Source organism: Prevotella sp. KH2C16, assembly GCF_900113305.1.
In the GTDB taxonomy this organism is placed as follows: Bacteria; Bacteroidota; Bacteroidia; order Bacteroidales; family Bacteroidaceae; genus Prevotella.
On record NZ_FOOW01000006.1, the window covers coordinates 75,005 to 132,675 of the forward strand.

Sequence of the window (57,671 nt, forward strand, 5' to 3'; positions counted from 1 at the left end):
GTTGCTATATATCTTCTTTCTACATCAAACCGCAACATATATCTCCTATTCTTCTGCATATCAACTGATTAGGCAGGATTCTTTCAATATGAAGCGGCTGTTTTTGATGCTTCCTTCTGCAAATATACTAAAAAAATTCGAGCTGCATCGGCTGCGGCTCTTTTTTTGCTTTAATTTCGCCCCATATATTTATAATATTTGAGTATTGCTTGTCTGTTATTGTTAAAATACTCACCATGCCGCGTGAAGGAGTAAGCGATTTCACTCTTTTTATGTGCACATGCGCACTCTCTAAAGAACCGCAATAGCGTATATAGACACTAAACTGATGCATGACAAAGCCGTCTTTCTCCAATTCCTTACGGAATTTGGCCGATATATGCTTGTCTTTTTTAGTTACCGTCGGTAAATCGAACATGACAAACAACCACATAATATGATAACTATTCAACCGGTCTTCACTCATTTCAACGCAGGAAGGCTTAAACTTTTTTGTTCTTTCGCCAAACATTTAGCCAGTGATGCCATCGTCATCGACAGGCCGATGTCAAGAGGTCGCATAGTTTTAGGAAACCAAGTGTCGCTATACATTACACGGATAAGCCGTCCCTTGGTCTCTTTATCCAGATTTTCTTTGCCGTCCTTAAGGAGCTGAAATACGATTTCGTCAACAAAAGGCCGATAGGGCTCCATCATGTCGTCGGCCAGCGGGAAGGCATTACTCCTGTTATGGTGGAAGATTCCTAACGCTGGAAAGAGTCCCGAACTCATGATAGCCCTTGCCGTAGCAGCCCGCAACACCGTATATCCATAATTGAGCAAGGCATTGACTCCCGGCAGGTCGCGATTGCGAACAAAGTTCTTCCCAAACAACTCCTGAAAGTAAATTCGTGCTGCGATACCCTCATTGTTATTGGAATCACCAGAGGCCACATTCTTATAATAGGGTTTCAACTGCTCTCCGTTCTTACCATACTTGATCAGCAGGTTGCTTTGATTCCTTATCTTGGCCTCTACAACCTGCTTCCACAAGTTTTTCTTAAGGGGTTCTGTGGCGTTTATCTGATTTTGAAGAACTTCTCCCTGAGTATTGTTGGTGTCTAAATTCTGCAACATGGAGGCGGGCATACCCTTTTCATTGCAAAACACTACCGCTATATTATTATCCGACAGGGCGTTCAGCAACGGCATCGTGATAGATACCAGGGCATTGTCTATCATTACAAAGCCCAGATCTTCAATCGGAATCGTCCGCTTCTCATCAGGAAAGTCCTTCAGTTTGACGACTAACTGCCTGTCCTTCAACGACAGCATGGCGGGATTCTGGAATACAACACTTCGTTTCAACATAGGACATATATTAAATAGGTGTGATTTTCCCAAGCTCTGATATACGGAAATCCTTGCCCTCGACAAGAGCCTTCAATTGAGTATGGAGCATCGTAATTGCCGGCCGATGTTCCTCGCCATTTTTATATGCCCCGTTTTTCGACTTGATTTCTTTCGATGCCCTTGCTTCTTGATGGTATCGCAAATTTATTACGCCATATTTATTACCAGATATAGTCATAGACGACATGCCAGAGACTCTATAAAGCCGCCTGTCTAAATCCTTATAGTTCGCGAAGTCTACTTCCGCAGCCGTCTTCTCATAAAGCAGGACATGGGTGCCTATCTTTAGCTTGCAATAAAGCGGGAAACCGTTTTTCGTACTCTTTTCTGGAATAATGGCAGGCCAGTCTCTCCTGTCCATACTCTGCCTGTAATAGTCAGCGGCCTCCAAGTTGTTCACGATTTCAAAGTCGCGCTTCGGCTTTCCCTTCACCTCACCTTCATAGATTGCCAACATATAGTTGAGGTCGTTTGCCACATGGAATTCTTGTTTGTAATCTTTCCGAGAAAGATCTCTCTGTCTGCGGATATGCAGCGGATTGGTTACCGAAGGCACAAACACCCTCACCTTATTGATGCGGATACCTTTCTCCTTATTCATATAGATGGGGTCTGCGATAGCTGTCTTAAACTCTTTCCCCGCAACGGCCTCCCTCACGATTTGCTTGACGGTCTCGTCGACAATTTGGTCAAGGTCCTTCTCGCTCGCAAAGCTGCTCAACGGCTTGCGTACCACATAGCGAACCTTACCCTCCCGCTCGATGGCTCCATAGTAAGTATCAAGATGCAGACTGCAGCGAGCGCTGTCGCCCGTAGCAAGAAACTTGCCGTGAGGCGTGCGCACCATTTTCCGTGCATGCTTCTTCATGTTGTCCGGAGTGTCGTGAGCCACGAGCAGGCTTTGCTCTATGCCAAGCACATCTTCCGTGAATGTAGGCCAGGGCTTCGGAAAGTGCGGCCGATTAGCCCTACCCTCATCATAGGCCTCCTTTTCTCGGTAATAATGAGCAGACTTGTCATACTCCGCCTTGCCGATACAGGCGATGGTAATGGCATCGATGCAATGGTGGATATGGTTGTCGCGGCTCTTCTTCTCATACTCGCCCTGCAGCCCCCACATACGGCGGAACTCGGCGGTAGACGCTCCCTTCACCACATAGACATTGCTCTTATTGCGGTCGCCCTTCTTGTGGAAGAGCGATTTCAGATAGAGCCCGGCATATTTCGACACAAGTCCGATGCCTGCACCCTGCCTGCGGGCAAAGCCTTCAGGCACTTCCGTCATGGTAAACTGCTCGTATTTTCCTCGCCAGTAATCACGCTGCAGTTGCAGTAAATGTCTTTTTTGGATGATGCGATCTTTCTGCGCCTTGTCCATACTGCCGTTGGTATGCTTCTTGTCGATTTGCTTTGAGAGCTCCTCATACTTTTCCTTCCAAGGCTCAAGGCGAGAGAGGATATCCTCGTAATTGGCCAATACCGACGGCAGTTGGGCCTTCTTCACCTCACGATTGAAGCGACTCTCACAGAGGGTGAGATTCTCCATCGTGCTGTCTCCACCCGCACTCTGCGGCACGGTGTGCTCAATGTCGAATCTTGGGTTGGGTCCTATGAAATCGGCTATGCCTATCTGATTTCCCGTATAGAGGCAGATGTGGTCCTGTTCTTCCCAAAGCTGGAATTTCAACACCTCCGCCTGGGTGGGCTCAATGTCCTTGCCCGTCTCATCCTTATAGAGCTTTTTTATTTCATCAGCATACCGCTTGCGGCGGTTTTCTAGATCTTTGTTATAGCGCATGATGGCCTGACGCTTATTGGAATCGTTCAGTTCGCGGGCATACTCGATATGTACCTCGGTATTTTCATCGATTGTTCCGGCTTTGAGCAATGCGTTCACCACCTTCCTTAACTCGTGGAGCGAGCGCATGGCCATGGGATTCCGCACGGAAGAGGTGCGCGGCGAGCCCAGTTGATAGACGCCCGCCTCATTTCTTCGAGCATCCTGATAGGTCTCAATCATCGAGGGATGGTAGAGCTTTTCTGCCGCGCCGGGCTCCAGACTGAAGTTGTCCTGCAGGAATCCCTTGATGCAGAAGTCCTTTGTGGCAAGGTCTTTGTCGTCGAGATAAGCTTTCACATTCTCAAGGATGAAGTTCTTCTTCTGCTCCCATGCATACTCGCCGACAATGGAGGGAATGTTCGCCATTGCCACGGCATGCGAATAGACCATGCCCTCACGCAGGAAAGGCAGTATCTTGCGGATGGCCTTGAGGCTCAAGGAGGCAAAGCTGTGCGTGAGCCGAATCTTCGAGAACTGCTCGGCCTTGTCGTCATCGAGCTGCAGTCTGTCTTTCGCAAAGGCCACAAGATGCTCCTTGTCGGCAAACGAATAGAGCACATTCCATATGTCGTCGGCCATCTCCCGAGGGGTCTTCAGCGTCCCGTCCTTCCTCGTATTGAGTGTATAGGTCTCGGCAATGCCCCGGTGCCAGTCGTCGCCGAACACCTCCTTCAGCTGCGCCGTGGTCGGACAGCCCGCAACACCCTGTGTCATACGGAAGTTGAACTTATAGGGCTTGTATCCCGCATCTTTAATATGCTGGTAATTGCCTTTGCCCGCCAAGGCCTTGGCAATATCTTCAAAATTGAAATTCTGCTTGCTCTTGCGATAAAAGAGTGGGAGGATGTGGGCACGCTCCGTGTCGTCGAGCGGGCGCAGAGCCGTATCAAAGGGTCCTTGGATACGCACGGCATTGATGAAACTCAGCATTCTGAACTCCTCAAAGTCCGGATGAGAGTCGGCACAGCGAGGGCAGCGAGGCTCGAAGGTGCATTTCCCCACGCCCTGCCGCTGCGACTTCAGCGGCCGCTGGAAATAGAGGGCGCGCTCCAGCTCTGCCGTCAGCGTCTCGTCAAGACCCTGCTTCCAGCAGATGGCATGGAACTCCTTCTTGTAGTGCTCCTCACGGTCGGTATACCGGCTGCGCAGCCTGACACGGTTGCCCTGCTCGCTATAGAGCTTGAAGAAGTAGTCGCCCAGATATTCGCATCCTGCCTCCCTCGTCTCGTCGGAGAGCCCCGTGATGGCTTCTTTCACCTTGCCGGTCTCCTTCTCGTCGGTCTGCTCAAGACGGTTGCTCCGAAATCCGCGCCGTTGTGCCAGATGATAGAGTGCCCGGCCGAGGATGAACCGTTCCCCGATGTCATCCAGATTGAGCTGCCTGTGCAGGCAGATATGGCGGTAATAATAGGGATTCTTGTCCTCGTTGTCGCTCGTGCGCTGCCAAAGCATGAAGTCGTCGTTCTTTGGATACTTCTTGTGCACATGCCACTCGTGCAGTTCCTCGTCGGAGAGATGAGGACAGAGATTATGAGCCACGAGTACCTTCAGTACCTCTATCTTGCGCAGACGACGGCGAAAATACTGCCGGCGCAAGGCTCGGTGGGCGGTGCGCTCGGAAGCCCTCGACGACTCGATGCCCTTCTCTATCTTCACACCTTCCTGAAAAATCATCACTCCCCGATCGACGAGCGCATACTCGCCACTCTCCTCATCACGATCCACGACAGCCCATCCAAGGCTGTTCGTACCTGTATCCAATCCCAGAATCCGCTTCTTCATATTTCGTATTATTTAAAGATTTACAAGAAAAAAGTTTGTCGTTTCAGATATTATGCCTATATTTGCACCATAAGATTTTCTACATCTTATCGCAATAAGGCTATATGCCGAAGGTTTAAAGACCTATAACCCCTCTTCGGAGGGGTTTTCTCTTTTCGCAAATATACGGTTTTTTATTTATAATCACAAAATATTTGCGAGATTTTTCCAGGGTGTGCCGGATACCAGGCTTTCGGCTGGAGACCGGCATTTGCGTAGATAACAGTAGGCAGATGCCGGTTTCCGGCATGCGAAACGGCTGGCAAACGATAACCGCAGACTGCGCAACAGGCCATTTCCGGAAAACCCGGCAGCCACTGACCTCGGGATTACAAGCCGTGTGTAATCGTGTTACAAGCCGTGTGTAATCGCGTTACACGCCGCTTGTAAGATTGCAGGGAACGGCCAATGGCACCATCATCGACCGCTGCCAGAGCTCCTGCCCACGGCAAGGAGAGGAAATGAGAGGAACTGACAAGACACAGAGAAGCCGGAACTCTCGCTCCGGCTTCTTGTCCATCCTTGAAGGAGGAATTATAACGACAGGTTAAAAAAGTAGTTCTTATGCTTCCTCCTCTGCCTCTTCGGGCTCAGTTTTCTTGGCTGTCTTGCGCACGGCGCGCTTGCGCTTCGGCTTCTCCTCGGCGGTCTCCATGGGCTTGATGCCTGCCAGTTCGGGGTCGATGAGAATGCGGCCGCAATACTCGCAGACGAGAATTTTCTTGTGCATCTTGACATCAAGCTGTCGCTGGGGCGGAATCTTGTTGAAGCATCCGCCGCATGAGCCGCGCTGCACCACGGTAAGTCCGAGTCCGTTGCGCGCACCCTTGCGAATGCGTTTGAAGCTGCGGAGCAGTCCCGGCTCTATCTTCTCTTCCAGGTCGCGTGCCTTGTTCTTGAGTTTTTCTTCCTCGTCGCGGGTCTCCTGCATGATGTCGTCGAGCTCGGCCCGCTTCTCGCTGAGGGCGGCCTCACGGTCGGTTATGAGTTCACGGGCTTCCTCCAGCTCCTTCTGCTTTTCCTCTACCTTCACGCCAGCCTCCTTGATCTTCTTGTTGCAGAGCTCCACTTCGAGGCTCTGGAACTCGATTTCCTTGCTCAGCGTGTCGTATTCGCGGTTGTTCTTCACCTCCTCGAGCTGCGCCTTATACCGTGCAATGCTGGCCTCGGCGGTGGCTATCTCACCTTTTTTCTGTACTACCGCCGCACGGAAATCTTCTATTTCGGCGTTGATTTTCTCGAGGCGGGTATTCAAACCAGCAAGCTCGTCCTCAAGATCCTGCACCTCCAAGGGAAGCTCACCGCGCAGGGCGCGCTTCTCGTCGATGGCGCTGAGATAGGTCTGCAACTGATAGAGAGCCTTCAGCTTCTCTTCTACTGTCAAGTCTGTAGGATTCTTTTTTGCCATAATCTATAAATAAATTATCGGATTGGTGCATATCTCGGTGAGACAACATCTCACCCCCGGGCACCGTTCCTCTATGATTGATTGAAATATTTCGCTGGTATACTGCTCGCTCTGGAAGTGCCCTATGACGGCTATCTGTATCTCCTGCTCGTGGCCGAAGTAGTCGTGATAGTGCATTTCGCCCGTTACGAAAGCATCTGCTCCCTGTCCTATGGCCTCTGGAAGGAGAAACGAGCCGGCACCGCCGCAAAGAGCCACCTTCCTGATCGGGCGGCGCAGCAGCTCATTGGCCTGCACGCACTCCACGCCGAAGGTGTGCTTGAGCATCAGGATGAAGTCGTCGGCTGCCATCGGCTCGGGCAGCATACCAATGACTCCCTCGCCTCCCTGCACGCCGTCGACCGACTTCTCTGCTCCGAAGAAGCCGAGGTCTCGGAGCCCCATCTTGGCAGCCATCTTATGGTTGACGCCTCCCTGGGCACAGTCCATGTTGGTGTGCATGGAGACGATGGCCACATTGTTCTTGATGGCTTTCATCACCGCACGCTGCACATAGTCCTCGCCCGTGATGCGGCGGAGCTTGTGGAAGATGAGCGGGTGATGTGAAACGATGAGGTTGCAGCCTTTCCCGACGGCCTCGTCGACGACGGCCTCGGTAACATCAAGGCACAATAAAGCCCCTGAGACATCCGCATCTGTCAATCCGATTTGCAGGCCGGCATTGTCAAAGTCTTCCTGCAAGGGCAGAGGCGCGAATCGTTCAAGGGCACTAACCACTTCTTTTATTTTCACGCTAACATGAATTAATATGCAAAGATAAGCATTTTATCCGGAACGGGAAAGAAAATCAAGGAAAATTAAGAATTATTCCCCGATTTTCGTTCAGATACTCCTCCGCAGTCTGCCGACTGCGGTCTTTAGTGGTAGCGTTCGGGATAAGCGGGATTCCAGCTTTTGATACGAGCCTCAGCCTCTACCCTTTCCTCCGTGCGGTCGTCGAGAGCCGGGAAGAAGTCGATGCCCGTGAGCCGCTCTATCTCGTCCACGGTGCGGATACAGTCGTATACATTCTGCTTCTTGCCGGTATTCTGATATACGAATCCGATGGCCTTGGCACCGCTGTTGCGGCAGAGCACCACCTTGAAGAAAGCGTCGGGCACGCGCACCTTGTTGCGCCCTATGGTCTTCCGCTCACCGCTGAAGACCGGACCGCACACCACATCCACGGAGCCATACTCACGCGCCCACGACCGGCAGAGTATCTCTATGTCGTTCCATTCATAACGGTTCAGGTTATGGTTCTGCGGACAGATGTTGGTGAAGAGGAAGCTCTGGCGCAGAGCGTTCTCGTCCCACTTGTTGTCCCCGGCCGGGCACATGTGGCCCCGATCGTATCGGGAGTTGTAGTAATCCTGGTCGGTGGCACGCGGTGCATCCACGCTCTCGTCTTCGGTAAACATCTCCTGCGACCGCTGCGCACGGCCGTAGGTATGCTGTCGGGTGAGGTGCCAGGCCACCCAGTTGGGCGTCTTAGTCTCCCTGTTGTAGGAAACCGTGTAGCCCATACGCGTGAGAATCTGCTCCGGGCGGTCTTTGAGCGGAACCGGGAGTTCGAATTTAGTAACGGTCTTCAGCCTTGGGCGCATGGCCTGAGCCGGTTCGGCGGGCGACTCATACAGCCCCGCCATCCGGCCGATGGCGGCCTGGGGCTTTTGCGATTGTCCACAAGCTGCAAGCAGCATGATGCCCGCAGCGAGCACTATCATCTTCAATGTTCTTAGTTCCATTTGCTTATGTTTTCTTCTTTTTCCACTTTTTCTTCCATATCATCCGGCAGCGAGGGGAAGAAGTCGATGCCGGTGATGCGCTCCACCTCGTCAATGGAGTTCACATACGAGTCCATCGGGCGGTTGCCCGAGTTGTTCTTATAGATGAATCCGATGGCCTTCGGCTCGCCCTGCAGACAGAGGATGACCTTGAAGAAAGCCTCCGGAACGGTGATTTTGTTCCGCCCGATGGTCTTATGCCGCTGTCTGTAGAGCACGGGACCGCAGACGATGTATAGGTCGCCGTATTCTTCCGCCCACCGGCGGCATGCCATTTCGAGCTCGTTCCAATCTCCGCCATTGAGGTTATGGTCCTGCGGACACATGTTGGAGAGCAGGAAACAGTCCTGTTGGGCTTCACGACTCCACTTGTTATCACCCGACGGGCACATGTGTCCTCGGTCATAGCCTGACTGCTGATAGTCGAAGGTCGTGGCGCGGGGAGCGGGCACCTCGGTGTCTTCCGTATAGGCAATGCCCTTACGCTTGTGCGGTCCGCTGGTATGGTCGGCCGTCAGATGCCAAGCTACCCAGTTCACGATGCGCAGATTCCTGTTATAGGAAGCGGTGTAGCCCGTGCGCCGGAGTAGTTGTTCCGGCCGGTCATTCAGCGGAGCGGGAACCTCAATGCCGCCGTCGGTCGGGGCCAGAGAATCTTCCTCGGAATCCTGATTCCACACCTCCTCACGGTCAGCCATCGATCTCTTGATACCGCCTATCAGCGGCTTATGCGGTCTTCCGCCGGTACAACTCACGCAGAAAAGCACCGTCAGGAGCAGGAAGAATGAATGCCACGACCTCATTTCCCGGGCTTCAGGTTATCGTATTCGTCGAAAGAATACTTGCGTGCGGCATAAAGGGTGATGAGCAAAGAACTCAGCGAGGCGGCAAACATCAGGATCATGATGAGCATCTGATAGGCCAGAGCCTCGAGAACGCTACTCCCCATGAAAAGCATCACCCAGAGGATGACTGGCGACACACCCACCACCATGTAGCCCATCTGGTGAATCCAAGGCAGTGCCGCCCGTTCAAGGGCACGGCGGAAGAAATGCTTCACGGCCTCGTCGTGGGTGGCTCCGTTGCCCACGAGGTAATAGTAGAGCTGGTTGTGGTGCTCGAGTCCGGCGTAATAGGTCGAAAGGGCCTTGGCATTCGTCTCAATCATTCCTCCCGTCATTATCCCCAGGACGGGCACGAAATAGCGGGCATCAAAGGGATTCTGCAATCCCATCACAAAGAAGAGGAAGTAGAGTCCGATGACAAGAACGCTCACGATGACGCCCACGGCGACCGGCACCACATACTTTCCGCCCAGCAGCCGTGCACGCCGCACGGTCATCCCCGAGGCCGCAAGGGTCATGAGCAAGAAGCAAAGGAGGTTCAGGAAGAGGCTGTTCCACTCCATGACGAAGTAGAGACAGAGCCCCGTCAATAGCAAATAGGCCGCCATCTTGCCCGCACCCACAAGCACTTTCCGTAGGATTTTCACCTGAAAGGCATAGAGTATGTAGAGCGGGAGGACGATAAGTGCCAGCCCCAAGATAAATCTAAATATGGTCATAGTCTGATGATTTTATCAAAGTTTGCGGCCACCTGTTCATCGCAGGTCGTTATCACGGCCGACACCTGATGACTGTTGAGCGCGGCGATAGAGTCCATCCAGCGAGTGGAGCGCAGGTTGTCGATAAGCAGGATGCGCCGTTTCAGGATGCCCTCGGCGGCGAGCATCACGCCCTGAAGGGTCTCCGCGTCAAGGTTCCGGAGGGGCATATTGTAGACATCCGGAGCCAATCCAAGGAGCGAGAACTCCCGGATAACGGCCTCCTTGCTCACTTCTACATCACGGTTTACGGCCAGACTGAACAGTTCTTCCAACAGATCGCTCACCTTCTCATAAGGCAGTTGCGGCGCGTCGGGCACAAAGGCCATCCATCGGCGGAAGTAAGGGGCCGAGAGACGGCTGTAACGCTCGCCGTCAAGGGTGAGGAATCCCCCCTTTATCGGCAGCAGTCCCTGCAGCGCAAGGAGCACGCTGGTCTTGCCGCTCCCCGCCGCCCCGACGACGCAGAGATTCTCGCCGTCGGCCAGCGCAAGGTTCACATGGTCGAGAATCACTCTTCCGCCGTGCTCCAAATATACATCTTTCAGTTCAAGCATCGTACTGTTTACGCTTCTTTCTGCAAAAATACAAATAATTATTTAAAGTTATAGATATTATTCATTATCTTTGCCTAAAATATTCCCGCTGATGAAAAAAGAGCGTCCTTACCTGCCCGCGGAGTGGGCTCCGCAACACGGAGTGCAGCTGACATGGCCTCATGCCGGCACCGACTGGCTGCCGTATCTCAATGAAATCACGCACACCTATGTCCTTCTGGCTGCCGCCATCGCTGCCCGCGAGCCCCTGCTCATCGTCGCCCCGCACCCCGGGGAGGTTGAAACCTTGCTCCGAACGACTCTGGATGCCGCCTCACTAAGGAACATCCGCTACTTCGAGTGCGACACCAACGACACTTGGGCACGCGACCATGCCTTCCTCACGCTGAAGGACGGCGACGAGCGCATCCTGCTCGACTTCCGGTTCAACGGCTGGGGAGAGAAGTTCGCATGGGAAAAGGACAACGCCATCAACCGTCGGCTACATGCCACAGGCATCGTGCAGGGGAACTATGAAGACCACGGCGACTTCGTGCTCGAGGGCGGATCGATAGAGAGCGACGGCAGGGGTACCGTCTTCACCACCTCGCAATGCCTCCTGGCATCGCACCGCAATCAGCCGCTCACACAAGCGCAGATAGAGAGCCGCCTCAAGGAGAGCCTCCGTGCCGACCGCATCGTGTGGCTCGACCACGGCACCCTCATCGGCGACGACACCGACGGGCATATCGACACCATCGTGCGCACGGCTCCCCACGACACCTTATTATATGTGAGATGCCTTGACGAGGGCGACCCGCAGTATGCCGACTTCAAGGCTCTCGAAGAGCAACTCACGACCCTGCGCACCCCGGATGGCAAGCCCTATCGCCTGCTGCCGCTGCCCATGCCGGAGCCCATCGTCTTCAACGGCGAGCGACTGCCTGCCACTTATGCCAACTTCCTGATACTTAACGGAGCCGTCATCGTGCCTACCTACGACCAGCCCGACAACGACGAGACTGCCTGCGAGACCATCCGACAGGCCTTTCCCGACCGTGAAATCATCGGCATCGACGCCCGCGTCATCATCCGACAGCATGGAAGCATACACTGCATCACCATGCAATATCCCCGATAAAACCGAAAACAACATGAACATACTACGCATCGGACTGCTACAGCAGCACAACACCGCCTCACAGGAGGACAACATGCGCCGCCTCGCCGAGGGCATCACCGACCTCGCACGGCGCGGGGCACAGCTCATCGTATTGCAGGAACTGCACAACGGACTCTACTTCTGCCAGGAGGAACGAGTAGAGTATTTCGACCAGGCAGAGCCCATTCCGGGTCCCTCCACCCATTTCTACGGCGAGCTGGCAAAGTCGCTCGGGGTGGTCATCGTTACCTCGCTTTTCGAGAAACGCGCCCCGGGGCTGTATCATAACACCGCCGTCGTGATGGAACGAGACGGCTCTATCGCCGGCAAATACCGCAAGATGCACATCCCCGACGACCCAGCCTATTACGAGAAGTTCTACTTCACGCCCGGCGACCTCGGCTTCCACCCCATCGACACATCGGTGGGACGGCTCGGCGTGCTCGTCTGCTGGGACCAATGGTACCCCGAGGCAGCGCGCCTGATGGCGATGCAGGGAGCCCAGCTGCTCATCTACCCCACCGCCATCGGCTACGACAGCCACGACACCCCGGAGGAGCAGCAGCGGCAGCGGGAGGCATGGACCACCGTAATGCGCGGCCATGCCGTGGCCAACGGACTGCCCGTGATGGCCGTAAACCGCGTGGGCTTCGAGACCGTGAGCGGTGAGGAAAAACCTTATTCACCCGAGGAACCGGGCATCCGGTTCTGGGGAAGCAGTTTCGTGGCCGGCCCGCAGGGCGAGCTGCACTATCGTGCCTCCGAGACCGAAGAAGAGAGCCTCGTCGTGGAGATCGACCTCGATCACGGCGAACAGGTGCGCCGATGGTGGCCGTTCCTGCGCGACCGCCGCATAGATAGCTACGGCGACATCACCCGCAGGTTCATTGACGGAGACCAATCAGTTTCCCACTTCGACCACGGAGACCCTGAAGACAACGCAGGTTAATCTGTGTTAAGCCTTTCTGCGGCAAGGAGCGTGAACGCGCAATTCCTACATCCATGTAAGTAGCTTACGCAAAAGTACCCTCTTGCACAAGCCGTTTTTTCTGCCTACCTTTGCATCCGTAAACATTGACAACCAAAAACATTAGAATGATGAAAGAGATCAAGACCCTTGCGGAAGGCAAGGAATTCAAGGCAGTAGATTTCGGAAAGTTGAGTGAACTTGGCGGCTTTGTGCTACCGCTGGGGCCCGGCGTAGAGCTAAAGGGCAAGGCGTTCGGCGGCCAGGCCGTCGGCGCGACCGGCGCGGAGTTCTCGTTTCAGATCTTCGAGCCCGGTCAAGAGGGCGGCTTCTACCACACCCACAAGCACCACGAGGAACTCTACTTCTTCCTGAGCGGTACGGGCGAGTATCAGGTAGACGGCCGGAACATTCCCGTAAAGGAGGGAACGGTGATACGCGTCTCGCCTGAAGGCAAGCGCGCAGTACGCAACAACGGCACCGAACCCCTCGTGATGCTCTGCGTGCAGTATCGCGGCAACAGCTTCACGGCCGAGGATGCCTCCGACGGCGACATCCTTCAGGAAGAGGTGAAGTGGTAGTCGGACGGCACGCCAACGGCAAACAGGCCGATAAAATCGGCGAGATTGTAGAACAAAATCGGCGAGAATGTCATACAAAATCGGCGATTTTGTCAATCTCTTAACGGCTAAAAGAATCACAGGAGACGGCTTCCGAGAAAATCGGCAGTCGTCTCTTGTTTTTCAAAACACCTCATTTGCCGTTTCCAAGAATTATCATTACCTTTGCAGAAGGTGTGAACACACTGATTCACGAACCATAAAGACAAAGAACATATGACAGATACTGCATCAAATTTCATCACCGACCCCATCTTTCCGGAGTGTCCCGTGCGCAACATCCTCGCACGGATAGCCGGGAAATGGGCACTCCTGATTCTGATAACCCTCGACAAGAAGGCGGATGGCATGCGCTTCAGCGAGCTTGCCAAGGCCATTCCCGACATCTCGCAGCGCATGCTCTCCACGACCCTGCGCTCGCTTGAAGCCGACGGGCTGGTAAGTCGCAAGGCTTATCCGGAGGTGCCCCCACGCGTGGAATACACCCTCACGGAACGCGCCCACACGCTCATCCCGCTCGTGGACTCACTGGTGGACTGGTCGCTCGAGAACTATAAAGACATCATGGAAGACCGCCGGAGATTTGACAAGAATAAGTAGAAAATCCCCGAACGACGCCCCATGATACTGAATACAGGCGGAAGGACCGACACGGTGAACTACTTCTCGGAATGGCTGCTGCGCAGGTTCCGCGAGGGATTCGTCTATTCCCGCAACCCCTTCAACCCCGATGTGGTGAGCTCCATCAGGCTCGACCCGGCCACCATCGATGTAGTGGAGTTCTGTTCGAAAAACTACCGTCCCATCCTGCCGCGGCTGCACGAGATTACCGACAGGTTCAACTGCCACTTCCACTACACCATCACAGCCTACGGGAAGGATGTGGAGCCGCGCGTACCGACTATCGACGAGAGCATCGAGACGCTGAAGGAGCTCGCCCGACAGGTGGGAAGAGAGCGGATCGTGTGGAGATACGACCCCGTACTCCTCACCCGCCACTACACCGTGGAGCGACATATAGAGATCTTCGCGAGAATGGCCGGGCAACTGGCGCCCTATGTCGACAGGGTGCTCTTCTCGTTCGTGGTATGGTATAAGAAGCTCGCTGCCAACATGCCCGACTTGCTCCCGATCAGCGAATCGGACAAGATACGCCTCGCACGGGCATTCGGCGAAATCGCCCGGAAGAACCATCTCACCATCCAGACCTGTGGAACCATAGCTGACTATACGCCATACGGCATCCTAAAGAGCGGCTGTATGACCCGCGAGATATTCGAGCACGCCCTGGATCTGAGGTTCAGGAACATGCCCCAAAAGGGCAACCGACCGGGCTGCCGATGCATGGAGAGTCGGGGACTGGGCGACTACAACACCTGTATCAACGGCTGCCGATACTGCTATGCCAACTCCGACCCGCGACTCGCCATGGCCAACTATGCGCTCCACGACCCCGAGTCGCCCCTCATGACAGGGCACATCAAGCCCACCGACCTCATACGCCCCCTGCGTCAGGAGAGCTTCCTCGACAAGGAGCCCCGCCTCTTCTGACCACGCCCCACAGTCCGCCGAGGTCTCTCCTTCTGCTCCGTGCGGGAGAAATCACGGTCTTTTGTTGGCCTATTGAACTTTTTTAGCTATATTTGCACAAACTTCCGAAAGGAAAATCCACAATCAACAATATGGCAACAACAGAAGACAAGAAGATCATCTTCTCCATGGTGGGCGTGTCGAAGACCATCCCACAGAACCAGAAACAGATTCTGAAGAACATCTATCTCTCGTTTTTCTACGGAGCGAAGATAGGCATCATCGGCCTCAACGGCGCGGGAAAGTCCACGCTGATGAAGATTATAGCCGGCCTGGAACAGCCCACGCAGGGCGAGGTGGTATGGAGCCCGGGCTACTCCGTGGGCTACCTGCCGCAGGATCCGCCGCTCGACGATGAAAAGACGGTGATGGAGAATGTGCGGGAAGGCGTGCGCAAGGTGTACGACGCGCTGAAGGAATACGACGACATCAACGCCAAGTTCGGCATGGAGGAATACTACGGCGACCCCGACAAGATGGAGCAGCTCATGAAGCGACAGGCCGAAGTGCAGGACATCATCGACTCCACGGACGCCTGGAACATGGACTCCAAGCTCGAGCGAGCCATGGCCGCCCTGCGCTGTCCGCCCCCCGAGTGGCCCGTGAAGAACCTCTCGGGAGGTGAGCGGAGGCGCGTGGCTCTCTGCAAACTCCTCTTGCAGAAGCCCGATGTGCTGCTCCTCGACGAGCCCACCAATCACCTCGACGCCGAAAGCATCGACTGGCTGGAGCAACACCTGCAGCAGTATGAGGGCACGGTAATCGCCGTTACCCACGACCGCTACTTCCTCGACGATGTGAGCGAGTGGATTCTCGAGCTCGACCGGGGCGAGGGCATTCCCTGGAAGGGCAACTACTCCTCGTGGCTGGAGCAGAAGACCCGCCGCATGGAGCAGGAGGAGAAGACCGTCTCCAAGCGTCGCAAGACCCTCGAGCGCGAGCTGGAATGGGTGCGCATGGCACCCAAGGCACGACAGGCCAAGGGCAAGGCGCGCCTGAACTCCTATGAGCAGATGCTCAACGAGGAGCAGAAGGAGCGCGACGAGAAGCTCGAAATCTTCATCCCCAACGGCCCCCGACTGGGCAACAAGGTCATCGAGGCGCAGCATGTGAGCAAGGCCTTCGGCGAAAAAGTACTCTTCAGCGACCTCAACTTCAGCCTCCCTCCCAACGGAATCGTGGGCGTGATAGGCCCCAACGGCGCCGGCAAGACTACCCTCTTCCGCCTCATCATGGGACTGGAGCAGCCCGACGGCGGCACCTTCGAGGTGGGCGAAACGGTGAAACTGGCGTATGTGGACCAGCAGCACAAGGACATCGACCCGCGGAAGAGCGTCTACGAGGTGGTGTCGCAGGGCAACGAGACCTTCCGCATGGGCAGCCGCGATGTGAACTCGCGCGCCTATCTCTCGCGCTTCAACTTCAGCGGAACCGACCAGAACAAGCTCTGCGGCGTGCTCTCCGGCGGCGAGCGCAACCGCCTGCAACTGGCTTTGGCGCTGAAACAGGAGGGAAATGTGCTGCTGCTCGACGAACCCACCAACGACATTGATGTCAACACGCTCCGCGCGCTGGAGGAAGGACTGGAGAGCTTTGCGGGCTGCGCCGTCGTCATCAGCCACGACCGCTGGTTCCTCGACCGCATCTGCACCCACATCCTGGCCTTCGAGGGCAACGGCGAAGTGGTCTATTTCGAGGGCGACTACTCGGAATATGAGATCAACAAGGCGCGCCGCCTCGGCAACGAGGAAATCAAGAAGACCCGCTATCGCAAGCTGATGGAGGACTAAGGAGCAGCTGCCCTGCTGCCCCGTCGCCGCCTCGGGAGAACGCTTTTGCCGTCAGCGGCAGGATTACAAACGGCGTGTAAGGAGATTACAAGCGGCGTGTAACACGATTACACGCCGCTTGTAACATTTTTGCCGATGGCTCCCCGCCGATCCTCTCGTATCGGGCAAAACACCCGGCAGCCGCCCGCAACAGCCGGACAGACCGCCGTCTGTACAGGCCGGGAAGGGCAAAAAAAGCACAAATAGCGTATATTTGTGCAAAATCTGTTTGTTTTCTGGTTTCTTTTTACTATCTTTGAGGCAGGTTAGGAGGCATGTTCCGCCTCCATGCCACACACGAAGAAAATCTGTCTGCTATATGAGGAAAACGATTTTTAGCGGTTGTCTGCTTCTCCTGGGAGTCCTGTCCTCGGCGGGGCAAGGAGCCTACAACATCAGGATCAACGAGGTGATGACCTCCAACACGCAGAGCATCGTGGACGAATATGACCAGCACCTGCCTTGGATGGAACTCGTGAACACCTCCTACTCTACCTATGATGTGAGGGGAATGTTCATCACCACCAACCGAAAAGTGCTCGACAAGCACCTGACCGCACCGCAGCGCATCAGGCTCATGAGCGTCATCCCTGACAATGGGGAGGAGACCACCCTGAAGGCACGGCAGCATCTCGTGCTCTACCTTGCCTCCCATCCCGCCAAGGGCAGCAGCCACCTTTCGGCTCCCGTGAAGCCGCCGCTCTGGCTGGCTCTCTATGATGCCAACGGCACCGACCTCATCGACTCGGTATCCGTGCCGCCCCTCGCCCCCAACACGACCTACGCCCGCTATAACGACGGCGCACGGAAGTGGGTGGTCAAAGCACCGGATGCCGTAACGCCGGACACGGAGAACTTCATTCAGGTTACCGAAAGCAAGGTGGCTAAGTGGAAGCGCGACGACCCGCACGGGCTTGCGCTCTCGCTGCTCTCCATGGGCATCGTCTTCGCCTGTCTCTCCCTGCTCTACCTCGTGTTCCGACTGTCAGGCTCCTACATGGAGCACCGACACCGCATCAGCGAGGCCACGCGCAGCCATCCGCACCTCATGTCGCTGCTCAAGGCGGGCGAGAAGGTGGCGCAGACCGCCCACAAGACCACTGTCATCCTGAAGGAAGGCCCCCAGACGGCCGGTATCGACAAGGAGGTGTACATCGCCGTAATCTCCATGGCGCTGCACGAATACCTCGAAAAGGCCCACGACATGGAGAGCAACATTATCACCATCAAGCCTAAACACACCAGATGGAGCAACATAGGATAGTAAACAAGACAGAAACAAACGATTTCCGACTATGAAATATCAGTATAGAGTTCAGGGTGTCGACTACGAGGTAGACATCAAGGAGATAGAGGGTAGCATTGCCCGGGTGAGCGTGAACGGAGCAGACTTCGAGGTGGAGCTGCAGACTCCGGTAAGGCCCGTGAAGAAAACCGTGGTCATCGCAGCTCCGAAACCCGTCGAGAACCATGCCAACGACGGACTGGTGGACATGAAGCGGGACACCGGCGCACGACAGAACGCCCCCATATCTGGCACCCCGGTGCTGGCCCCGCTCCCCGGCACGATAACCGCCGTCAAGGTCAGAATGGGTCAGACGGTAAAGCGGGGCGACACCGTCGTGGTGCTCGAGGCCATGAAGATGCAGAACAACATCGAGGCTGAGGCCGACGGCGTGATAACTTCCATCCCCGTCGCAGAGGGCGAAGCCGTGATGGAAGGCAATGTGCTCGTAACCATCGGATAAAGTCATTCAACCTAAAAAACAATTCTCCGCCTATGGGTTTCTGGGATTTAATAGCAAACAACTTCAACGACTTCCTCACTTACACGGGCTTCGCCAACGCCACGGTGGGAAATCTCATCATGATATTGGTGGGCGGCCTCTTCATCTGGCTGGCCATCCGGCACGACTTCGAACCGCTGCTCCTCGTGCCGATAGGGCTCGGCATCATCCTGGGCAACATTCCCTTCCGGGCCGACGCGGGACTGGAGATCGGACTGTATGAGGACAACTCCGTGCTGAACATCTTCTATCAGGGCGTGCGGCAGGGCTGGTATCCGCCGCTCGTGTTCCTCGGCATCGGAGCCATGACCGACTTCTCGGCCCTGATCAGCAACCCGAAGCTGATCCTGATAGGAGCCGCAGCCCAGTTCGGAATCTTCGGAGCCTACATGATAGCCCTGCTCTTAGGGTTTGAACCGAACCAGGCCGCCGGCATCGCCATCATCGGCGGCGCCGACGGACCTACCGCCATATTCCTCTCGTCGAAGCTGAGCCCCAACCTCATGGGAGCCATCGCCGTGTGCGCCTACTCCTACATGGCTCTCGTACCGGTAATCCAGCCGCCCCTGATGCGCCTCCTCACCACGAAGAAAGAGCGTGTCATCAAGATGAAGCCGTCGCGTACGGTGAGCCAGACCGAAAGGATTATCTTCCCCATTGCCGGCCTGCTGCTCACCACCTTCATCGTGCCCTCCGGACTGCCGCTGCTCGGCATGCTCTTCCTGGGCAACCTGCTGAAGGAGAGCGGCAAGACCACACGGCTGGCCAAGACGGCCGGCTCGGCACTCAACGACATCGTCGTCATCCTGCTGGGGCTCACCGTAGGCTGCTCCACGCAGGCCTCCGAGTTCCTCACCGTCGACACCATCAAGATATTCCTGCTGGGAGCGCTGGCCTTCATCATCGCCACTTGCAGTGGCGTGCTCTTCGTGAAGTTCATGAACCTGTTCCTCGCCAAGGGCAAGAAGATGAACCCCCTCATCGGTAATGCCGGCGTGAGTGCCGTGCCGATGGCAGCGCGCATCTCCAACAACCTCGGTCTTCAGTACGACCGCCACAACTTTCTGCTCATGCATGCCATGGGTCCGAATGTGGCGGGAGTCATCGGGTCGGCCGTGGCAGCCGGTGCCCTGTTGGGGTTCCTGAGCTAAGAAAAGACATTGAGACACGCAATCCTCCCCTGAACGCTTGGTTCAGGGGAGGATTGTCATTTATGAGGCGACGACGGGAAAGACCTTCTTCCTATCCTTGCCGGTTACACATTCTTGCGGTATTGATTGGGCGTGATGCCCACGACTTGCTTGAAGATGCGGCTGAAATAGGCCTGGTCGGTGAAACCGCAGCACATGGCGACCTCGTTGATGGAGAATTCCGGCCGGCGCTTGAGCTGCTGCCGGGCGTAGTCTATGCGTATCTTCATGACATAGTCGTTCAGCGTCTCGCCCGTCAGGTCTACTATCTTGCGGCGCAGGGTGCGCTGGCTCATGAAGAGTTTCTGCGCCAGTTCCTCCAGGTCTATCACGCAGGTGCGCATCTGGTCGTAGATTATGTTCGTGAAGCGAGATATGAAGTCGATGTCTTCCCTCGATATGTCGGGCTTCACCTCGCTCAGTTCATGCGAGGCGAGGAGGAACTTCTCCTGCAGCATGCGCCGCTCGTTGAAGATGGCATCGATGCGCAGAAGCAACTCGTTGGCACTGAACGGCTTGAAGATATAGGCATTCGCGCCCGCCTTCAGGCCCTCCTCGAGGTCGCCCTGAGTGGTCTTTGCCGTGATGATAATGATGGGAATGGTGTTCGTTGACTCGTTGGCGCGGATGCGGCGGCACAGCTCCAGTCCGTCGACACCCGGCATCATGAGGTCGGTGAGGATGAGGTCGGGCAGCAGGTCGGCGGCCTTCCGCAACCCCTCCTCGCCGTTGGCGGCATAGGCCACGCTGTACTCCCCGGGAATCAACTCCCCTATATAGTGCGCCACATCGGCGTTGTCCTCCACGACGAGAATCTGTATCGGGCGGTCGCCTCCCTTCTCCCTGTCCTCGGGATAGTCGGGCTCTTCCGTCCCGACGGTCAGGGGCGGCCGTACCGACGGCTGTTCCTCCAACGGCTTCCAGCTTCCCGTGCCGTGCCTGCGAGGCAGGAGGACGGTGAAGGTCGACCCCTTGCCGGGCTCGCTCTCCACCCGGATGGTTCCCTTCATGGCCTTCACGAGCTGGTAGACCAGCGAGAGGCCAACGCCGGTGCCGATGTGCGTGCTCTCGGTGTCGGCCTCGAAGAAGGGTTCGAACACACGCCCCTTCACCTCCTCGGACATGCCGATGCCGTCGTCGGCCACCTCGATTTGGAAGTCAGGCCCCTGTTTCTTGCACGAGACGATGATGCTGCCCCGCGGACTGGTGAACTTCACGGCGTTGGAAATCAGGTTGCGCATGATCTTTTCCAGGTAATCGGGCACAATATCCATCTTCACATCATTTTCATTAGGCAGAAAGAGCATCGATATATTCTTGGCCCGGGCGAGCTGGAGGTTCTCCTCTATAATCATATGGAGGTATGGCACGGCGTTGCCCGTATGCCAATCGGCCTCCCCGACCTCTGACTTCACCTTGCTGATGTCAAGCAACTGGTTGACTAGCGTCAGTAATGAGCGCCCCTGCCTCACAATCATTTCTCCGGCCTTATGTATCGCGCCGAGGTCGGTTGTCTGCCCAACGGCCAACTGCTCGCCCTCGCCCAGAATCACGGTAAGCGGCGTCCGGAACTCGTGGGTTATGTTCGTGAAGAAGCGTTCGCGGACTTCGCTCATCTGATGAACAACCCGCGTCTTCTGCCGGCGTACCCTCAAGAGATACCAGAGCTGAAGGATGACGGCCACCAGCAGCACGAGGATGACGATGAAAGCTGCCAGCACGATGTCCTTCACCTTACTCCGAGCCTTGATGGAGGCCGTGGCAAGCTTGATTTCCTGCTGCTTCTTGCTCCGCTCGAAGCTGATGCGGAGGTTCTGGATACGATTCAGGTTGGCAACATTCACCACGCTGTCCTTATAAAGATGAGCCAGACGCTGCTCCTCGAAGGCTCTCTTGTAGTTGCCCTGACTGTCGTAGAGCTTTCCGTAGAGCTCGTGCACGGCATGCAGGTGCTCGTTGGAATGAATCTGCTCGGCCACGCTGTCGGCCCTGTCCAGATAGCGGCCGGCCGTGGCGAGGTCGCCTTTACTCAGATAGACGCGCCCGAGGGCGATGCACGACTCCAGCCAGTGCCACTTGTCGGGGTCGTTCTCCATGATGGCATATGCCTGCCTGTACTCCCGGATTGCCTTCTCCAGCTCCCAGTCCTTCTCGTAAAGCTGACCGAAGGCGTTATGGTTGAGCGACACTCCCAGCTTCGATCCGGCCAGCGTATTGTATTCCAGCGACTTGCGATAGTAGTACCACGCCGAGTCGGTCTGTCCCCTCGTCTCCTTGATAGCGCCGATGTTGGCATAGTTGATGGCCTGGCCGAGCGAACTTCCAAGCAACCGCTCACCCTCCAGCGAGAGGCGGAAAACGCTGTCGGCCGACTCCAGGTTGCCCGCCGTGAGATACACATTGCCCAGCCCGTTGAGGGATACCACGCGATACTTGTGCATGATCTGCGAGGCCTGGTCGCTGTATTCCATCGACAGGTTGAGTGCCTTGATGTGATAGGCGGAGGCCTCGTCGAGGATGCCCATGCGCCGGAAGGAGGTGCCGATGCCGTTCAAGGCAAGGATGGCTTCCACGGTGTCGCGGGCCTTCTCTGCCAGTTGCAGCTCCTGGTTGTGATAGCGTATGGAACGGGAGAAGTTGCTCGCCTCGCGATACAGCTTCCCCAACTGGCGCAGGGTGGCCTCCTGATAGAGAATGTTTCCCTCCCGCTGATAGCCCCTGAGCATCTCCTGCAGTCGCACGGTGTCGTTACAGGCCATGACGATACTGTCAGCCTCGAGGCGCTCCGACTCCGAAGGACCCGGGGCGTCTTTCTTATCCGCGCACCCCGCAGCATAAAGCGCAAGGAATACGCAGAGCAGGCTGCACAGCAGTTTGGGGTGCCTCATTCGTATTTCCATAGGCTCTTTCGCAAATCAATATGCTTTAAGACAGAGTTATATATATTACCTGTACAAAGCGTTGTTGTTTACAAAGATAAGAAAATAAATTAAACATGGCACTTCTTTTTCAAGAAAAAATACGAAAAAACATTCAAAACTCCGTGAACGGGAGTTTTAGTCTATAAAGCATTTTGACTTCTCAACTGCTTGGTTATCATACTGTTTTAGTGTTTTTGTGGCCGAATATTACAAAAACCAGAGAGCAGATTGTCAACTATTCACAAAATATTGTCCGTATTTTGCAAGCCGGCCGCAAAATTAATTCCTATTTTTGCCCTCGTAAATAAGATCTGCTCACTACTGACTAAAGGATATATGACAAATGAAAGTATACTTACCCCTGGCGGGACAAGATGACAATGGGAAGGAGAAATCTGACAAATAGGCGTCAACTGAAAGGGAACTATTGTTTATATATATTATAATTTTAGAGTATATCAAAAAAACTTTTACCAAAGGTAAATGACTGGATTGTGAAATCAGGTCGCCTTGTTCTTTTAATGACTATTATTATCATCGTGATGGTGAATTTCCGCAACCCCGGATTTTATTCCCCCCGGGGTTGCTGCTTTTTTATTCCAGAAAGAAAAGGAAAAGATCCGACTACTGAATTGCAGCCATGCTGAACACCACGATCCGGCCGAACAGGAGTCTCTGCCTGCAGCGGCAAGCCCCTATGAAAGGGAGTAGCCGGTCAGTCGGCCATATGCGTCCCGGCGACGAAGCCCGTCGTCCATGCCGCCTGAAGGTTGAAGCCGCCCGTAACGGCATCGATGTCAAGCACCTCGCCGGCAAAGTAAAGACAGGGCACCACCCTGCTTTCGAGGGTATTCCAGTCGACGGCCGAGAGCGCAATGCCCCCGCAGGTAACAAACTCCTCCTTGTAGGCGCCCTTGCCGCTTACGGCATAGACATCGTTCACAAGCGTCTCCACAAGGTGGTTCAAGCCCTTCTTGCCCACCTCGACCCACCGCTTTTCGGACGCCAGACCGCTGCGCAGAACCAAGTAATGCCAAAGCCTCGATGGCAATCCGTGCGGATTCCATGTGCCCGTCTGCTTCTGCGGATTGGCAAGGACGAACGCCTGCAGCGTGGCCTCCGTTTCCTGACGGGATACCTCCCCCATCCAGTTTACCGCCACCTGAGCCCTGTATTCCCGCTCCGCAAGATAGCGCGCGGCATGGGAAGAGAGCTTGAGCACGGCCGGACCGCTCATGCCCCAATGGGTGATGAGCAGCGGACCGGCGGCACGAAACTTGCTCCCGGGAATCGAGACGGCCGCCTCCACCACCGTTCCCATCAGTCTGGTAAACTGCCGGTCGGCAATGTTGAAAGTAAAGAGCGACGGCACGGGCTCCGCAATCTCATGCCCCAAAGCCGCCAGCCAGCGCAGTCCCTCGCCTCGCGGCGACCCGCCCGTGGTAACGGCTACGCGGTCGAACTCCTCCGAGCGGCCGTCCCGGAAACCCAGCCGCAGCCGTCCGTCGGCCAGCGGCGTGAGTCCTTCCACACGGCAGGAGGTAACGAGCCTCACTCCGAGCCGACGCGCCTCGGCGAGCAGACAGCCGACGATGGTCATGGCATCCTGCGACTGCGGGAATACGCATTCGTCGGCTTGCGTAACGAGAGGCACGCCCCGATGCTCGAACCATGACTGGCAGTCGAAGTGGTCGAAGTGGCAGAGAAGTCGCTTCATAAGCCTGTATCCGCGCGGATAGACCTGCTTCAGGTCGCTGACCCGCCCGAAAGAATTGGTCAAGTTGCATCTCCCGCCCCCCGTTATCGCCACCTTGGCGAGCGGCCGGGCGTTCTTCTCGTAGACGATAACCTCGGCGTCGGGCCTCAGTTCCTTTGCCCTGACGGCGGCAAAGAAGCCTGCTGCGCCCCCTCCGATGATTGCGATTCTGAGTGTTGCCATACGGATTCTGTCGTGTCGTGAATAATCTGGCGGCTAAGTTACGAAAATTATCCGGAATACAAGCAACCGCCGCAAGGAAATGCGGCGGCATCTCCTCCTCGCCCTCCTGACGGCTGCCAGCGCGACAAAATCGGCGAAATTGAACGACAAAATCGGCGAAATTGTCCATCAAAATCGCCGATTTTGTAAACCTTATAACGGCATTTTACCTGTTTTGTCCCAACCTATGGATGGCACGGCGCAACTCTGCGTCAAGCCCTTTGTCGGTTGTCTTGATCTGCCGCAGCGACCGGGCGATGTCGGCGCGGCGGTAGCAGAGGTCATACCAGCCCAGAGTCTGTACGGCATAGAGGCGCACCTCCACAGGGCGCGACTCGTCGGCCGCAATGCGCAGAAACTCGTCGGCCATGAGCGGCGTGGGATGGTTGCGGTAGGCATAGATGTCGTTACGGTAGACACCCAGCTTCTGTCCGGGCACGGCAAGCTCCTTCAGGTCGCCGTCCATGCGCGCTTGGCCGCTACGCACAGACAGGCGAATCTCATTGAGAACCGTGTCGCCGTAGACGATACGCCCCTCAAGCTGGCGGTCGAGCTCACGCTGCAACGCACCGGAGTCAAAAGCCATCGTGGCCCCGGAGAGCCGGAAGCTGAGTCTCCGCTCGTGTCCGCGGTTCAGGAAAGTAGCGACAAAGGCCGGGATGAGTGCCGGATCGGCGATGCGCTCCACATATTCGCCGGAGAGGCGCCGCACCAGCTCGTAGCTGTCGTTGAGGCTCATCTGGAGCGTGGAGACGGCCTGCTCAGGGAAGTTCAGCGACAGGAGCTTCACGGCCTCCATACGCACGACGAAGTTATCGGAACCCAGATAGGTGCGGTGGAGCAGTTCCGGCAGCCCCTTCTCGCCGGCATAGAGCAGCTGGCGCAAGGCCATAGCTTGTACATCGGGCAGCGTGGCGGAAAGCTGCTTGCGCCAGAAGGCCGCGTCGCGGTCATGCAGCGTCAGGGCCTGGTTGATGTCAAAGGAGAGCGAGCCGTCGCCCTTGAAGTGAAAGGTGGGATCGCCGATGACATGGCTTTCCAGATAACCGGTGAAGCGGTTCAGCTGTCCTACGCGCATGCCGGCGGCCAGCAGTCCGACAAACTCATCGGGCCACTTGTCCTGCAGGGCGTTCACCGTGCCGGCGACAACAGCCACCGTGTGTCCCGGGGCGAAGATGTAGGAGCCGGCGAGATAGTCTTTCTGGTGGAACGAGCCGTTGAAACACGCATCAAAGAGGATGAAGCGGGCTCCAGGGCGGAGCTTGCGCACATCGTAGGTATGAATGTCGAGTGCCTCGTTGAACAGCGAGTCCTGCACGAGCTTGAGGGAATCGAAGGCTTCCTCGCACCACTCCCTCGACACGCCCAGATACTCCGAATACTCCTTGATGGCCTGCTCACGGCCCACCTTGCGGGCTCTCGACGGCAACTTGCTGCGCAGATAGAGCTTGATGTTCTCTATGCTCCCGGCAACGGATGAGGTCTCAGGATAGCCGTTGATGTACTCTGTGTCGGGAGCTCCGTGGTGATGGAAGAGCATCACATCGAGCGCAGGGTCCTGCACTTCATTGAGGAAGATATTCTTCATGGGGAAGACATCGTCGTAGTCGAAGAACTTCACCGTGCCTCCCGGCCTGAATAGGCGCGGCATCTGCTCGCGCAGGGCCAGCTGTTCGCCCGCCCAGGCGAGCTTGTCCTGCGAATTATAGCCGTGGCCGCGAGCCATGGAGAGGTGGTCGAGCACATTGCCCGAGTCCTGCTTCTCGCGCACCACCTTCATCAGATAGTCGCTCAGGAGGCGGTATTTGTCCGTGCCCTCGGTCTCGGTAGGCTTGATGCGGCCGGAGTAGATGTCTGGCGAGAGGAAGGTCTTGGAGTCCGGCCGGAGCGAATAATAGAAGTAGAGCGGTCGGTCGGCATCCTGCCGGATGAAGTCGAAACGTAATGAGAAATCGTCGTAGAAGCGGTCGCTGGCCACGCTCGACTCCTTCCAGTCGGCCTTCTGGTTCATCTTGAAGGCCGAGGTGAGGTACTGTGCGTCACGAATCATGGGGATTGGGATATCGCCCACGAAGACGCATCCCTCGAGAGGCTGCTTCCTGTCGGCGTGATATTTCACGAGCAATTCGCGGATGGACTCGGGCGACTTGAAGTTGCCAACTACCAGATAAGTACCCAGACCATCGGCCTCCACACTCTGCCGATAGGCATCGACGGCGGCCTTCGCATGGTCGTAACTCACCTGGTCGACGAAGATGGCGAAGCTGGTGGGCGTTTTCACCGACGGCTTCGTGATGGTCTGCGCCGCCATGCCGAGGCTCACGAGGAGCATTAGCACGAGGGACAGGATTTTTTTCTTTCTATTCATAATGTTTTCTTAAATATTGAATGACCGTAAATAATGAGGTTAAGACCTCAGAAATTGCACCCAGCCGTGAACGAGAGCTGCTGTCGTTTGTCGAACAGGTCGCCGCTCGGCTTCGTATAGCTGAAGCCCACCCGTGCGTAGATGTTCATCTTCTTGCCAGACTTCACCAGCTGCGAGTAAGTGAGCGAGGCGCCCGCGTTCCAACTGTCGCTTACGAGATAGGCCTCGTCAAGCGGCTCCATGGAGGCAGCGGTGGGATAGTCGGCATTGGCGCCGCCATACTCATAGCTACCGCTCATGCCGTTGCGGAAGCCTCCGCCTACGGCCGCCAGCAGCCGGCGCTGCATGGCCGTTCCGAGCTTGAAGTTCTTCTTGACATCGGCCTGGACGGCCAGCGACTTGAAGTCCTTCGCCGACTTGGGGAGGATATACTCGCCGGCGTAGCCCACATAGGCTATCCGTGCGTCGGCACGCCAGTCGTATTCGTCGCCCGAGGGCTTGACAATGCCGTAGGCGAGAGAGGCCGACCGCACTTGATATACCGACCTCACGAGATGGGTAAGCTCCACCCAGCCGGAATGGCTTTCCGTGTTGTCGCGTTTCATCAGATACTGCGTGCCGTCAATGTGGCGGTAGTCCCAGCCGGCCTTCAGCTCATGCGTGAGGGCTTCGCCCTTGTAGAAGGCAGTAGCCTTGAGGCTGACATGTTTGTCGTCGACGGCTCCCAGCTTCTTGGGTGATGTGAAGCTCTGCTCCACATTCTCAATCTTCTTGTCGTAGGCAGCCTCGAGGAGCACATTCCACGGGCCTTGCGCATACTGATACTGCAGCCCTAAGCCCCAGAGATTGCCGAAATAGTTGAGCGTAACGCCGTCTCCCAAGCCGTGGGAGGCCGCTCCGAGACCATAGAGGATGTAATAATCCTGAGAGACATAGGTGTTCTCGTTGCTCATCTGAGCGTCCTCTTTCAGCGAGGAATAATAGACATCCAGACCTACACGGCTGGCAGGGCCGAAGGAATAGGTAACGCCCGGGCTCAGCCGCAGGTTGTAGAAGCGGCTGTCTACACGGGGGTCGCGCTGCTTGGCGGCCAGCGAAGCCTTGTAGGCTCCCGACAGACCGAAGGTGAGGCGGTTCCAGCAGAGCGGCGTGCTCACGCGGAACGCCAAATCGTAGAACTGGTCGCGCCACTTGCTCTGATGGGTGTCGGCCACATAGAAGGGCATTCCGCGGAAGGGATCCGTTATCGAGGCGTTGTACTGTGCGTCGTCCAGGTTTTCGTGGCGGAAGTCGAACGAGCCCCACACATACACGCTCCGCAGGTTGATGAAGCCCTCGCTGCCTATGCCGAGCGTCCTGACCCGCTCGCCCTGCTGGGGGCGCTTGTAGTCGCCGCTCACGGCATCATAGCCCACCCGCACATCCGAGTAGTTGCGCGTATCATCGAAAGCCGTACCGGCGGCATTGTCTGACTGCAGCCACACGCGCCGCTCCTTCTGCCACTCGAGGGCGGCGGGCGAAAATCCCTGTGCGGCCGCCGAGAGAGAGGCCGAGAACAGCAAGCCCGCTGCCAACACCTTATTTATATAGTTGCTTTTCATCTTTCATTTCCTCCTTGTTAGTAAGTTTCGTTCCATGAGGGGGTGCTCGCCCCATATCTGTGCAGCACCGGAATCACATTCCGCTCGAAGTCGTCGGTGGAATTGTTAGTATCCTGGAATATCAGGGCACCGTTGTCGCGACGCAGGGTGTCGCCGTTCTCGTCGAGGCTAACCTTGCGCACCACGCCCTGCCCGCAATAAGTGGCACCCACCCAGGTAATGCCGGCGTCGAGCACGGCACGCACGCGCTTGCCCGACGACATCCCCTCGTTGCGTACACACTCCACGGCGTCGAGCACATACTTGATGGGTATCTTCGCATAGAGCGTCCGACTGTTGGGCTTGCTCAGGTCGGTGGTGTGCATGGAGGGGTCGTTTACGGGGTCGTAGGACACGCCCTTGGGCACCTGGAACATGCAGTAGGCCGGACCGAAGACCGACATCAGATACTGCTTCAAAGTGCCCTTGCCGGCCGAACCGTTATAGAACACATGCAGCATGTCGGTGGCCTTCTGATCGGGATACTGCGTATTGTCCATGTTGAATTCAAACTCTGCGTGAGAGCAGTCTACCGGCGAGTTGGGATTATAGGTGTCAGACTTGTGGTTGACGGCGAACTGTGCCACCACCGCCGATTCTCCCGGCTGAAGCGGATAGTCGGTGCCCGTGCCGGGAAACTTCCATACCCGCTCGGCATACACATAGTCGATGCCGTCGGCCTCGGGCCATACGGGCAGGGTCTTGGTGGCCGTGCCGGGGTAGAGATTACCGAAATAGATGCCGTCGAGATACTGTATTTTGGAGGAGTTGTTATACACCTCGAAGAACTGATCGCGGAAGTAAGAGTTACCCACAGGGGGCCTGGAACCGGAGAAATAGAGTTCCTTGAAGACCAGCGGGCTCACTTTCAGACCCTGTACGGTAATCGTGATGTCGGTCTGTCCGTTCATCAGGGCGATGTTCACCTGATTGCCCGCCACATAATACTCTGTGCCCTCGCCGTCGAGAGCCGATCCGGATACGGACACGGTGTAGATGCCGGGTACGACATCGGCCACGCTCACCGTCTCGCCGTCAAACTCCTTCACATAGTGATAGCCGTCCTCATAGTTGTCGAGCTTCACCTTCAGACCCGAGGCCGAAGCTATGTTCTCCACCTGGATGTCAAGGTTCACCTTCACCTTAAGGGGGGCGACCCTTTCGGAATCGCTCACGCTGCGCCACTCGTCGCAACCGGCAAGGAGCAGCACGCATGCCGTGAGCAATCCCGCTATATAATATTTTCTTTGTCTCATATTCTTTCTATTCTTGATGTTGGTTATATCTTCAGGGCCAGCTCCATACCAAAGTAGAAGCGGTTGTTCAGCTTGTAGAACTCGCCGGGGCTGCGCCTGCTCTCCCGACGGGGATGGCTACGGAACATGTTGTTCGCAAAGAACGACATGCGCAGCAGGTCGCCGATTTCCTTCGTAATATTGATGTTGAAGCAGAAGTAGGGGCTGAACGACTCCTTGATGGAGTAAGAGCGGCTGCTCGAGGTGTCCAAGAGATAGTCGAGGCCGGCCTCCCTCAGCTGTTGGGTCGTGGTGTACTGCCCCGGGGTGAACCAGTTGACCCGTCCGTCGGCCAGCGCGATGTAGCCCGTGGGGATGGAGTCGTTGTGGTAGACGCCCCAGTCAGACTGATTCCAGATGGCCTGTGCCGTGAGGGTTACTACGAATCCGATGCGCGGAATATTGTGGGTGGCGCGCAGGGTGGTAACGAACTGCTGGTCGTAATAGTCCACCTTGCGCTTGTCGTAGACGGCGATGTCCTTGCGGGCGGCGGGTGCCTCGGGGGTGTTGTCATAGAAATCGTAGGCCTCGGAGTAGTGGCTGCTCCTCATCCAACTGCCGCTCAACTGGAACGAAGTGCGGATGGACTCGATGCGGGCGACATCAATCTCGAACTCCACGCCCTTGGTATTGACGAAGTTGTTATTGGTGGGAGTATAGTAGCTAGACAGCACGGGGTATCTGCCCGTGAGCTCAAGGGCTCCCGCGGCGTTGCGCCCGTAGACATCATAGGAAACGGGTACGAAAGTAGCCAGCGTCTTGTTCAGCGCATAGCCGTTCTTCAGCCGCTCCAAGAAACCCGTGAGCCCTACCCTCACCTTGCCCAGACGGAGGTCAAGTCCGACCTCCGACTTGTAGTTGCGGGCTATCTTCAGGTCGCGGTTCTGCGAATTGAAGATGCGCGTGGTAGTAATAAACCTGCGGTCGGCCTCGGGTAAGTTCTCGTTGGCGAGCTCGTTCAGGTTGATGTATTCGAAGTAAGCGTTCTCGGGATAGAGATATAATAAGGTGGGCATCTTGGCTGCAATGCCGAAGCCGCCACGCAGGGCGAGCACCTCGGGCACGATGTCAATCGAGGCGTTGAGGCGCGGCGAGAGCACGCTGCCAGCCACCGAGACATGGTCGAAGCGCAACCCTGCCTGCAGGTTCAGCGTATGGGTGCCACCGATCATCCAGTTGAAGTTGTCCTCCACGAAAGCTCCCAACTGGTTGATATACGGGATGTCCTTGTAGGCACGGGGACGGAAGGCGGCGTTCTTCTGCTGCAGGTTGCGGTAAGGCGGACGCTGGGAGTCGTAGGTCTTGCCGTCGCCCTCGTTGCCGTCGGTCTTGAAGTCCACGCCCAGCAGGATGCGGTTATTCACCCGCCCGAAGCGCTTGAAGAAGTTGGCCGTGAGCTTGGCATAGAAGTTCACTTCCCTGCTGTCGATGTCGTAGCGTCCCAGGTACGACGAGGGCAGGTACAGGGCGTAGTGCCCAGCGTCGTCCTCTCCGAAGCGGGTAATCTCCGTGCCGCCGGCCGTGAAGAGGTGCTCGCCCGCCACATTGGAGAGCACGGCACCGTCGGTCATGGTCATGGAGTAAGGCGCGTTGGCCGACGAGTAGGCCGTCTCGCTGTAGCTATCCTTGGCGGTGTAGCTGGCCGAGACCACATAGCGCAGGTTTTCCAGCCATCCGCGGCCTATGTTCCAGAGGCCGTTGGTGTTGAAGCGGAGCCCCACATCCTGCCCCCGGTGGCTGGTAAGCTCAATCTCGTCGTCGGGATTGCGGTCGCGGGCATCCTTTCCATAGAAGAAGTCGAGCGAGGTATTGCTACGCAACTTGTTGCCGAAGAAAGTGTTGGAATAGAGTACCTTGGCCGTGAGCCGTTGATAATGGTCGTAGCTCTCCGTCGGGTTCTTGATGTTGTAGGCGTAGTCAGCACTCAGGTTGAGCGATCCGCCACGCTTGCCGAGACTGAAGCCGCCGCCCACGCTGCCCTGATAGACATTGGGGTTGGCCTTGGCACGGATGCGCAAGGGCTCGCGGCCGGCCTTGGTGTGGATGATGACGGCACCCGAGGTGAGGTCGCCATACTCCACCGATGGGATGCCGCGTACGACCTCCACATTCTCGATGTTCTCCGTGGAGATGGCACGCACATCGAATCCCGAGTTGGGCGAGCTGCCTCCGGCCAGCGAAACGGCTCCCCCGGCCACCGTGGGATTCAGCGAGCTCAGGTTGGCGTTGTTGGAAATCGGGGCTCCGTCCTGGATGATGGCCGTGCCCAGCGAGTTCAGCTCGGTGTCCCGCCCGCCATCCACCTGCCGGATGTTAAGCGTCTTGGCCGAGTTCAGATCCTGATTCTTGCTGACGCCACCGGGCGTCAGAGCCATCAAGTCGGCAAGGTTCGTGGCCTGCATGTGGTCCATAGCCTGCCGTGAGATGTTGCTCGAGGTAGCCCTGCCGGCCGCACTCTGCTGTGCCGTAACCACCACCTCTTTCAGGCGGAAGTCCTCGTCCTGAAGGACAAAGTCCAGATTCTTCATGCTCCCGCTGATGTTCAGCTCACGGTCTAGCTGCGCCTTGCCCAGGAACGAGACGCGTACCTTCACCTTGCCCACGGGCACATTGTTGATGGTGTAACGCCCGCCGCCCGCCGTCGTAGCCGCCAGCCCATAGTCAGGAAGCGAAATCGTGGCGAAGTCAAGAGGCCTCTGCCGCCCCTCGGAAACCTCGTAAACCGTCCCTGACAGGCTGTACTTCTGCTGGGCTACGGCCACAGCGGCATGAGCCAGTATCAGGAAAGCGAGCAGGCATATCCTGCCCCAGTCGTTCTTTCTTCTCATATCTTAATCGTTTTGGTCTGTCTTCAGTTCTTCATGGTCGTGAAAAAGCCATGGAGACCTTATCTTCTCTTACACAACGCAAATATACAACTTTTTGCGGGAATTAACAATACCTAATAATAAGTATTTTTCTCCATGGAAACTTTTATGGCACATCTTAGATTTGAGGCCATATAAGATACTTCATCATAATCCCATTTTCAAATCCCTTTGAGCCCGATTTCCATAACTTGGCGTTCAAAATCAACCCTGTTACCTATAGCTCCGTTCTTTATACGAGCACGATATGCATAAATAGAATTGGGCGAATAGTCGAGGAATTCCGCTATATTAGAACTTTCGGTTATCCCCAGACGAATCAACGCGAATATCCGCAGCGGGGTATTCAGCGTACCGCTTTCCTTAGGAAAGGTCTTACAATCATCGCGAAGCAGCTTGTTGAAGTCCACTATAAAAGAAGGGAAGAGATGCAGGAACACGGTATCAAAATGATTCAGAAGCCCTTTCATCTCGTCTTCCTTCAACTGTTCAGAGTCCGTAAACTGGATTGTATACTTTATTTGGTTAGCCTTGAGATTCCTATTTACTTTTATGCGGAAGTTGTCCAGCTTCTCTATATACTTCAAGCAAATGTGAAAGAAATATGTGATATACTCGTCTTTTACCCTGTTGCTATCCACAAGCCGCGCATTCAAAAGCTTCAACTCTTCATTAAGCCCCGAAAGAGCCTCATAGGCCTGCTGCACATCGACCTTGCTCTTGGTAATAACCTTTCTGTCTTTCAGGACAACAAAGAGCGCTACCAACAGGAAAACGGAAAGAAAACCTACGATGACGGACAAAGATAACAGATTGGTATTCATGTTGTTTAGCCTTCCGCGATAGTTCTCGTTAATCGATGTCAGAATCGGAACTACCACCCAACTACGCTTGTGGGGACTGAAATAAGATATACAGCGCCAGGAAACATCTATATAGTTAAAGGCTCGTTTCAAATCCCCATCATTCTGCATGATCTGCGCAAGATTCCAAAGTGATGTCTGGTTGTTAATGGCGCATTCCAATTCACATATAGCTCCTAAAGCCAGCCAATACTTTTGCTTTTCCGGCTTGTGCCTGATCCGATATATTTCTGAACGGTAATAAGCCATATTTGCGTATCCGCGCGTGCGTGGCCTGACATTCTTCATCCACTCGTCATTTATCCTCATAGCCTTTTCATACTCTTGCTTGAAGAACAGAGATATACAACGGCGCTGATAATAAAGTTCGTATTCGGGCTTCAAGGTACTATTAACCGAGTCAAGATATGTGAGTGCCAGACCACGGTATCTTTGCCTCAATACCTCGTCCGAACAATATTGCTCCAGCTCTCGGTACAAATGATTCTTATAGTAATAATAGGTATTGAGCTGTTCGCCCTTAAATAACCTTGGGTTTACATTCTCAAAATATTGTTCTGCATTGGTAAAATAGCCCGAGACGACATATTGATGAGCGACAAGCAGATTGCAGTAAGACTCCAAATCCGACCTTTTCATCTTCTTTGCCAAGTCTATACAGTTAAACAGAAATGTCAGTGCCAAATCATTCTGGAATACCCGATACTCCAAATATAATGCCATCGAATGTTCGTAAAGCCCATCCGCGTTTCTTGCCAACCTTAATAATAGCTTCTGTTTCTCAATTGACTTCTGTTTCTCTGCTTTATACTTTTCCGTGTTGGAAATGGCCTCATCCAGCTTTGTATATACAGACCTAATGTCTTCTGCACATGCCGAAAAAGGCATAATTATTAATAAAAGGCTAATCACCTTATGAATTACCAGCCTGTCAGCACCGCCTATGTCTCGAATTCCGCACATATACCAAACTCTAATTTCAACGACTTAAAGGTAATAAAAAAATATATATAAATTATAAATTCACTATATTTTTTATCATTTTCATCCATATTTTAAGAAGAACCATCCATATTTCTATTAAAAACATTATCATATAAGATATTGATAACTTGCAGTTTCCAGATTTACAGATACTCATATCATCCATATTTTTATCCATATCTACAACCTTAAGATAAAAAAAACAACGAATTTTGTAACATCTCTAAATGCAGACAAAAAACAATCTATAAATCTTATGAAACTAAAAAGAAACATTTTTGGATTTGCTACGCTAAGTTTGGTCGCTTCTGTCTTCAGCTTGTCAAGTTGTACGACAGATGATGTTGAAGCTGAAGTTGTCGATGAGAACTTACCGCAGCAAGCTGTTTTTGACTTTACCAATGGTGAGGCAATAACTGGATGGGGATTAGAAATCCCAGGTGGAAGCAGTGGAACGCCCGTTAACAGTATAACAACAAAAGAAGTTACCCTGACAACAATAAATAATGGTTCTACGCCCATACGCATTTATTCTACTGGCTCGGGAGTCTTGGACCTGCGTTCTTATTCTGGTGATATCCTGATATTCTCCGTTCCTGAGGGCTATATCATTACAGGTATTAACTGGTCTTCCGCCAATGAATCTACAATGGACGCATGGAGCCCGTCATTCGGAACTATTGCCGGAGGTATATGGACAGCTCCGACAGACGGCACTTTGAGGTCCGTATCGTTTACTGCAACAGGAACTACGCGCATGAATGTACTTACAGTTACATACGAGAAAGGTTCTGCTACACTTGTAAACGAGCCCCCCACTCCAGAGCCGCCTCCCACCCCTGAATCACCAACATCGCTTTCGTTTGACTTCACCTCATCTACAGCCATTATAAGTTGGGGATTCGAAGTTCCAGGAAAGAGCGAAGGAGTTGTACTGAGCAAGCCAATTACGGAAGGGAAGTTTACAATCACTCCTACTAATGCAGCAGGGGCTACAGAGGCTACAAGTATCCGATTCTACACTTCCAAGGGTGGAGCAACAGATCTTAGGATTTATACCGGAGACACCATGACTTATAGTGTGCCAGAAAACTATGTCATCAAAGAACTGTCATGGACTTCTGCCAATGCAGAGACTATAGATGCTTGGACGACAGATGCCGGCACATTGAAAAATGGCGTTTGGACGGGTGAGGCCGGTAAAAAGTATTCCAGCATTAAATTCACGGCTACTGGTACGACGCGGATAGATGTTCTTACTGTAACTTATCAACCAGCTGAATGATGATTCTGATAGGAACGATAATATCCATTATATTTATCATTGCCGTAGCATACGCGCTGACGCATAAGTTCAATCCCCAGATTGTTCTGCTTACCTCTGGGTTGCTTATGCTCGGGACGGCAATGATACTGGGCACCTTTACCATCGATGTGCAGAAAGATCTTGGTGGTAACGGTACGGGCTGGATTGTCTTCGATATCTTCAGGCTTATAAAGGAGGTGATGAATACCAACATGGGGCGCGTCGGCCTGATGATCATGACCATTGGCGGCTATGTCGCATACATGAAGAGTATTCAGGCAAGCGATGCCTTGGTTTATGTGTCAATGCGTCCTTTGATGTTATTCCGAAAGGCACCAGATTTAGCGGCAATACTCGTGCTGCCAATAGGTCAGATGCTTTTTGTATGTACACCAAGTGCAGCTGGTTTAGGTTTGCTGCTCGTTGCTTCTGTATTTCCCATCCTCGTTAATCTTGGCGTAAGTCGTTTAACAGCGGTTTCTGTTATTTCTGCATGTACAATCTTTGACATGGGGCCAGGATCGGCTAATACTGCTCGTGCGGCAGAGCTGGCAGGCATGACCAATATGCAATATTTTGTGGAACATCAACTTCCACTTGCCATACCTGTAACAATTCTATTAATGGTTTTATATTTTGCATGTAATCGTTACTTTGACGAGAAAGACCGTGCACACGGCATCGTTTCCGAAGCCGTTACAGATGTTAAGAACATGAAGGTGGACGCACCATTGATATATGCCATTCTCCCGGTATTGCCACTGGCCTTGCTGATAATATTCTCCAATTATTTTCAATTGTTTGGCAGTCTGATAGTCCTTGACACTACTACGGCTATGTTTATTTCTCTTTTCGTTACAATCAGCTTTGAGCTAATCCGGTATCGTTCCGTCCGAAAGACCTTTGCCCAGGTAAAAGCTTTTTGGACAGGCATGGGGACAGTATTTGGAAATGTAGTAACATTGATTATCTCCGCCGAGATTTTCTCGAAGGGACTTATTTCTTTGGGATTTATCGATTCTATTGTTAATGCCTGCACGCATATGGGGTTCCCCGGAGCATTAGTAAGCGTCGTTATCATTGCTGTCATCTTCATGGCTGCTATACTTATGGGAAGCGGCAACGCCTCTTTCTTCTCATTCGGACCGCTCGTCCCAGACATAGCTGCCAAGGTGGGCATGAAACCCGTAGATATGTTATTGCCCATGCAACTGTCATCCTCTATGGGAAGGGCTATCTCTCCAATTGCCGGGATTATCGTAGCTGTTGCCGAAGTGGCGGGAGTAAAACCCAATGATTTAGTAAAGCGCAATGCCATTCCTTTAACTACAGGCCTATTAGCTATGGTCATTATTCATTATATCTTCTAAATATTATGTTTACACTAATAAAAAACATTCACCTTTATACACCTGAAGACAAGGGCATACAAGAAATTCTCTTGGCCGGTGAAAAGATTGTCGCCATTGGCGACAGGCTTGAAATAGCCGGTACAGAGGTGAAAACTATAGACGGACAGGGCATGACTTGCATGCCCGGACTCATCGACCAACATGTACATGTCATCGGAGGTGGCGGCCAGACAGGATATTTCTCATTGGCTCCGGAAGTGCCTCTGTCCAAACTGATTGAAGCTGGAACAACGACCGTTGTCGGATTGTTGGGGACAGACGGTTTCGTAAAAACCCTACCTCAGTTATATGCCAAGACCAAAGGTTTGTGCCAAGATGGCATCAGTGCCTATATGCTGACAGGGTTCTATGGGCTTCCTACTCCAACAATCACCTCTTCAATAGCAGAAGATATGATCTACATAGACCGCTGTATCGGCTGCAAGATAGCAATAAGCGATGACCGCTCCTCCTATCCCACAAAGCAGGAACTACTACGCATCATCCAACAGGTGCGCTTAGGGGGATTCACATCTGCGAAAGGGGGCATCATGCATGTTCATCTCGGGGCTTTGTCTACAGGCATTGAAGTCCTCATAGACATTGCAAGGGAAATACCAAACCTGACCACATACATCTCGCCTACTCACATGGGGCGTACCCATGACTTATTCTTGCAAGGTATCGAGTTTGCCAAACTGGGCGGCATGATAGACATCAGTACCGGTGGTACAAAATATGCCGAGCCTCATGAAACCGTAATGGAAGGCCTTGAAGCCGGAGTTCCCATTGATTTGATGACATTCTCCAGCGACGGGAACGCCGGAGTGCGTCGTAAGAATGCTGAAACAGGCGAAGACACTTATCTGTTGGCTCCACTGCATAAAAATCTGGAGCAAGTGGTCTGCCTCATCAAGGAAGACCAGATAGCACCAGAGGAGGCTTTCAAACTCATTACCGTCAACCCTGCGAAGAACATGAAGTTGCATGGAAAGGGAAGAATAAGTGTCGGGGTTGATGCAGACCTTACCTTCTTCGATGACCAGTGGAACCTGCAAGGTGTCTGGGCACGCGGCATAGAGATGATGCATGAAAGGAAAGTTATCAAGAAGGGCAATTTCGAACAATAACCGAAGCGTGATTATGAAAAAGTTTTTGCTAACACTATTGGGATTCCTGCTTATCAATGCGACTGCCTATAGTCAGGATGAGATCGACGAGGTGGATGCCAGCGAGATGTCGGAAGAAACTGACAGAGAAGCCAATGACACACAAAAGGCTTCTATCAATCCATATCGTCTGGGCAACGGCATCCGCCTGATTGCCGGAAACGGGAATAACCTTGTTCTTTCCGGACTTGTACAGACGACTGCCAGCACCAAGAAATATGGTGATATAGACAAGCATTATAATCGTTTTAGAGTGCGCCGTGCACGCGTGCGACTTGATGGAACGGCCTTGGGCAGCAAAATCCGATACCGTGTAGGGCTGGATCTTGTCAAGGGGAGTGAGACTGATGATGACGGTGCCGGCTCTTTACTTCAGGATGCATGGATTGGATACCGTCCGTGGGGAGACAACAGAATGCAGATTTCATTTGGCCAGCGTTCCACCCCTACTGACAATATTGAGTTATCTATGTCGTCCCATACATTATCTTTTGTAGAACGAAGCAGAATAACATCTGTATTCGCTACAATCCGTGAAATCGGTTTCTTCGTAGAGTCGAGTCTAAGGTTAGGCCATACACAAGGTATTCTTCGTCCGTCTATCGCTATTACTGACGGCGACGGGCCAATATCCGGGGGCAAGCGTTATGGTGGACTTAAATACGGAGCCCGCATCAACTATCTTCCCTTCGGGACATTTCGCAACTATGGTCAGACTCGCGAGAGTGATATGGTCTATGAATTTACTCCAAAGCTGAATATCGGAGTTGCCTATAGTTATAATCAAGGTGTCAGCGACAGGCGGGGCGGTCGGGCATCCGGCGACATTCTCTATATGGACGCAAAAGACCACTATAAGCTGCCCGACATGGGGAAACTCGTAGCTGACATTAACTTCAAATATGCCGGATTCTCTTTTATTGCTGAGTTTGCAAAGACTTGGGGATATGTGTCAGACAAGATAACTCAGCGCGTCCGTACGGCAGGTACGACAACAACAGACTTTGCCTTTGAAAGAACCATTATTGACGCTGCCGGCAATCAGACCACCCAAACTGTTCAGGATAAAGAGAGCTACATAAAGAACAGAATGCTGTTAGGCTGGGGCCTGAATATCCAGATGGGATATATGTTCCGCAGCCTTTGGAGCATCGACGCCCGCTATACACATATTCAGGCTGATGATGTTTCATTCCTGAACAACGACCTGTATTTTAACCGTCCCGACTATGTCGACCTTGGCATCTCCAAGTACCTTACACATAGCTATGCCAGTAAACTCCAACTTACTGTAGGATGGGGCAACCCAGATGGACAATGCAGGACTCCGGATAGTCGCTACTATAGCGGCAATGAATGGAATGTAGACCTAATGTTTCAACTAAAATTCTAAGGAAAACGATGAAAAAGCATATCTTGTTTTTATCACTCATCATGGCTATGACACTACAAAGTGCTATGGCTCAACAACCTGGAAAGGTTACGCGCAAATGGTTTCCTGATCCAGATATAAAAATAGAGTCTCCGGCCTTCACTACTGGTAAATACTATACGACATACAAGGGCATGAAGAAGTATCTTCAAAAGCAACTTGCCGCATACCCTCAGTTAATGGACATCACCTCTATTGGCAAGACCCAAAAAGGCAGGGAGATACCGATGGTTACGATATCCGACAAAGCTTCTTCTCAGACTAAGCTCAGAGTATTATTTACCGGAGCAATGCACGGTGACGAGCATGCCGGTACAGAAGGACTGATGTGGTTTATCCATCAACTTGGAGCAGACGCTTCCACTCGGGAGTTGTTGACCAAGATTGATTTCTATATCATCCCAATGCTAAATGTAGATGGCTCCGAAGCCGACACTCGCTACACACATAACGGCACAGACCCTAATCGTGATCACACACGCTTGTCCACGCCCGAAATAACATGCCTGCATAAGGTGGCTACAGATGTCAAGCCGCATTTGTATGTGGATTACCATGAGTTCAAGCCCCTGCGTACTTCCTACGAAGAGATTTCTGACCGTATTATCTCCAATCCCAATGATTTCATGTTCCTTTACAGCTCTAATCCCAATGTATATCCGGAGTTAACAGAGCTGATAGAACAGGAGTTTATCCCCAACACAAGGAAGATGGCAGAGAGCTGGAATCTGAGAAATTCCATTTACTACACAACCAGAGGAGGCAGCGACGGAACCATTATGAATGTTGGAGGACATTCTTCCCGTTCTTCAAGCAACATCATGGCCTTGCGTGGATGTGTGTCTATGCTTATGGAGATACGCGGCATAGGACTTGGAAAAACTTCTTATCTGCGCCGTGTAAACACGATTTACCAGCTGTGCCAGTCCTATTCCCAAACTGCATTTAATAATAGTAGTCGCATCATCGGCAGCGTGGAGAAAGCCGAAAGACAAAACCGCCCTGTCGCCATCGCATATAGCATAAAAACGGAGAAAAACCAGCCGTTCCTTTTCTTGGATCTGCTGAAGAACGAGATTATAACCTATCAAGTGGATGCCAAACCAGCCAAAGAACTGAAGGTTACCAAGAAAGTCTCCCGTCCTAAAGCATATGTGATTGATGGTAGGCAGACTCTTGCAATTGATCTTATCAAGAAGTTCGGCATCAGATATGAAGAGTTTAGGCAGCCCCGGCAGCTGGATGTAGAAGCCTATCGCGTAAAGTCTTCGGTAACCCAGAAAACGGAACTGCTGAATATACATCCAGTAGCCGTAAAGGTTCAGCCCGAAACGCTTCATGCTACTCTCCCTGAAGGAAGCATTCTTATTCCGATGAGCCAACCCTTGTTTACGCTGGCAGCAATTCTCTTAGAGCCTGAATGTGTCAACAGCTTTGTTTATATGCAAGTTATTGACGCACAACTAAATGAATGTTTGCCCGTATATCGTATAAATGAATAATAATCGACAATATAAAATACATCCAAAATATGAGAAACAAAATTTTTCTTTCCGCTCTGATGTTCCTGTCTGTCAACATGGCATGGAGCCAGTCGTTGCATAGCGAGGCTGAAAACACCCTTACGGACGGCATTCTGAATCTCGACTTAGGAGGCCAGGGCAACAGGGTTCGCATTGGAGGATTCGTCTCCGCAGGAGGACACTTTACGGAAATAAAGAACGCCGAGTCGGATAATGGATTCAATATTGACAACGCCTTCCTTTCCTTAGAAGGCTCTTTCCTGAATGACAAGTTAGGCTTCTTCCTGCAGGCAGACTTCGCCGACAGCTATCCCCTACTGGATGCTTATGTTACTTACCGACCCATAAAGGATCTCGTATTCTCCGTCGGACAGAAGCAGACCTTTACGAACAGCCGCGACCTGATGCTACATGACCAAAGTACAGCCACGGGTGAGCATTCGCCGATGAGCCAGGAGTTCAATGAAAGAGGGCGTGAATTGGGAGCCTATGCCGAATACCGTCTTCCAACGACACGCCTGGGAGTAGACCTCGGCCTTGCCGTAACAAGTGGCGACGGTCGTAATTCCTTCGGCTCGTCCAGTACTGATCCTGATAATGGAAGCTTGAAATACGGCGGTCGTGTCACGGTCTATCCGATGGGATATTTCAAAAGAGGCAACGAACTCGTATTCTTCGACTTCATAAGAGAGGCTACTCCAAAGCTTGCCATTGGCGGAGCCTTCAGCTATAATAACGGCGCAAGCAACGCAAAGGGTGAAGGACACGGGGATTTCACCATGTACGACAGGGAGGGCAATGCCGCATACCCAGGACTTCGCAAGCTCACGGCCGACCTCCTCTTCAAGTGGCAAGGCTTCACCTTCCTGGCAGACTACACGAATACTACCGGTGCCAAGCTTGACAACCTCTATACGGCAGCTAATGTCAACGCCAAGCTCCAGCCCGAAGAAATCAGCCAGTATCTCGCCCTCGGCAACGGCCTTGATGTCCAGGCTGGCTACATTACGAAGTCCCTATGGGCTGTCAACTTCGGCTACAGCTATGTAAAGCCGGAATTTGCAGAAGTGGCCAACTCTGTCCTGAGGAGAATGTCTTCCTATGACATCGGCATTTCAAAGTTCTTCTGCAAGAACACATTCAGGCTGCAACTACTCGGTAATTACACACATTACCACAAGGAGGTCATGACGCCTTATAAGAATCGATCCATTAAAATGAATCTTCAAATTATGTTCTGATATGAATAGACTGATTAGAAACACTTGGACATGTCTCTGCCTCCTGCTAACGACACAATGCCTTGTCGCATGCTGGGAGGATGATGTGCTGCCCCCGGAGGACACGCAGACGGCAGCTACCGTCACACTGACTCAGGACGGGAACGAACATCAGATAGTCTATAATGGATTCGAGGCACTCAAAGACAAACCCGTTACCGTATATTATAACATTCCATCAAGCGGAGACATGACGAAAATGCCCGTTCTCTTCATCTTCCCAGGCGAAGATCGCAGTGCAAAAGAGCATATGGCACTATTCACTGACTGGGCTCGCCGGCAGAAGGTAATGCTCTTCGCCTTCGAATTTCCCACTGCCTATTATCCGACGACCACCGAGTATATCTTAGGCGGCATGAATACGAGGCAAAGCAGCGAAGGGCTCACGGCTAAGGAAAAGTGGAACTTCAACTATGTAGAATCCTTTTTCAAGTCTGTTCAACAATTTACGAAAACCACCCAGACCACTTTCGACATGTGGGGGCATAGCGCTGGCGCCCAGTTTGTCCATCGATTCTGCACTTTCATGGAAGATACCCATGTCAATAGAGCCATAGCGGCCAACTCTGGTTGGTACACGATGCCTGATGCCGACTTGTCCTTCCCCTATGGATACAAAGAAGTTACAGATGTGGACTGGAGTCATCAACTGCCAAAAGTGTTTGCACAAAAACTATACATACAACTTGGCGGTGCTGACACAAGCACGGAGGGACTGAACAACACCACGGGTGCAATGTCCCAGGGCTCCACGAGACTTGAGCGAGGACAGCATTATTTCACGACTTCACGGAATACAGCAAGTAGGAAGAACCTGCCGTTTAATTGGTCTATAACCATCGTGCCTAACATTGGACATTATGCCTCAGGAATGGCGCAGGCCGCCATGGACACTTTGAATTATTAACATGGCTTGCAGCTGACGAGGTGTCTTGCTCTGCGGTAATCAGCTTTCCCCCAAAGGAAGGGCTGCATAAAATAAGGAAAGATCTTTTTGGGGATTAAGGGCATTTCAAACGCAACCGCCCTATCTGATTACCTCGTCCATTTTATCGAAGAGTGCGTTTGGGTTGGTCTGCACAAGATTTTTGTCCATCGTGTCGACAAACGACACCAGGACGGGATAGTCGGCAAACTCTGCCTTGAGAGCCTTGCGCTGCTTGTCGGTCAGGTTTTTCCGCAGATTGAATATGGCCTGAGCCATTGTCATGCCATTGCTCTTGTAGAGCACGCGCTCCCCAAGGATGGCATCCGAAGCGGCATAAACTGTGATATTCTTGCCCCGATAGATGCATGCGGCGAATATTTTGTGGCTGGGCACGGACGGCATGGAGGTCTTGTAGGCAATGTTGGCCGCTATGGGAATCCAGGTGATACGACTGGCCTCCGGATTAGCTGCATAATAGGTAACGACACTATCTACCTCGCCAATATCATATTTCGGCTGCTTGGCCAAGAGTCTGGAGCCTATCACACTGATTTTCACGAAGTCGTCAGTAGTACTGAACAGGGGCGACACATAGAGGTGAGCATGCATGGTGGGGTTCATCAGATAGCCCTCTGCGATGGAATCATTGTGCAGGTAGACAGTGGCAATAGGCTCTCGCTTATTCACTTTAGCTTTCTTTTCTTGGGCATTGGCGCCCATCAGGCAAAGAAGGCCAAGGCCAAATAAAATAGAAGCTTTCATTTCGATGCAGTTTTATGAGTTCTATGTCCACAAAGATAGGTTATTCCTGTGAGGTAACAAGCGTTTTCTTTGAGAAATGACATCTTTTAACCTTTTACCAAATAACAAAACAATCCCATGATAAAATCGACAACCAGAGGGCTATGCATATAACGACAGTCAACTCGTCAAGATAGACGACTCCGCGACGAATCCCGTCTGCAGGGGAGGCTTCACCTTCAAGGGCAGGACGGAGATGACATGGAGGATGACAAAATCGGCGATTTCTTCCTATAAAATCGGCGACTTTGTCGCACAAAATCGCCGATTTTGTCATCCTTCCTGCCGCTTCCTGTAAAAAAGGCGATCACCCCCCGCGGCAGCAAGCAGTATTCCCGACACTTCTGAAAAAATTTCAAAGAAAAACCCGAAACATCTTCCGGTTTTCAAAAAAATGATTACCTTTGCCATGAGTGGGACTTGTTTCCATGCCTCAAGTCCGACTTGGAAACTTAAATATTTAGCGAAAAAGATGAAAATCGGTTTGTTCGTACCTTGCTATGTCGACGCGCTCTATCCCGAGGTGGGTGTCGCCACCTACAAGCTACTCAAGCATTACGGCCTCGAGGTGGAGTATCCCGAGAAACAGACCTGCTGCGGCCAGCCCATGGCCAATGCGGGCTTTGAGGAGATGACGCTGCCGCTGGCCGAGAAATTCGAGACTCTCTTCAAGGACTACGACCACATCGTGGCTCCCTCGGCCTCGTGCGCCTCCTATGTGAAGGCCTACTATCCCCACCTGATGCACCATGAGTGCGTGAGCTCCGGGAAGATTACCGACCTCGTGGAATTCCTCCACGATGTGCTGCGGGTGGATCATGTGCCTGGCAAGTTCCCGCATGTGGTGAGCGTGCACAACTCTTGCCACGGCGTGCGCGAGCTCGGCCTCTCGTCGCCGTCGGAGCTCCGGATACCGCCGTTCAACAAGATCGTCGACCTGCTCAGCCTCGTCGAGGGCATCACAGTGAAGGAACCCGAGCGCAAGGACGAGTGCTGCGGCTTCGGCGGAATGTTCTCCGTAGAGGAGCCCAATGTGTCGGTCCGCATGGGCGAGGACAAGATAGCGCGCCACATGGCGACGGGCGCCGAGTACATCACCGGCCCCGACAGCAGCTGCCTGATGCACATGCAGGGCATCGCCCGGCGCGAAAAGACGCCTGTAAAATTCATTCATGTAGCACAAATCTTAGCAGCAGGACTATGAGTACAGCACATTCAAGAGCAGCCCGCGAGTTCACAAAAAATCGCGAGAAGACCGCATGGCACGACGACACATTCTGGTCCATACGCACCAAGCGCGACCACATGGCCTCGGAACTGCCCGAGTGGGAGGAGTTGCGCGAGCATGCCAGTGCCATCAAGAGGCACACCGCTACCCACTTGGCCGACTATCTGGACAAGTTCTCCACGCAGCTCGAGAGCCGTGGAGTCATCGTCCACTGGGCGAAGGACGCACAGGAATTCAACGAGATCACATTCGGCATACTCGAAAGCCACAAAGTGGAGAAGATGGTGAAGTCGAAGTCGATGCTCACGGAGGAATGCGGAATGAACGCTTACCTCGAGCAACGAGGCATCGATGTGGTGGAGACCGACCTCGGCGAGCGCATCCTCCAGCTGCTCGGCCAGAAGCCCAGCCACATCGTGATGCCCGCCATCCACCTGACGAGACAGGAGGTGGGCGAGATGTTCGAGCAGAAAGGCATCTCGCACGAGAAAGGCAACTACGACCCCACCTATCTTACGCGCTGTGCCCGCCGGCACCTGCGCGACGAGTTCATGGAGGCACAGGCCGGCATGACGGGCTGCAACTTCGGCGTAGCCGAGACAGGCGACATCGTGGTATGCACCAACGAGGGTAACGCCGACATGAGTACCTCTATGCCCAAGCTGCACATCGTGGCCATGGGCATAGAGAAGGTGGTGCCCGACTATGACAGCGTGGCCGTCTTCCAGCGACTGCTCTGCCGCTGCGGGACAGGCCAGCCCACCACCACCTATACCTCCCATTTCCGACAGGCAAGGCCGGGGGCAGAGATGCATGTCGTGCTCGTGGACAACGGGCGCAGCGACATCCTCGCCAATCCCGAGCACTGGGAGACGCTGAAGTGCATACGCTGCGGTGCGTGCATGAACACCTGTCCCGTCTACCGGCGTAGCGGCGGCTACAGCTACACCTACTTCATCCCTGGGCCCATCGGCGTAAACCTCGGCATGCTGCACGACCCACAGCAGCACTCCGGCAACCTCTCCGCCTGCTCGCTCTGCCTCAGTTGCGACAATGTATGCCCCACCAAGGTGAACCCGGGCTCGCAAATCTACTACTGGCGACAGGACCTCGACCGGCTCGGCAAGGCCGACAAGATGAAGAAGGCGATGTCTGAAGGCATGAGCCTGCTCTACAACCACCCCGCACTCTACACCACCGCACTTCGACTGGCACCGCTCGCCAACCTCGTACCCGAGAGCCTGACGCGCAGCGACAGCCTCAATCCCTGGGGCATCGGGCATGCCAAGCCTGAATTCGCCAAGAAGAGCTTTCACCGAATCTGGAAAGAAGACATCGACAAGAAATGAAAAAGGAAGATCTATTTGCCAAGCTCAGGGCCAACGCGCAAGAGCCCTGCGACATGCCCGACATGAACATTCGGGGCATACAATATGCCGACCCCTACAAGCAGTTCGTGGAGATGACCGAGACCGTAGGCGGCCAGGTGGTGGAAGCAAGGAAGACCGACGACTTGAACGCCGTCATCCGCGGCATCTATCCTGACGCCAAGACATATGCCAGCAACCTGCCTTTCATCACCATCGCCCAGCGAAACCCCGACACCGTGGCCGACGCTGCCGACCTTAACGGCACCGATGTGGGCATCCTGCAAGGAGAAATCGGCGTGGCGGAGAACGCCTGCGTCTGGATTCCGCAGACCATGAAGGAGAAAGCCGTGTGCTTCATATCCGAGTATCTGGTTATCATCCTCGACAAACAGAACATCGTCAACAACATGCACGAGGCCTACAGGCGCATCCAGATGGATCCGCGCTACAACTTCGGTACCTTTATCAGCGGCCCGAGCAAAACCGCCGACATCGAGCAGTCGCTCGTGATGGGAGCCCAGGCCGCTCGCGGCGTTACCGTGCTCATCGTGGAATGACATGACCGTCCGCCCTTCAGCGACAAGCGGGGGGTACAACCATGGCCGGACGGAGCCTGTCTGTCTGCCCATCCACACCAGCCACATAGGAGTACATAGGATAGATTATTTCATGCTATCTGAAAGCATAGCAGGGAGCTGAACTTACGGCAAGTTGGAGGAAACGCCCTAAGGTTCGTCCCTTGAGTCCCCAGCGGGTACAGAAGAACTCTATGTCCACCCCCGGTTTTCTACCTCAAAGAAAAAAAGACAGCCGTGCCGGGTATATCCCACGGCACGGCTGTTCTCTATAGGCTGAAGAAGCGTCAATCCCAGTTGGGGTTCTGCTTCAGCACACCCTTTGACAGGTCTATCTCCTCAAGCGGAATCGCCCACAGATAGTCGCGGGCTGGATTAAACTTGCGCTGCTCCACCAAGAACTTCTCACCATTGGGGCGCATGCCGTAGACGGGCTTCGTTACGGCAGCCTCCGTAGTCTTGTAGCTCCGGGTGTCGAACAGATGGATGCCTTCGAAGGCCAGTTCCAGACGGCGCTCCAGCCTGATGGCGGCACGCATCTCGTCCTTTGACAATCCAGGGGCAAGCCTGGGCAGGTTGACACTCTTGCGCTGGCGGATCGCATTCACGGCATCATAGACCTCCTTGTCGGGAGCCGCGAGTTGCTCGTTGCGGGCTTCCGCATAGGTGAGCAACACCTCCGCATAGCGGATGAAGATGAAGTTGGTCCAGTCGTAGTTGTTGATTCCGTCGTTCTCGGGGTTCATATACTTGCGCATACAGTATCCAGTGCGAGTATGGTTGCCATCGCCGATACTGTTGGTGGTGTACTCGTGCCCGGCAATCATGTCTCCATGATGGAGAATAGAGGCCGCCAGACGGGGGTCTCTGTTGGCAAATGGATGGGCCGGATCATAAAGCGGCGACTCCTTGATAGACTTACCATCGGTGCAAGGGTAGGCATCCACCATATCCTGTGTTGGCGACAGGGCCTCCCAGCCGCCCATGACGATGGGGGCGAAGAACTGTCCTATCCAGCTTCCTTCATTTGAATTCTTGGGATTCGACAAATATTCGCGGTCGAAGATTATCTCGTTACAGGTCTCGGCAACGGGCTGGAACAGGCCTGCATAGTCGTCATAGAGACCATACTTGCCCATATCCATCACCTTCTTGGCCGCCTTTTCGGCTTCATCATACTTATGGGCATAGAAAGCCAGACGAGCCTTGAGGGCATAGCAGGCTCCCGCACTGGGCTTGCCGTGGTCGTCAACCTGACGGATATCAGGCAGCGCGGGGGCAGCCTTGTCGAGCAGTCCGACGATGTGGTTATAGGTTTCCTCCTCCGTGGCGCGTGCCGGCATGGGTTCCTTCAATGCCAAGGGATGATCGACGATGGGCACGCCGCCCATATACTTCAGCAGGGTGGAATAGAAGAAAGCTTCCAGAAACTGCACCTCACCCGTGATTTCGGCTCTGTAGGCATCGTCCATCGGCACTTCGCCTATATGTTGGTAGAACACCTGGCAGCGGCGTATCCCGGCATAGGCTGCATCCCAGAGTTGCTTGAAATGGGGATTGGACGATACGGCCGTACCTGCAGACAGGGATCCCTGCTCTGCTCCCACATGCACGGGAACGGCATTGTCCGTATAGCAGTCTGTCATGATAGTGTGGTTCTCCGGTTCCACCAGAAAGAGGTAGATGCCGTTTACATATTCCTCTGCCTCGGCAGCCGTCTTCCAGAAAGATCCGTCAGACTGCCGGTCGGTGGGCTCGCGCTGCAGGAAACTGTCGTTACAAGAACAGAACAGTACGATAGCCAACAGGCAAGCCATGATACTATATTTTGTCTTCATGATTATAATGCTTTTAGAATGTAATGTTTAGACCGAAGGTATAATTACGCGTCAACGGGTAGTAAGTGCCGCTTACCAGCTCTGGATCTACGCTGTCGAAGCTTGAGATAGTGAAAAGATTGTCGATGCTGCCATAGATTCTCAGCCGGCTGATGCCATACTTGCCGAGCACCTTGGCCGGCAGGGTATATCCCAGCTGGATGTTGCGCATCTTGAGGTAAGACGCATCCTGCACCCAAAAGCTTGAGATAATCCGATTCTTATCGTCCTTCATCGAAAGGCGGGGCATGGAGGCATTCGGATTCTCCGGCGTCCAACTGTCAAGATACTTGTCGGTCAGCTTGCCACCATTGTAAAAGGCGTATCTGATCTCTGCCACAGGCAGTCCCTTCACGGCAGCCGCCCCCTGTAGCACGGCGCTCAGGTCGAAGCCCTTGTACTGTACATTGAAGTTAAGGCCATAGTTGACCTTCGGGAAATAAGAGCCCAGCACCTTGCGGTCGTTACTGTTCACCGTCTGGTCGTCATTCAGATTGCGATACTTCAAGTCGCCGGGAACAGGGTCTCCCATTGCCTGTGCTACATGGCTATCGATTTCCTGCTCAGAGCGGAAGATGCCGTCGCACACATAACCGTAATATGCCCACAACGGATCGCCTACCGACTGTCCCGGCGTGTCGCCGCCGCTGAGGTCTACAATCTTGTTGCGCACATAGCTGAAGTTTCCCGTTACGGAGTAGACGAGATCGCCGATGTGGTCGTTGTAGCCTACCTGGAACTCAAATCCCGTATTGCGCACTTTTCCTGCATTCTGCATGGGAGGATCCACACCCATCAGGCCGGGCATGGGCAGCTGCAGCAGGATGTCGCGGGTATCCTTGCGGAAGATGTCGAGCGTGAAGTTCAGCCTGTTGCCGAAGAGTGTAGCATCGATACCGAGGTTCCATTGTGCCGTCTTCTCCCAGGTAATGTCCTGATTGGCCATGGGGCTTGCGATGGAAATACCAGTCTGCAGCTTGTCGTTGAAGCTATAGTCATATCCGTAGCTGTAGGTGTTCTGGTAAGGATAATAGTTAACAGTCCCGTCAGCGTTTATGGTTTCCTGATTACCCAAGAGGCCCCACGAGAGACGCAGCTTCAGGTTGCTGAGCCATGACCGTGCCGACTGCATGAAGCTTTCCTCCGAGATTCGCCAGCCCATGGAGAAAGAGGGAAACGCTCCGAAACGCTTGTTCTTCGGGAAGCGCGAAGTACCGTCATAACGCAGGTTAGCCTCGAAGAGATACCTGTCGTCATAGACATAGTTCAGGCGTCCGAACGCGGAGCGGAGCGCATATTCCACTTCCGTTCCTCCCGTGCTCTGTCCGGTTACCTCACCCGCATTCAGCTGGCTGAGTGAATTAGGAATGTTCTTGCGCCTTGCATTCAGCCAACGCGTCTGTTGGTAAATCTGCGACAGGCCCAGGAGGCCGCTGATGGCATGCTTGCCGAAGGTCTTGTTGTAATCCAGATAAGCCTGCAGGTTGGTCTCAAAATGCTTGGTGTCATATTCAGAGATGAAGCTCTGGGTGGTCTTCACCAGCTCCGTCCCCTGGCCGCCCATTTTATAGAAGGGCATGGACATGGTATGCACGGGGTTATCGTTGAACTTGAAGGATCCTGCGGCGATGCCACGGAATTTCAGGCCGTCGAATATGTCCACGGTCAGGCCCAGGCTTCCCTGGAAGCTTGTCGTAATGTCTTTGCTGGTTCCGCCGATACGGGAATAGGCCACGGAGTTATGCTCGTTCTTGAAAAGAGGATAGCGTCCGTCAGCAAACTGTATGGGCGTTACGGGAGTCTCCCTGAAGGCATAGTGAATCAGGTTGTCCACGCCATCGGCCGGAGTGAGCTGCCTGCTCCTGTAGAAAGAGATGTTCGTGGAGAGCTTCACCCGCTTGTTGATTTGCGCATCAAGATTGGTGCGCACATTGAACTTCTTGAAGTTGGTGTTATAGATCAGCCCGTTCTTATCATAGAAGTTCAGGGCGAGCGAATAAGTAATGCGGTCGCCACCACCCTTTATGCCGATATGGTGATTGTGGAAGAATCCGTTCTCGCTGAGCAGGGCGTCAAGCCAGTCGGAGTCAGGATAACGCTCGGGATCGCTCCCGTCTCTGAACTTCTGGAGGTCAGTCTCCGAATAGGGAGCGTTCTGCCCATCGTTGGCATAGGCCTGGTTCATCAGTCTGGCATAGTCGTAGGAACCCACATACTTAGGCATGCGCGTAGCCTGCTGCCATCCCGCATAGCCGTCGTAGGACACCGTCGTACGCCCTTTCTGCCCGTGCTTGGTGGTGATGAGAATCACGCCGTTGGCAGCACGCACGCCGTATATGGCCGAGGCTGCGGCATCCTTCAGCACCGAGATGTTGTCGATATCGTTGGGGTTCACCTCACTCATGCTCGATTCCACACCGTCTATGATTACCATGGCACTGGCATTGCCCATCGTTCCCAGTCCGCGCACCCTCAGGATGCCTTCGTCGGCACCGGGAAGGCTGGAGTTCTGTATAATCGTTACTCCGGGCATCAGGCCCGTCAGCATGTTCGTAACATCGCTTCCCGTACGGTTCACCAGCTTGTCGGCCGTAACCGTGGCGATGGATCCGGTCAAGTTCACCTTCTTCTGGGTGCCGTAGCCCACCACCACTACATCCTCAAGCGTCTTGTTGTCTTCCTTCAGCGTGATGGCATAGCTGGTCTTTCCGGCCTCCACCACGAACGAGGAGGTCTGGAAGCCCACACAGCTCACCACGAGTTCCGTACCCTCGCCGGCCTCTATCGTGAAGTTGCCCTGCACATCGGTAATAGCACCGGTGCGCTGACCCTTCTTCACCACATAGGCTCCGATGATCGTCTCTCCGTTCTCATCCGTTACCGTGCCGTGAATCACATTGCCTTTCTGCTGTGAAATCATGACATAATTGTCCGACGGGGACGCCTGTCCCAGCATCGGAAACATGCACCATGAAACTGCACATAGACCCGCCATAAGAAGTTTCCTCCTCATTGCCTTTGGCCTGAGTTCTGATTTTGTTTTTTCCATAAAATAATTACATTGTAAGATTAATATATTACCAAAAGACTTAGGTTTCCCACAATATTAGTTGCAAATATAGTCATTTTTCCAAAAGAACAAAAACAATAGGGTGCTTTTTTCACGAAAATCTCCACTCCTGGGAAGAAAAACAAGCGGGAGATCCCTATATCTTATATAATATATTAAGGTGGAGTATGAATTGGATATATAACCGTTGTCCTTCTTGATGGCATTGTGTAAACGAAAAAAAAAGTGGCAGACGATGAGAATATCTCATCGTCTGCCACATCGTCTGGTTCCTGTTGGATCTATAATATTTTATGAATAGCCGGCTCGAAAACATAATAAGCATCAGGAGTCTTGAGCCCTGTGGTGGGTAGGACTGGCAGCTTGACCTTGCTAAGCTGGCCGAGAACCTTGCGAATCTGGTCTTCATTGATACACTTGCCAGCCCCTTCGAAAACGATAAACATCGGGAAGCATTTGTGCTCCTTATTATATACATACATGTTGGCCTCGAATGGATTGTTCCGCAAGTCATTGAAACGGGCGATTTGGTCAGCGGTCAGTACGCTCTTCAGAGCCTTGGTCAGCTCGGCACGGGCTGTGCTGGCTGTCTGACGAGCGTATTCCCGGTCAACGCTGTAGACTCTTGTCAACTTGTTCTTCTCGATATACTTCTCGGCTGCGTCCTTCTCGGCTGCGAAATAGTAGAAGTGAATCCTACCCGTCTTACCTTTGAAAGGCAGGTAACGAACCTGCTCCTCCAGTCCGCCATCGTGCTTTATCACATCTACATCCATCAGCCCCTTCAGGAATCCTTGTGCCTTTATTTGGTGAACGCCGCCAAATATTAATATCATTGTCAGTAAACAGAACTTGAAGACAGCCTTCATCGTCTGCTTTTTAGTGTTGTTTTTGCATTCCATACATTCTGAATTTAAAATTTCCATCACTTTGTTTCTTTCTTTTTTAATATCTTTTGCGCTTGCAAAATTACGAAAAAATCTTGGTTAGAGCATAGGGAAATGCCTATCAATGTAATCCTTTTCCCTAAAAAGTCCATATTGGTGCAGCTGGTTCGGATGCCCATGCGCAAGAAAAGCCGTCATCAAGATATAGCTATCTGATTGTTAAAAAAGGGTTCTAATAGTCTTTGTTGTTTCAATTCTATTCATTGTGGTTACGACTAAGCTTTATCCCAAACTGGGCTATAAATGCCAATCTTTAGTCTTTTTTAATAGAATTTACTTTGATATGAGCCAGTATTCTCGTAACTTTGGGCTGCTAAATTTACTACATCATGAAGAAAACAATCTTACTGTTCCTTTCCCTGACGGCCTGTCTGGGCGCGTTCGCGCAGTATCAGCCGACGCGGGAGAACCTGGAGGCACGCAAGGCTTTCCAGGACATGAAGTTCGGAATCTTTATCCACTGGGGCATCTACTCCATGCTCGGCGACGGCGAATGGGTGATGAACAACAAGAGCCTCAACTACGAGGAGTATCCCCACCTGGCCGGCGGGTTCTATCCCTCCAAGTTCAACGCCGACGAATGGGTGAAGGCATTCAAGGAAGCCGGAGCCCGGTACATCACCTTCACCACTCGCCACCACGACGGGTTCTCCATGTTCAAAACCGAGCAGTCGGACTATAACATCGTCGATGGCACGCCCTACGGCAAGGATGTGCTTCGCTCGCTGGCCGATGCCTGCAACCGCGAGGGGCTCTCGCTCCACCTCTACTACTCCCACCTCGACTGGGGCAGGCTCGACTATCCCCTCGGGCGCACGGGGCGCAAGCTCGGAAGACCCATCGACCAACAGAACTACGACAGCTACTTCCAGTTCATGAACCGCCAGCTCACCGAGCTGCTCACCAACTACGGCAAAGTGGACTGCATCTGGTTCGACGGCTGGTGGGACCACGACTCCGACAAGACGCCCTTCGACTGGCGACTCGATGAGCAGTACGCCATGATCCACCGACTGCAGCCGGCATGCCTCATCGGCAACAACCACCACCACACCCCCTATAAGGGCGAAGACATACAGATGTTCGAACAAGATCTGCCTGGACAGAACACCTACGGGCTCTCCGGACAGGACATCGGCCAGCTGCCCCTGGAGACCTGCCTGACCATGAACGGGAGCTGGGGCTACGACATCACCGACAAGAAATACAAGACCGCCGACTTCCTCATCCAGCAGCTCGTGGGCGCGGCAGGACGCAACGCCAACCTGCTCCTCAATGTGGGACCGCGTCCTGACGGACAGTTGCCCGTAGAGGCCATGGAGCGGCTGAAGGCCATCGGCAACTGGATGAAGCAGAACGGAGAGACCATCTACGGCACACGCGGCGGCATCGTGGCTCCCCACGACTGGGGCGTTACCACCCAGAAGGGCAACACGCTCTATGTGCACATCCTGAACCTCCGCGATGCATCGCTCTTCCTCCCCGTGGCCCCGCAGAAGGTGGCCAAGGCACGCCTGTTTGCCGGCAAGCAGCCCGTGGGCGTAGTCAAGTCCAAGGACGGCGTGCTCCTCCAGTTGCCCGCAGTGCCCAAGGGCGTGGACACCATCGTGGAGGTTACCCTGAAATAGAAGGATGCCATCTGAAGCCCCGCCTCCTCCCTCTCACAGGGAGGAGGATAAAAAAGCTCTCCCTAACCATTACCCCCCTCGTTGTCCATCGCACTGGCTATGCCGACAGCGACTACTCGGTCGATGACCGACGGTTCCCCAAGGGGAGGGCAACATGTGGAGGATTGATTTATTATGCTCCGAAGATACTGCAAAAAACGCAATGGCAGAGCATGATGAATCACGCCCTGATGACATTCTTATTCCCTCTATTTCATGACCCTCATTCCCCATTTTTCTTTTAGCCGTTAAAAGCTCTCCTTTTAGCCGTTAGAAGCACTCCTTTTAGCCGTTAAAAGGTCGCCTTCTAACGGCCTTTTACTTTGCGGGCGGAAATCAAACAGATATCAAGGGTTGTTATTCCCCACTTAATTTCATTAAAAAGAGTTATATTTATAATGGAATACAACTCAAACCATATCGTTAACTGCCCGCAGTTCTCACCGCGGAAGGCAAGGGCACAAAAAGCCGAAACAAGATGAAAACAAGGGAACGGGCTGCCACGGCTTCCGTCCGGGAACTAAATACTGACGGCTTTGCGGTATTCTGTTTGGCGTCTTGGCTGGTCTTTTTGCGGCATCCTCAGTTTAAAATTGCCCAAAAAGCAGTCTTGACAGCTGCCTGTTGTTTAATAAAGATTAAATTCCACGGCGGGGAATGACACCGTTTCTGTGTTGTCGCTATATTTATAAAATATTCCTCATGGCATGAAGGCTGTGGGGAAAAAGGCGATGTCGGCCAAGTAGACACTAACCCAACCTTCAAGATAATGAGATACCTGATATTGCTCGCTATGCTGCTTCTCATGAATGCAGCCGTCTGCGCACAGCCCGGCGAGCGGCAGAAACGGAAATGCGCATATGTGAAATCGGAATTCGACATCGAATGGAACATACCGAAAGGATTCTATGTAGGGGAGGAGGACAACCTTGTCTACGGGCCTAACCTGAGCCGTAAGTCCGGTGCCGTGTACGGCGGATTCACCTACTGGATGACGGCCCTGTCGCAAGGCGGAGACTGCAAGCTGCTCTATCCCCTGCTTACCCTGCTTACAAGGCTCTACCAGAGGGAGCCGGGCGACGGCAGCGCCGCCAACATCCAGCTTCAGAACGAGCTGTTCGGCGCGGTGAACGACGGTCTTCCCCCGTATCACGAAGCCTGGCTCAAGCCAGAATGGGCGAAATACATCACCGCCTATGGAGGCGAAAAGGCAAGGCGCGACTTCAACGCCGACCCCGTCTTCGTAGTCGACTTTCCTATCATCCGTCCGTTTCAGGATAAATACACCTACTGCTTGGGCATCTACCTGAAGAAGTCGGGCTACTTCCCTGTCTTCCTGAAATGTCTCCTCACCGACCAAGGCTACCGGGAGAAAGAACAATATCTTGATGCCGCCCGGCAGGCCGTCAAATATGGCGACGGACCGTGGAACTACGACCGGAAGAAAATAGAGGAGGCCTATTCAAAGGTGATGAAAGAAATAGGGAATAAGGAGTAACCTCTTCTCCCCCAGCCATTATCTTCCTCGTTTGTCCGTCGCACCTGCTATACCGACAGCGATTGCTTGCAGACGACCGACGGTTCTCCCAAGAAGAAACGGATTAGGAATAAAAGAATAAAAGCCAATAGCCAATCTGCCTCTGCAGGAGGAAATCAGGGAGAGGCCGTAAAAAGAAATTTGCAGGAGCGTGATGAATCACGCTCCTTTTGTCTGTCTGACATTGTAAACCGTTAGCAACCTGATAAACCCAAAACCCTACAATATTTATCTCACCCTTTTCCTTGAGAAAGAATCGACATGAAGGATTATTCCTCCTTCTTCCCGAAGTGCGGGTCGATCTTGAGGAAGGCGGTAACGAGATAGGTTACGGAGCAGAAGGCCACTACGATGAGGAAAAACATGCGGTAACCCACAGCCTCCTGCAGCGCACCGGCAAACAGGCCGGGAATCATCATCGAGAGTGCCATGAAAGCCGTGCAGATGGCATAGTGGCTGGTCTTGAATGCTCCGCGGCTATAATAGATAAGGTAGAGCATGTAGGCCGTGAAACCGAATCCGTAGCCGAACTGTTCGAGGAAGACACAAGCGTTCACCGTGAGCAGACTCGTGGGCAGCGCATAGCTCATGTAGACATACACGAGGTCGGGAATGGTGATGGCCATTACCATCGGCCAGAGCCACTTCTTCAGTCCGTCCTTGCCGGCCGCCATACCGCCGAGGATACCGCCCAGCGTGAGGCCTACCACGCCCACCGTGCCCTGCACCAACCCGTATTCCTGGGGTGAGAGACCCAGTCCGCCACCGTGGCGTGCGTCGATGAGGAAGAGAGCCGACACCTTGGCCAGCAGGCCTTCAGGCATGCGATAGAGCAGCATAAATAGGATTCCCACGAGCGCATCGCTGCGCCAGCTCCAGCGGCTCACGGTCTCACGGCTGCCGTCGGCATGTTCCACCACCTCCTCATGCTCCACGCGGAAGAAGGTCTTGATGGTGTTGAGAAACTCCCGCCAGATGGTCAGCACGGAGATGTCGCGGCGGGGCGCGTCCTCGCGGGGGCGCGGCAGGATGTAGGCGTGCCACAGCCAGAGGGCTATGAAGAGCCCCGTAACGCCATAGAAC

42 protein-coding genes (1 of these 42 cut by a window edge) are annotated in these 57,671 nt (G+C 53.6%); 21 read left to right on the top strand and 21 right to left on the bottom strand.

Features of this window, described 5'->3' with window-relative positions; genetic code table 11:
• Positions 1-127: 127 nt before the first annotated feature.
• The 9 genes from cas2 to BM114_RS06050 form a co-directional block, all read right to left on the bottom strand.
• Complete coding sequence (gene cas2 / locus BM114_RS06010) at positions 128-466, bottom strand: CRISPR-associated endonuclease Cas2 (protein WP_092111425.1); 339 nt, start codon at positions 464-466, stop codon at positions 128-130.
• Positions 463-1,350: a type II CRISPR-associated endonuclease Cas1 gene (gene cas1, locus BM114_RS06015; RefSeq protein WP_092111427.1), complete on the bottom strand. Its 888-nt coding sequence runs from the start codon at positions 1,348-1,350 to the stop codon at positions 463-465. Before cas1 ends, cas2 begins: the two co-directional genes overlap by 4 nt.
• Before the next feature lie 10 nt (positions 1,351-1,360).
• Complete coding sequence (gene cas9 / locus BM114_RS06020) at positions 1,361-5,014, bottom strand: type II CRISPR RNA-guided endonuclease Cas9 (RefSeq protein ID WP_092111429.1); 3,654 nt, start codon at positions 5,012-5,014, stop codon at positions 1,361-1,363.
• 601 nt (positions 5,015-5,615) lie between these two features.
• A complete protein-coding gene (locus tag BM114_RS06025; RefSeq protein ID WP_092111431.1) occupies positions 5,616-6,461 on the bottom strand; it encodes a zinc ribbon domain-containing protein in 846 nt (281 codons plus the stop codon).
• A gap of 3 nt (positions 6,462-6,464) precedes the next feature.
• Positions 6,465-7,253 (bottom strand): Nif3-like dinuclear metal center hexameric protein, encoded by a 789-nt coding sequence (locus BM114_RS06030; RefSeq protein WP_092111433.1) that lies wholly within the window; start codon positions 7,251-7,253, stop codon positions 6,465-6,467.
• A gap of 125 nt (positions 7,254-7,378) precedes the next feature.
• Positions 7,379-8,248 carry a DNA/RNA non-specific endonuclease gene (locus tag BM114_RS06035; protein ID WP_092111435.1) on the bottom strand — a complete coding sequence of 290 codons (870 nt, stop codon included), beginning with the start codon at positions 8,246-8,248 and terminating at the stop codon, positions 7,379-7,381.
• Entirely contained in the window at positions 8,239-9,090 is an 852-nt protein-coding gene (locus BM114_RS06040; RefSeq protein ID WP_092111437.1) for a DNA/RNA non-specific endonuclease, read from the bottom strand. The genes BM114_RS06035 and BM114_RS06040 overlap by 10 nt, the downstream gene beginning before the upstream one ends.
• On the bottom strand, positions 9,087-9,851 hold the full coding sequence (locus BM114_RS06045; RefSeq protein WP_092111438.1) for an ABC transporter permease: 765 nt from the start codon (positions 9,849-9,851) through the stop codon (positions 9,087-9,089). The genes BM114_RS06040 and BM114_RS06045 overlap by 4 nt, the downstream gene beginning before the upstream one ends.
• On the bottom strand, positions 9,848-10,447 hold the full coding sequence (locus BM114_RS06050; RefSeq protein ID WP_092111440.1) for an ATP-binding cassette domain-containing protein: 600 nt from the start codon (positions 10,445-10,447) through the stop codon (positions 9,848-9,850). Before BM114_RS06050 ends, BM114_RS06045 begins: the two co-directional genes overlap by 4 nt.
• Before the next feature lie 91 nt (positions 10,448-10,538).
• Between BM114_RS06050 and BM114_RS06055 the strand changes: the two genes are divergently transcribed.
• The 9 genes from BM114_RS06055 (at position 10,539) to BM114_RS06095 (ending at position 19,532) form a co-directional block, all read left to right on the top strand.
• Positions 10,539-11,567 (top strand): agmatine deiminase family protein, encoded by a 1,029-nt coding sequence (locus BM114_RS06055; protein WP_092111448.1) that lies wholly within the window; start codon positions 10,539-10,541, stop codon positions 11,565-11,567.
• A gap of 13 nt (positions 11,568-11,580) precedes the next feature.
• On the top strand, positions 11,581-12,537 hold the full coding sequence (locus BM114_RS06060; RefSeq protein WP_092111450.1) for a carbon-nitrogen hydrolase: 957 nt from the start codon (positions 11,581-11,583) through the stop codon (positions 12,535-12,537).
• Between the two features lie 149 nt (positions 12,538-12,686).
• Positions 12,687-13,136, top strand: a complete 450-nt coding sequence (locus BM114_RS06065) for a cupin domain-containing protein (RefSeq protein ID WP_092111578.1) — start codon at positions 12,687-12,689, stop codon at positions 13,134-13,136.
• Between the two features lie 255 nt (positions 13,137-13,391).
• Positions 13,392-13,775, top strand: a complete 384-nt coding sequence (locus tag BM114_RS06070) for a winged helix-turn-helix transcriptional regulator (RefSeq protein ID WP_092111452.1) — start codon at positions 13,392-13,394, stop codon at positions 13,773-13,775.
• A 21-nt stretch (positions 13,776-13,796) separates the two neighbouring features.
• Positions 13,797-14,726, top strand: a complete 930-nt coding sequence (locus tag BM114_RS06075) for a DUF1848 domain-containing protein (protein WP_092111454.1) — start codon at positions 13,797-13,799, stop codon at positions 14,724-14,726.
• 131 nt (positions 14,727-14,857) lie between these two features.
• Positions 14,858-16,555: an energy-dependent translational throttle protein EttA gene (gene ettA, locus BM114_RS06080; RefSeq protein ID WP_092111580.1), complete on the top strand. Its 1,698-nt coding sequence runs from the start codon at positions 14,858-14,860 to the stop codon at positions 16,553-16,555.
• 358 nt (positions 16,556-16,913) lie between these two features.
• Positions 16,914-17,858: an OadG family protein gene (locus tag BM114_RS06085; RefSeq protein WP_092111456.1), complete on the top strand. Its 945-nt coding sequence runs from the start codon at positions 16,914-16,916 to the stop codon at positions 17,856-17,858.
• A 31-nt stretch (positions 17,859-17,889) separates the two neighbouring features.
• Positions 17,890-18,342: a biotin/lipoyl-containing protein gene (locus BM114_RS06090; protein ID WP_092111458.1), complete on the top strand. Its 453-nt coding sequence runs from the start codon at positions 17,890-17,892 to the stop codon at positions 18,340-18,342.
• Positions 18,343-18,374: 32 nt separating this feature from the next.
• Positions 18,375-19,532: a sodium ion-translocating decarboxylase subunit beta gene (locus tag BM114_RS06095; RefSeq protein WP_092111460.1), complete on the top strand. Its 1,158-nt coding sequence runs from the start codon at positions 18,375-18,377 to the stop codon at positions 19,530-19,532.
• 104 nt (positions 19,533-19,636) lie between these two features.
• On the opposite strand, the gene BM114_RS06100 is transcribed toward BM114_RS06095, so the two are convergent.
• The 7 genes from BM114_RS06100 to BM114_RS06130 all read right to left on the bottom strand — a co-directional run bounded on the left by BM114_RS06100 (position 19,637) and on the right by BM114_RS06130 (position 34,226).
• Complete coding sequence (locus BM114_RS06100; RefSeq protein ID WP_092111462.1) at positions 19,637-22,471, bottom strand: ATP-binding protein; 2,835 nt, start codon at positions 22,469-22,471, stop codon at positions 19,637-19,639.
• Positions 22,472-23,207: 736 nt separating this feature from the next.
• A complete protein-coding gene (locus BM114_RS06105; protein WP_092111464.1) occupies positions 23,208-24,431 on the bottom strand; it encodes an aminoacetone oxidase family FAD-binding enzyme in 1,224 nt (407 codons plus the stop codon).
• A 205-nt stretch (positions 24,432-24,636) separates the two neighbouring features.
• Positions 24,637-26,838 (bottom strand): HEAT repeat domain-containing protein, encoded by a 2,202-nt coding sequence (locus BM114_RS06110; RefSeq protein WP_255406442.1) that lies wholly within the window; start codon positions 26,836-26,838, stop codon positions 24,637-24,639.
• A 47-nt stretch (positions 26,839-26,885) separates the two neighbouring features.
• Positions 26,886-28,439, bottom strand: coding sequence for a DUF6850 family outer membrane beta-barrel protein (locus BM114_RS06115; RefSeq protein ID WP_092111466.1), 1,554 nt, complete (start codon positions 28,437-28,439; stop codon positions 26,886-26,888).
• A 17-nt stretch (positions 28,440-28,456) separates the two neighbouring features.
• A complete protein-coding gene (locus BM114_RS06120; RefSeq protein ID WP_092111468.1) occupies positions 28,457-29,734 on the bottom strand; it encodes a DUF4876 domain-containing protein in 1,278 nt (425 codons plus the stop codon).
• Positions 29,735-29,757: 23 nt separating this feature from the next.
• Positions 29,758-32,601: a TonB-dependent receptor gene (locus BM114_RS06125; protein WP_092111471.1), complete on the bottom strand. Its 2,844-nt coding sequence runs from the start codon at positions 32,599-32,601 to the stop codon at positions 29,758-29,760.
• A gap of 200 nt (positions 32,602-32,801) precedes the next feature.
• Positions 32,802-34,226 carry a DUF6377 domain-containing protein gene (locus BM114_RS06130; RefSeq protein WP_255406443.1) on the bottom strand — a complete coding sequence of 475 codons (1,425 nt, stop codon included), beginning with the start codon at positions 34,224-34,226 and terminating at the stop codon, positions 32,802-32,804.
• Positions 34,227-34,743: 517 nt separating this feature from the next.
• Between BM114_RS06130 and BM114_RS06135 the strand changes: the two genes are divergently transcribed.
• Genes BM114_RS06135 through BM114_RS06165 form a run of 7 tightly spaced genes read left to right on the top strand, consistent with a single transcriptional unit; the run spans position 34,744 to position 43,495 of the window.
• Positions 34,744-35,772: a hypothetical protein gene (locus BM114_RS06135; protein ID WP_143089263.1), complete on the top strand. Its 1,029-nt coding sequence runs from the start codon at positions 34,744-34,746 to the stop codon at positions 35,770-35,772.
• A complete protein-coding gene (gene dcuC / locus BM114_RS06140) occupies positions 35,772-37,163 on the top strand; it encodes a C4-dicarboxylate transporter DcuC (protein WP_092111587.1) in 1,392 nt (463 codons plus the stop codon). Before BM114_RS06135 ends, dcuC begins: the two co-directional genes overlap by 1 nt.
• A gap of 5 nt (positions 37,164-37,168) precedes the next feature.
• Positions 37,169-38,314 (top strand): beta-aspartyl-peptidase, encoded by a 1,146-nt coding sequence (iadA, locus tag BM114_RS06145; protein ID WP_092111476.1) that lies wholly within the window; start codon positions 37,169-37,171, stop codon positions 38,312-38,314.
• Positions 38,315-38,327: 13 nt separating this feature from the next.
• A complete protein-coding gene (locus BM114_RS06150; RefSeq protein ID WP_092111478.1) occupies positions 38,328-39,746 on the top strand; it encodes a porin in 1,419 nt (472 codons plus the stop codon).
• An 8-nt stretch (positions 39,747-39,754) separates the two neighbouring features.
• A complete protein-coding gene (locus BM114_RS06155; protein ID WP_177207062.1) occupies positions 39,755-41,287 on the top strand; it encodes a M14 family metallopeptidase in 1,533 nt (510 codons plus the stop codon).
• Between the two features lie 29 nt (positions 41,288-41,316).
• Complete coding sequence (locus BM114_RS06160; protein WP_255406445.1) at positions 41,317-42,549, top strand: porin; 1,233 nt, start codon at positions 41,317-41,319, stop codon at positions 42,547-42,549.
• A gap of 1 nt (position 42,550) precedes the next feature.
• Positions 42,551-43,495 carry a hypothetical protein gene (locus tag BM114_RS06165; protein WP_143089264.1) on the top strand — a complete coding sequence of 315 codons (945 nt, stop codon included), beginning with the start codon at positions 42,551-42,553 and terminating at the stop codon, positions 43,493-43,495.
• A gap of 120 nt (positions 43,496-43,615) precedes the next feature.
• Here BM114_RS06165 and BM114_RS06170 read toward each other — a convergent pair whose 3' ends face one another.
• On the bottom strand, positions 43,616-44,278 hold the full coding sequence (locus tag BM114_RS06170) for a hypothetical protein (protein WP_143089265.1): 663 nt from the start codon (positions 44,276-44,278) through the stop codon (positions 43,616-43,618).
• A 511-nt stretch (positions 44,279-44,789) separates the two neighbouring features.
• On the opposite strand from BM114_RS06170, the gene BM114_RS06175 reads away from it, so the two are divergent.
• From BM114_RS06175 to BM114_RS06185, 3 genes are read left to right on the top strand one after another with little or no spacing between them, the layout of a single operon-like run.
• Positions 44,790-45,521, top strand: coding sequence for a (Fe-S)-binding protein (locus tag BM114_RS06175; RefSeq protein ID WP_092111489.1), 732 nt, complete (start codon positions 44,790-44,792; stop codon positions 45,519-45,521).
• Positions 45,518-46,894: a lactate utilization protein B gene (locus BM114_RS06180; protein ID WP_092111491.1), complete on the top strand. Its 1,377-nt coding sequence runs from the start codon at positions 45,518-45,520 to the stop codon at positions 46,892-46,894. The genes BM114_RS06175 and BM114_RS06180 overlap by 4 nt, the downstream gene beginning before the upstream one ends.
• Positions 46,891-47,472, top strand: a complete 582-nt coding sequence (locus BM114_RS06185) for a LutC/YkgG family protein (RefSeq protein ID WP_092111493.1) — start codon at positions 46,891-46,893, stop codon at positions 47,470-47,472. The genes BM114_RS06180 and BM114_RS06185 overlap by 4 nt, the downstream gene beginning before the upstream one ends.
• A gap of 305 nt (positions 47,473-47,777) precedes the next feature.
• Here the strand turns inward: BM114_RS06185 and BM114_RS06190 are convergent, their stop codons facing one another.
• From BM114_RS06190 to BM114_RS06200, 3 genes are all read right to left on the bottom strand, one after another.
• Entirely contained in the window at positions 47,778-49,328 is a 1,551-nt protein-coding gene (locus BM114_RS06190) for a RagB/SusD family nutrient uptake outer membrane protein (RefSeq protein WP_092111496.1), read from the bottom strand.
• 13 nt (positions 49,329-49,341) lie between these two features.
• Complete coding sequence (locus BM114_RS06195; protein ID WP_369808404.1) at positions 49,342-52,380, bottom strand: SusC/RagA family TonB-linked outer membrane protein; 3,039 nt, start codon at positions 52,378-52,380, stop codon at positions 49,342-49,344.
• A gap of 338 nt (positions 52,381-52,718) precedes the next feature.
• Complete coding sequence (locus BM114_RS06200; RefSeq protein WP_177207063.1) at positions 52,719-53,339, bottom strand: hypothetical protein; 621 nt, start codon at positions 53,337-53,339, stop codon at positions 52,719-52,721.
• A gap of 374 nt (positions 53,340-53,713) precedes the next feature.
• Between BM114_RS06200 and BM114_RS06205 the strand changes: the two genes are divergently transcribed.
• Both BM114_RS06205 and BM114_RS06210 read left to right on the top strand, forming a co-directional pair.
• A complete protein-coding gene (locus BM114_RS06205) occupies positions 53,714-55,012 on the top strand; it encodes an alpha-L-fucosidase (protein WP_092111503.1) in 1,299 nt (432 codons plus the stop codon).
• 808 nt (positions 55,013-55,820) lie between these two features.
• The gene (locus tag BM114_RS06210) at positions 55,821-56,549 is read left to right on the top strand and encodes a hypothetical protein (protein ID WP_143089267.1); all 729 of its coding nucleotides are present in this window, start codon (positions 55,821-55,823) and stop codon (positions 56,547-56,549) included.
• 308 nt (positions 56,550-56,857) lie between these two features.
• On the opposite strand, the gene BM114_RS06215 is transcribed toward BM114_RS06210, so the two are convergent.
• Positions 56,858-57,671, bottom strand: partial view of an MFS transporter gene (locus BM114_RS06215; RefSeq protein ID WP_092111507.1) — the 3' portion only. 524 nt of this gene lie beyond the right edge of the window; 814 of the gene's 1,338 nt are visible here — the last part of the coding sequence; the start codon falls outside the window, past its right edge; it ends in the stop codon at positions 56,858-56,860.

What these genes read in the sequence shown, in the direction of transcription:
- cas2 (WP_092111425.1), bottom strand. Translation starts at nt 466, where the DNA reads ATGAGTGAAGACCGGTTGAATAGTTATCATATTATGTGGTTGTTTGTC.
- cas1 (WP_092111427.1), bottom strand. Translation starts at nt 1,350, where the DNA reads ATGTTGAAACGAAGTGTTGTATTCCAGAATCCCGCCATGCTGTCGTTG.
- cas9 (WP_092111429.1), bottom strand. Translation starts at nt 5,014, where the DNA reads ATGAAGAAGCGGATTCTGGGATTGGATACAGGTACGAACAGCCTTGGA.
- BM114_RS06025 (WP_092111431.1), bottom strand. Translation starts at nt 6,461, where the DNA reads ATGGCAAAAAAGAATCCTACAGACTTGACAGTAGAAGAGAAGCTGAAG.
- BM114_RS06035 (WP_092111435.1), bottom strand. Translation starts at nt 8,248, where the DNA reads ATGGAACTAAGAACATTGAAGATGATAGTGCTCGCTGCGGGCATCATG.
- BM114_RS06040 (WP_092111437.1), bottom strand. Translation starts at nt 9,090, where the DNA reads ATGAGGTCGTGGCATTCATTCTTCCTGCTCCTGACGGTGCTTTTCTGC.
- BM114_RS06045 (WP_092111438.1), bottom strand. Translation starts at nt 9,851, where the DNA reads ATGACCATATTTAGATTTATCTTGGGGCTGGCACTTATCGTCCTCCCG.
- BM114_RS06050 (WP_092111440.1), bottom strand. Translation starts at nt 10,447, where the DNA reads ATGCTTGAACTGAAAGATGTATATTTGGAGCACGGCGGAAGAGTGATT.
- BM114_RS06055 (WP_092111448.1), top strand. Translation starts at nt 10,539, where the DNA reads ATGAAAAAAGAGCGTCCTTACCTGCCCGCGGAGTGGGCTCCGCAACAC.
- BM114_RS06060 (WP_092111450.1), top strand. Translation starts at nt 11,581, where the DNA reads ATGAACATACTACGCATCGGACTGCTACAGCAGCACAACACCGCCTCA.
- BM114_RS06065 (WP_092111578.1), top strand. Translation starts at nt 12,687, where the DNA reads ATGAAAGAGATCAAGACCCTTGCGGAAGGCAAGGAATTCAAGGCAGTA.
- BM114_RS06070 (WP_092111452.1), top strand. Translation starts at nt 13,392, where the DNA reads ATGACAGATACTGCATCAAATTTCATCACCGACCCCATCTTTCCGGAG.
- BM114_RS06075 (WP_092111454.1), top strand. Translation starts at nt 13,797, where the DNA reads ATGATACTGAATACAGGCGGAAGGACCGACACGGTGAACTACTTCTCG.
- ettA (WP_092111580.1), top strand. Translation starts at nt 14,858, where the DNA reads ATGGCAACAACAGAAGACAAGAAGATCATCTTCTCCATGGTGGGCGTG.
- BM114_RS06085 (WP_092111456.1), top strand. Translation starts at nt 16,914, where the DNA reads ATGAGGAAAACGATTTTTAGCGGTTGTCTGCTTCTCCTGGGAGTCCTG.
- BM114_RS06090 (WP_092111458.1), top strand. Translation starts at nt 17,890, where the DNA reads ATGAAATATCAGTATAGAGTTCAGGGTGTCGACTACGAGGTAGACATC.
- BM114_RS06095 (WP_092111460.1), top strand. Translation starts at nt 18,375, where the DNA reads ATGGGTTTCTGGGATTTAATAGCAAACAACTTCAACGACTTCCTCACT.
- BM114_RS06100 (WP_092111462.1), bottom strand. Translation starts at nt 22,471, where the DNA reads ATGGAAATACGAATGAGGCACCCCAAACTGCTGTGCAGCCTGCTCTGC.
- BM114_RS06105 (WP_092111464.1), bottom strand. Translation starts at nt 24,431, where the DNA reads ATGGCAACACTCAGAATCGCAATCATCGGAGGGGGCGCAGCAGGCTTC.
- BM114_RS06110 (WP_255406442.1), bottom strand. Translation starts at nt 26,838, where the DNA reads ATGAATAGAAAGAAAAAAATCCTGTCCCTCGTGCTAATGCTCCTCGTG.
- BM114_RS06115 (WP_092111466.1), bottom strand. Translation starts at nt 28,439, where the DNA reads ATGAAAAGCAACTATATAAATAAGGTGTTGGCAGCGGGCTTGCTGTTC.
- BM114_RS06120 (WP_092111468.1), bottom strand. Translation starts at nt 29,734, where the DNA reads ATGAGACAAAGAAAATATTATATAGCGGGATTGCTCACGGCATGCGTG.
- BM114_RS06125 (WP_092111471.1), bottom strand. Translation starts at nt 32,601, where the DNA reads ATGAGAAGAAAGAACGACTGGGGCAGGATATGCCTGCTCGCTTTCCTG.
- BM114_RS06130 (WP_255406443.1), bottom strand. Translation starts at nt 34,226, where the DNA reads ATGGCATTATATTTGGAGTATCGGGTATTCCAGAATGATTTGGCACTG.
- BM114_RS06135 (WP_143089263.1), top strand. Translation starts at nt 34,744, where the DNA reads ATGAAACTAAAAAGAAACATTTTTGGATTTGCTACGCTAAGTTTGGTC.
- dcuC (WP_092111587.1), top strand. Translation starts at nt 35,772, where the DNA reads ATGATTCTGATAGGAACGATAATATCCATTATATTTATCATTGCCGTA.
- iadA (WP_092111476.1), top strand. Translation starts at nt 37,169, where the DNA reads ATGTTTACACTAATAAAAAACATTCACCTTTATACACCTGAAGACAAG.
- BM114_RS06150 (WP_092111478.1), top strand. Translation starts at nt 38,328, where the DNA reads ATGAAAAAGTTTTTGCTAACACTATTGGGATTCCTGCTTATCAATGCG.
- BM114_RS06155 (WP_177207062.1), top strand. Translation starts at nt 39,755, where the DNA reads ATGAAAAAGCATATCTTGTTTTTATCACTCATCATGGCTATGACACTA.
- BM114_RS06160 (WP_255406445.1), top strand. Translation starts at nt 41,317, where the DNA reads ATGAGAAACAAAATTTTTCTTTCCGCTCTGATGTTCCTGTCTGTCAAC.
- BM114_RS06165 (WP_143089264.1), top strand. Translation starts at nt 42,551, where the DNA reads ATGAATAGACTGATTAGAAACACTTGGACATGTCTCTGCCTCCTGCTA.
- BM114_RS06170 (WP_143089265.1), bottom strand. Translation starts at nt 44,278, where the DNA reads ATGAAAGCTTCTATTTTATTTGGCCTTGGCCTTCTTTGCCTGATGGGC.
- BM114_RS06175 (WP_092111489.1), top strand. Translation starts at nt 44,790, where the DNA reads ATGAAAATCGGTTTGTTCGTACCTTGCTATGTCGACGCGCTCTATCCC.
- BM114_RS06180 (WP_092111491.1), top strand. Translation starts at nt 45,518, where the DNA reads ATGAGTACAGCACATTCAAGAGCAGCCCGCGAGTTCACAAAAAATCGC.
- BM114_RS06185 (WP_092111493.1), top strand. Translation starts at nt 46,891, where the DNA reads ATGAAAAAGGAAGATCTATTTGCCAAGCTCAGGGCCAACGCGCAAGAG.
- BM114_RS06190 (WP_092111496.1), bottom strand. Translation starts at nt 49,328, where the DNA reads ATGAAGACAAAATATAGTATCATGGCTTGCCTGTTGGCTATCGTACTG.
- BM114_RS06195 (WP_369808404.1), bottom strand. Translation starts at nt 52,380, where the DNA reads ATGAGGAGGAAACTTCTTATGGCGGGTCTATGTGCAGTTTCATGGTGC.
- BM114_RS06200 (WP_177207063.1), bottom strand. Translation starts at nt 53,339, where the DNA reads ATGGAATGCAAAAACAACACTAAAAAGCAGACGATGAAGGCTGTCTTC.
- BM114_RS06205 (WP_092111503.1), top strand. Translation starts at nt 53,714, where the DNA reads ATGAAGAAAACAATCTTACTGTTCCTTTCCCTGACGGCCTGTCTGGGC.
- BM114_RS06210 (WP_143089267.1), top strand. Translation starts at nt 55,821, where the DNA reads ATGAGATACCTGATATTGCTCGCTATGCTGCTTCTCATGAATGCAGCC.